Below are 57671 nucleotides of genomic sequence, written 5' to 3' on the forward strand. Positions count from 1 at the left end.
GCGGTACTGGTGGGGACACCGGTGGTGACGGCGGTACTGGTGGGGACACCGGTGGTGACGGCGGTACTGGTGGGGACACCGGTGGTGACGGTGGCACTGGTGGGGACACCGGCGGTACCGGCGGCGACGGCGGTGATGGCGGCACGGGTGGAGACACTGGTGACGGCGGCACTGGCGGTACCGGCGGAGACACTGGTGACGGTGGTTCCGGCGGCGACGGTGGAACCACCGGAGGTGGTTCCGGTAGCGGCACGGGCGGTGGTTCCGGCGACGGCGGCACCGGCGACAGTACCGGTGACGGTGGCGACGGCGGCACCGGCGACAGTACCGGTGACGGTGGCGACGGCGGCACCGGTGGCAGCACCGGTGACGGCGGCGACGACCGTCGGCCCCAGAACGGCGCCCCTGCCGACAGCGGTGGTGACGACGGTTCGGCGGACGACGACGGCGACCGGGACGACGACTCCCTCGCGGTGACCGGCGTCGACATGCAGGGCTTCGTGCTCGGCGGCCTCGTGGTGACCGGCATCGGCGCGTTCGCCCTGTGGGCCGGGGCGCGCCGTCCGGCCTCGATCGCCTGATCCACACGCCCGCGAACGGTCCCCGCGGACCGTGGACGTGTACCGCGGCCCCCGGCCGCGCCCCAGGGCGCGGCCGGGGGCCGCTCTCAGTCTCGGGGGCGGAGCGCGGAGGCGAGGAGGAACACCGCCAGGCCGCCGGCGGAGACCACCCACAGCGCGGCGCCCAGGCCGAAGGCGTCGCCCAGGAGACCCACCAGGGGCGGGAACGCGAAGAACCCCGCTCGTCCCAGCCACCCCACGATCGTCACACCGTCACCGCTGCGCACCCCGGGTACCTCGCCCGCCGCCGCCAGCGTCAGAGGGAACAGCGCGGACACCCCCAGCCCCATGACGCCGAACCCGACGACGGCCGCCGTGGGATGCGGCAGGAGCAGGGCGAGCGCCATACCGCCGCCCGCCAGCAGGCCGCAGACCCGGCCCACCGCGACCGCGCCGAACCGGTCGGTGGCGCGGTCGCCCGCGAGGCGGCCCAGGGCCATCATCGCCTGGCAGGCCACGAACGGCATCGCCGCGAGGAACAGCGGTGCGGACAGCTCCCCGGTCATGTACACCGCCCCCCAGGAGGCAGCCGAGTCCTCGATCCCGCCGGCGAGCATCAGCAGCACGCCGAGAGCCACGAGCACCGCCACCGCAGGGACGGGCAGACGCGTGCGGCCGCCGCCGTGCTCGGCGCCGTCCCCGCGCTCGCTGTGCTCCGGGCCTGGGAGCAGCATGCGGCCCACGGCCAGGTTCACGCACACCAGGAGTACGGAGACCGTTCCCAGGTGCCACAGGACGGGTACCCCGAGCCCCGCCATCGCGGCCCCGACGAGTCCGCCGGAGACCGCGGCCATGCTCCACACCGCGTGGAAGGTGTTGATGATGCTGCGGCCGTACCGGCGCTGGACCCGCAGCCCGTGCGCGTTCTGTGCGGAGTCGGTCCAGGCGTCGGCGCTGCCCAGGACGAGGAACGCGGCGGCGAGTATCCACCAGTCCTGTGCCAAGGCGATGAATGGGAGCGCTCCCAGAGTGATGAGACTCGTTCCGACGGCCGTGCGGCCGCTGCCGAAACGGTGGATCATCGGCCCCGCGAGCATGCCGGTCAGGATCGCCCCGGTCGGCGCCGCGGCGATGGCCAGCCCCAGTTCCGCGTTGTCGAGCGCCAACCGGTCCTTGATCACGGGCAGCCACGGCACCGCGTTGGTGTAGGTGAAACCGTTGACGAAGAAGAGGGTGGAGACCGCTGTCCGCGCCCTGCGGGCCTCGGCCGGGGGCGTGGCCCCGGTGGCGGTGCGGATATCGGGCATACTCACAGGGGGCTCCTACGCGTTCGGGCGGCGCGAGTCATCCTATCTTCCCGCCGATCCGGCGGTACGCCCTTTCCCCGCCCTTGCCTGAAAGCCCATAGGCGCCTACAAAGAGGTTCTCTGCCGTCACGTTCCCCCACCGGAGCCCTCTCGACCCCGCCCCGACAGGCCCTGCCCCGGCCACTGCTCACGACCGCCGACCCCACGCTGGAGACCGCGACCGCGGCCCGGACGGAACCGGAAGTGTTCATGATCAATGCGAGCGCGCTGCGAGATGCGCCCACCCTCGTCGGGGAGCGGATCCGCCTCGTACCCCTGGGCCCCGAGCACACGGACGCCTATTTCTCCGCCAGCCTCGACGAGGAGATCCGCAGACTCACCGGAAGCCACCGCCACCTCACCTACGAGGACGCGCGTGAGCGGTGCGAGCGGCGCCCCGCCGACGGTGACCGGCTCGACCTGGCCATCGTCTCCCGAGAGGACGGAAGCTACCTGGGCGACCTGTTCCTCTACGCGGTATCGCCCGAGAACGAGAGCGCGGGCTACCACATCACCCTGTCGGCTCTCCGGTTCGCGGGGCAGGGGCTGGGGCGGGAGGCCACCCGGCTCATGCTGGAGTACGCCTTCGACCACGTGGGCCTGCACCGGGTCTGGCTGTACGTGTACACGTTCAACATGAGGGCCATCGCGGTGTACCGCTCCTGCGGTTTCACCGTGGAGGGCCGCCTGCGGGACTCCCTGTTCTGGGAGGGGCGCCGCCACGACGCGCTCCTCATGGGGGTATTGCGTAGCGATATACCCGCCAAAGAGGACTGAAATCTGGTTTTGCCTGATGGCGGGATTGTGGCCGCTGTGGTCCGGGGTATCCCGGTAGCACTTTCCCACGGCTCACTCCACAGAGAGGAGCGGTGCGGGGCCACGGCCCCGGCACCGGCGAGCACATGAACCCGGTACCCGTTTCGCTGCCCTTCACCGACCGCACCGAGGCGGGCCGCCGCCTCGCCGAGCGGGTGCGCCCGTTCGCGGCCGCGGACCCGCTGGTACTGGCCCTGCCCAGGGGCGGGGTCCCGGTCGGCGCCGAACTCGCCCGCCTGCTCGACACCGACTTCGACGTGCTCATCGTCCGCAAGATCGGTCTGCCCGGCCGACCGGAACTGGGCGTCGGCGCGGTCGCCGAGGACGGGCACGTGATCTTCGACGACACGGCCCTGGCCCGGATGCGCCTGCCGCGCCATGCCCTGACCGCCACGGTCGAGGCCGAGCGCAGGGAACTGGAGCGCCGGAGCCGGGTGTACCGGGGCGGCCGCGCCATGCCGCGGATCGCCGGACGCGACGTCATCGTCGTGGACGACGGCGTGGCCACCGGCGGCACCGCGCGTGCGGCGCTGCGCATGCTCCGCCAGGAGAAGCCGGCCCAGCTCGTGCTGGCCGTCCCGATCGCCTCCCCGGAGGCGGTGGAGGCGCTCCGTCCGGAGGCCGACAAGCTCATCGTGCTCGGCGTCCCCGACAACTTCCGCGCAGTGGGGGAGTGGTACCGGGACTTCAGCCAGCTCTCAGACGGGCACGTGACCGCCATCCTCTCCGAACTGGGGAGCCACCGCCAGCGGCCCGAGACCGTGCGCGGCGTCCGGATCCGGGCCGGCGGCCAGGCCTACCTCGAAGGCGAGCTCACCGTGCCCGCGGCCGTGCAGGGCACGGTCGTGCTGGTGACGGGGACGGGCCGGGACGATCCTCGCTGGCAGGCGATCGCGGCGGTGCTGCGGCGGTCCGGGTACGCGACCCTGGTCCTGGACCTGGTGACGGCGGCCGAGCGCGCCCACCGGGTCGACGGTGTGGACGTCTCGGTGCTGGGCGACCGGCTGGACGCGGCGGTCGCCTGGCTCAGGCGGTCGACGGACGTGGCCGAGCGGGCCCCGGGGATCCTCGGGTACGGCTCCGCCGCTCCGGCGGCCCTGGTCACGGCGGCGCGGCACCCGCGGGACGTGGGCGCCGTGGTGGCCTACGGCGGCCGGATCGACCTGGCCGAACCAAGCCTTCCCCAGGTGGGCGCCCCGGTGCTGGTGCTGTTGGAGGGCCGGGACTCCTTCATCCGCGAACTCGGGGAGTGGGCGCGCCGGAGGATGGGCGCGGAGACCGACCTGAAGGTGGTGTCGGGGGCCGAGCAGTTGCTCCAGGAGACCCAGGAGTGGCGGCAGGCGGCGGTGGAGGCGGTGGACTGGTTCGACCGCCACCTGGAGAAGGGATGAGAAAAACCCGCGGCGCCCTCGACCTTGGTCGTCGGGCGCCGCGGGTTCGTTCTGGGGCCGGGGCCACCGGGGAGTTGCGATCGGCCGCTGCCGCGTCAGGGTCCGCTGTCAGGCGGCGTTGGCGCGGCGCATGCGGCGGCGGCGCTCGGAAGCGCGCTCGTCCTCATTGAGGCCGCCCCACGTGCCGTACTTCTCCGGACGCGAGATCGCGTAGTCCAGGCATTCCGTGCGTACCGGACAGGCCGTGCAGATCTCCTTGGCCTTGCGCTCGCGGATCTCCCGTTCCGGCTGGCGTTCGCCGTCGGGGCCGAAGAAGAGCACAAGGTCCTCGCCCCGGCACGCGGCGGCGTCCTGCCACCCCCAGCTCGGGCGGGGGCGCAGCGCGGCCTGCCGACGTACCTGAGACATGCTTGAACCACCTCTACTGAATCACTAGTAAGCTGTCAGAAAAAGCTTCAGTCACCACAAAGTCGGTCATGCGGCGTGAGAGCCCCCGCAGGACGCGAACGCCCGCGGCGATGGCGGTGTTCCCCGGTGTGGCTGAGACCACGAAGAAGCGCACGGACGAGGCGGCGACGGCCGCCGTCGACGGAGTGCTCTCACACGAACGGCTGCGGAGGCGGTGACAGCCTCCGTCCGAGCCGGTACGTAATCATGCCATCCCCGGTCCCGATCATGCACGGGGGGTGGGGAAATTACTCACAGAACCGTTACCGAATCCACGTAGCCACGGGGTGGCATGTGGTTGATTGTCCATTTTTGTCGTAAACAGCGAGCGGGTCACGGGTTCGCCGACGACGTCACACATCGTATGGCGCGATGTCCTGCCTGCCTAGGGGCCTTCTGTGATGTACTGGTCACATTGTGGACAGGCTCCGCGCCCGGGATCCGGCCGACCGCAGGGCATCACTGTGGGCGACGGTCTCCCAGGGGCGTCCGGGGCCGCCCGGCCCGAAAGGGAAACCGCCGGGAACGGATCACGGTCTTTCCGCATCCGATGCGGTAGGACAGGGGCGGCCTTTCCACGACACCGTCCGCCCGTAAAACGGACCACAGGGAGAACCACGTCACGATGGCCTTCGTGAGACTCGTCCTCAACGTCGTCTGGCTTTTCGTCGCGGGCTTCTGGCTGGCGGTCGGATACGTCATCGCCGGCGTCGTCTGCTGCGTCCTCATCGTGACGATCCCGTTCGGTGTGGCCTCCTTCCGCACGGCCAACTACGCGCTCTGGCCCTTCGGCCGCGAACTGGTCCGCAGACCCGGTTCGGGCGGAGGCAGTACCGTCCTCAACGTCATCTGGCTGATCGTCGCCGGATGGTGGCTGGCCCTCGGCCACATCGCCACCGCGATCGGTCTGGCCGTCACCATCATCGGACTGCCCATGGCGTGGGCCTCGCTCAAGATGATCCCCGTCGCCCTGGCACCCTTCGGCAACGAGATCGTCCACAGCGGTCAACCCCGGGAACCCTGGCAGTTCTGACACGTTGGATCCCCTGTGAGGGGCCGGACTCCCGGGCGGCGGCGACGGCGCCCCGCGGGCCGACCGCTTCCCCACCGCGTTCCACCGACCCCCAGAGAATGGAGTCCATGTGCAAGCCCAGCGGCCAGGAGTGTGGGCGCTCCTGAACAGGTGGACCACCGCCCGCCGGGCCCGGGCCGAGCAGCGCGCCCGTGCCGAGGAGCCGTCCTCGCCGCCCGAGCCCGAGATCCCCGAAGCGGAACTGGCGGCCCAGGACGACGTCGGCGCCGGTGACATCCTCCGCGTGGTCAGCGACGTGGCCCTGCGGCTGCTCATCATCGGCGTCGTGGCGGGATTGCTGCTCTACGCGGTGATCTACCTGCGCGTGGTCACGCTGCCCGTGGTCATCGCGGTCTTCCTCACCGCCCTGCTCATGCCCCTCGCCACCTGGCTGCGCAACCCCAACCCCCTCAAGCGCACCGGCTTCGGCCGGGGGCTGTCCACCGCCATCAGTCTGCTCTTCGGGCTCATCGTCTTCAGCGGTGTGATCTCCATGATCGTCACCCCGGCGGTCAGCGGCTTCGACGAGATCGTGGCCAGCGTCAACGACGCGGTGGACCGGTTGCAGACGATCGAGATCCCCTTCGGCCTGGACCCCGCGGTGTTCACCGAACTGATCGACAGCGCCTGGGCCCAGATCCAGACCGCCCTCACCGAGAACCAGGACCAGATCCTCACCGGTGCCTGGACCGCCACGACCGCGGTGTTCCAGGTCCTGCTCGGGATCGTCCTGATCATCGTGCTCACCGTGTACTTCGTCCACTCCGGCGACCAGCTCGTGGAGTGGCTCATCACCCTGCTGCCGCCCAAGTCCCGTCCGGGCCTGCGCCACGCGGGCAGCGTCGCCTACGGCGTGATGGGCCGGTACGTGCGCGGTGTGGCGATGGTCGGCCTCTTCGACGCGGTCGGCATCGGTGTCTTCCTCGTCTTCCTCATCGACACCAACCTGGCCATCCCGCTGATCGTGCTCACCTTCATCGGGGCCTTCATCCCGATCATCGGGGCCTTCCTCAGCGGCCTGCTCGCGGTCCTGGTCGCCCTGGTGACCGAAGGGTGGATCGTGGCCCTGGTCGTGCTGGGCGTAGTCCTGCTGGTCCAGCAGTTGGAGAGCAACGTCTTCGCGCCGCGCATCTACGGGCAGGCGCTCGAACTGCCCTCGGCCATCGTCCTCATCGCCCTGACCATCGGCAGCATCCTCGGCGGCATCACCGGCCTGTTCCTGGCGACCCCGGTCGCGGCAGTGCTCGCCGCCCTGCTGCGCAACCGGCCGCCGGCCCTTCCGCACGCTGAGGCGGCCAAGGCGGGCCCACCGGCCGGGGACGGCGGGACCGGGCCCGAGAGCGGTTCCGGGGAGGAGCGCGAGGCCCCGGCCCCCGGGGACTGACCCGCGGCATGCGGTCCCCGCCCGCACCGCGCGGGCGGGGACCGTACACCGGCGGCCACCGGATCCGGCCCCCGGGTGCGGTTACGCTGGAGCGGTCGCCCGCGCACCGGCCCCTCGCGGTCCGGGTGTGCCGCCGCACGAGTCCCACCGACCTGAGGAAGCCCCTGCCATGTTGATCGCCACCGACCTCGAACTGCGTGTCGGAGCCCGTCTCCTGCTGGAGCCGACCACGTTCCGCGTGGGGGCGGGGGACAGGATCGGCCTGGTCGGTCGCAACGGCGCGGGCAAGACCACCATGACCAAGGTCCTGGCCGGCGAGGGGATCCCCACCGGCGGGGCGGTCACCTCCAGCGGGAGCATCGGCTACCTGCCCCAGGACCCGCGCACCGGCGACCTCGACGTGATCGCCAAGGACAGGATCCTCTCCGCCCGGGGCATCGACGAGGCCCTGCGCGGCATGCGCGAGGCCGAGAAGAAGATGGCCAGCACCGACACCAAGACCCGCAACAAGGGGGTGCGCGCCTACTCCCGCTGGGAGGAGCGGCTGCACGTCCTGGGCGGGTACGCCGCCGAGTCCGAGGCCGCCGCCATCGCCTCCAGCCTGGGCCTGCCCGACAAGGTGCTGTCGCAGCCGCTGCGCACGCTCTCCGGCGGCCAGCGCCGCCGGATCGAGCTGGCGCGCATCCTCTACAGCGACTCCGACACCCTGCTCCTGGACGAGCCCACCAACCACCTGGACGCCGACTCCATCGTCTGGCTGCGGGACTTCCTCAAGTCCCACCAGGGCGGCCTCATCGTCATCAGCCACGACGTCGAACTGGTCGAGGACGTGGTCAACCGGGTGTTCTACCTGGACGCCAACCGCAGCGTCATCGACGTCTACAACATGGGCTGGAGACAGTACCTGTCCCAGCGCGAGGCCGACGAGAGCCGGCGCCGCCGCGAGCTCGCCAACGCCGAGAAGCAGGCGGAGACCCTGCGCAAGCAGGCCGACCGGTTCCGGGCCAAGGCCACCAAGGCGCGCGCCGCGCAGCAGATGCTCAACCGCGCGGACCGGATCCTGGACGGCGTGCAGGGCGTACGGGTCTCGGACAAGGTCGCCAAGCTGCGCTTCCCCGACCCGGCACCCAGCGGGAGGACCCCGCTCATGGCCGAGGGGCTGTCCAAGTCCTACGGCTCCCTGGAGATCTTCGCCGGGGTCGACCTGGCGATCGACCGGGGCAGCCGCGTGGTCATACTGGGCCTCAACGGCGCGGGCAAGACCACGCTGCTGCGGCTGCTGGGCGGTGTCGAGGAGCCCGACGCCGGCCGGGTCGTCCCCGGCCACGGCCTCAAACTCGGCTACTACGCCCAGGAGCACGAGACCCTGGACGTGGACCGGAGCGTGCTGGAGAACATGATGAGCGCCGCCCCGGACCTGCCGGAGGTCGAGGCGCGCAAGACGCTCGGCTCCTTCCTCTTCACCGGTGACGACGTGGACAAGCCCGCCGGGGTGCTCTCCGGCGGGGAGAAGACGCGCCTGGCGCTGGCCACCCTGGTGGTCTCCAGCGCCAACGTGCTGCTGCTGGACGAGCCCACCAACAACCTCGACCCGGCCAGCCGCGAGGAGATCCTGGCGGCACTGCGGAGGTATCGGGGCGCCATCGTGCTGGTGACACACGACGAGGGCGCGGTGGAGGCGCTCCAGCCGGAGCGGGTGATCCTGCTGCCCGACGGCGTCGAGGACGTGTGGAACGCCGAGTTCGAGGACCTCATCGCCCTCGCGTGAGCGGCGGCCGGCCCCGGCGGTGGTCTCCCACCGCTTCCACGACCCTGAGGAGTGCACCGTGAGCGAGGCTTCCAAGAAGCGCATCCGTGTCTCCGGCGAGGACCGCACGGCCCTGGGGGCCGAGCTCCGGCGCCGCTACGAGGCGGGAGAGAGCATCCGCATGCTGTCGGCTGCCACCGGGAGGTCCTACGGGTTCGTCCGCACGGTGCTGGAGGAGGCCGGGGCGGAGCTGCGCGGGCGCGGGGGCGGGGGCGTCTCGCGCCGCAGGGGCACCGTCGTCGAGTAGATCGGCGTGCCCGCCCGCGGCCCCCGGGTTACCTGACAGTAGGGTTCGGGTGTGACACCGAACACGACGGAGGAACCCATGGCACCGGCCCCGAGCGACACGGAAACCGCACCCACCGGGGAGGAGCTCGCCCGGGCCGGCCTGCGGCTGGCGGTGGACGGGCCGGTGGCCCGCGTCACCATCGACCGCCCGGAGCGCCGCAACGCGATGACCGGGCGCATGTGGGCCGCCCTGGCCCGCATCGGCCGGACCCTGCCCGACGGTGTCCGCGTCGTCGTGCTCGCCGGGGAGGGCGACATCTTCTCCGCCGGCATCGACCTGGGCATGTTCAGCCCGGAGGGGATCGGGGGCGAGCGCTCCATCGTCGCCGAGATCGCCGCGGGCACGGTCGACCCGGAGGGGGTGGACGCCTACATCGCGGGGCTCCAGGAGGGCTTCCTGTGGCTGCGCCGCCCCGACCTGGTGACCGTCGCCGCCGTGCGCGGGCACGCGATCGGCGCCGGGTTCCAGTTGGCCCTGTCCTGCGACATCCGAATCCTTGCCGACGACGCCTCCCTGTGCATGAAGGAGCCCGCCCTCGGCCTGGTCCCCGACCTCACCGGGACCAAGCCGCTCGTGGACATCGTGGGCGTGCACCGGGCGACCGAGATCTGCCTCACCGCGCGCAGGGTGGGCGCCCGGGAGGCGCGCGAACTCGGCCTGGCCGAGGCCGTCGTCTCCGCCGGTGAACTCCCCGGCGCCGTCGACGACCTCGTCGCCGCCCTGCTGGCCACCGACCCCGACGCGGCCGCGGCCACCAAGGCGCTGCTCCAGCAGGCCCCGGGCAACACACTCCAGCAACAGGTCGCGGCCGAGCGCCGGGCGCAGGCGGCGCGCCTCACCGCGCTCGCCGGGGCCCGGGCGGCCGACCCCTCCTGAACCGGCCGGAGAGGGCGGGGGAGACCTGGATCACGGGCCGGAAACCCCCGTCCCGTCCCGGCCGTGGAGGATGTCTAGTAGGCTTCTCCAAGCGGTCGTTCAATGCCGCGCGCATCCGAGCGCGCCGGACCGCGCAAGACGCGGAGCGCGTGCCGACCCCGTCGGCGCCACTCTTGAAGTGAAGAGTCCCGAGCCCCGAATCCAGTCCGGGGTCCGCTTCCGCGTGTGATCAGGCGCGTTTGTGTGATTTCTTCGCTGGGTCCCCGGGCCGTGTGGAGCCTTCCTCGAAACGCCGCCAAACGATGAGGAAGGTACACGTCACTTGACGGACACTGCCGTAGAGCCTGCCTTCGACGGTCTCGGGCTGCCCCAGGACATCGTCGGAGAGCTGGCCAAGAACGGTGTGACCACGCCGTTCCCGATCCAGGCGGCCACCATCCCCGACGCCATCGAGGGCCGCGACGTCCTCGGCTGCGGCCGCACGGGATCGGGCAAGACCCTGGCCTTCGGGCTGCCGGTGCTCATGCGCTGCTCCGAGCGCCGCGCCGCCGCCTCCCGCCCCCGGGCCCTGATCCTGGTGCCCACCCGCGAACTCGCCCACCAGGTGCGTGACGCCCTGCGCGGTTACGCCCGTGTCGTCGGCGTGCGTGTCGGGGACGTCGTGGGGGGCAGCTCCTACACCCGACAGATCAACGAACTGCGCCGCGGCGTCGACGTCCTCGTCGCCACCCCGGGCCGCCTCACCGACCTCATCGAGCAGGGCGCCTGCGACCTGGGCGACGTGGAGCTCTCAGTCCTGGACGAGGCCGACCAGATGTGCGACATGGGCTTCATGCCGCAGGTCAGCGAGCTGCTCGACCAGGTCCGCCCCGGCGGGCAGACCCTGCTGTTCTCGGCCACGCTCGACGGTGACGTCGACAAGCTGGTCCGCAAGTACATGAACGACCCGCGCACCCACTCCGTGGACCCGCCGGTCTCGCAGGTCACCACCATGGAGCACCACCTGCTCAAGGTGCTGCCGCGCGACAAGAACAAGATCGTCGCGCAGATCGCCGCCCGCGACGGGCGCACCATCCTGTTCGTGCGCAGCAAGTACCGCGCCGACACCATCAGCGAACAGCTCGTCCAGCTCGGTGTCCCTTGCGCCTCCCTGCACGGCGGCAAGACGCAGAGCGTGCGCACCCGCACCCTGGCCAAGTTCAAGGAGGGCCGCATCCAGGCCCTGATCGCCACCGACGTCGCCGCACGCGGTATCCACGTCGACGGCATCGACCTGGTCGTCAACGTCGACCTGCCCACCGGCCACAAGGACTACCTGCACCGCGGCGGCCGCACCGCCCGGGCCGGCTCCTCGGGCGCGGTGGTCTCCCTCGTGGCCCCCAACCAGCGCCGCACGGCGCGCCGCCTGCTCAGCGACGCGGGCGTGGTGGCCAAGCAACACCTGGTCAACCCCGGTGACGAGCTGCTCACCGAGGTGACCGGGGCACGCGAGCCCAGCGGTGAGCCGTGGGTCGAGCCGCCGGAGCCGGAGCGCCCGCGCCGAGGCCGGGGCGGCCCCCGTCGCGGCGGGTACCGCGGCGGAGGCTACCGGGGCGGCTACCGCGGCGACCGCCCGCGGGGCAACCGCCGGGGCGAGGGCGGCGGATTCCGCGACGGTGAGCGCCGGTCCCACCGGGGCGAGGGCGGCGGATTCCGCGATGGTGAGCGCCGCGGTCACCGCGACGGGGACGGCCCCCGTGGCGAGCGCCGCGGCGGGGACCGGCGCGAGGACCGGGGCGGACACCACCGCGGCGACGACCGCAGGGGCGGTCGCTACAACCCGGCAGGACGCCGCTGACCCCTACGGCTGTACCTCGGGCCCGGCTCCGGCCGGGCCCGAGGCGTGTCCGGGTGCCGCCGCACCTCCGCCGGAGCCCCTCCTTTGCCCCGATTTGACGTGTCCCGCGTGCCCTTCCGCCGCGCTGCCGTGGACAGTGGCGGGACGGCCCCGGATCAGGGTCGGGGAGTCCCGCGCCGTACGGAGGGGAACGCGTGAACGCCATCACCGCCGTCAACGACGTCCTGTGGAGCTGGATCCTCATCCCGCTCCTGATCGTCCTGGCCGTCTACTTCACGGTGCGCTCGGGGTTCGTCCAACTTCGGCTGTTCCCGGAGATGTTCCGGGTCGTGCGCAGCAGCCCCGGCACCGCGCCCGACGGCCGCAAGGAGATCTCGTCCTTCCAGGCGTTCGCGATCTCCGCCGCCTCGCGCGTGGGCACGGGCAACATCGCGGGTGTGGCCACGGCGATCGTCCTGGGCGGCCCGGGAGCGATCTTCTGGATGTGGCTGATGGCCACGGTCCTCGGGTCGGCCGCCTTCGTGGAGTCCACACTGGCCCAGTTGTACAAGGTGCGCACCGAGACCGGTTTCCGGGGCGGCCCGGCCTACTACATGCTCCACGGCCTCGGGCAGCGCTGGATGGGCGTGCTCTTCGCCGTCATCATCACCGTCACCTTCTCCCTGGTGTTCAACTCGGTGCAGTCCAACAGCATCACCGGTGTGGTCGCGATGTCGGCCGACTCGGTGGGCCTGCCCACGGGGTGGCTGCTGAACACGCTCATCGGGCTCCTGGTGACCGCTCTGCTCGGGCTCGTCGTCTTCGGGGGTGTGCGGCGCATCGCCCACGTGGCCGAGACGCTGGTCCCGGCCATGGCCCTGCTGTACCTCCTCATCGGCATGGCCGTGGTGGTGCTCAACCTGGGTGAGCTGCCCAGGGTCCTCGGCGACATCCTCGCGGGGGCGTTCGGGCTGCGCGAGTTCGTCGCGGGCGGAGCGGGGGCCGCGATCGTCCAGGGCATGCGGCGCGGCATGTTCTCCAACGAGGCGGGCCTGGGGTCGGCGCCCAACGCCGGTGCCACGGCCTCGGTGTCGCACCCGGTCAAACAGGGCCTGGTGCAGTGCCTGGGGGTGTACTTCGACACCCTCCTGGTGTGCTCGGTCACCGCGTTCATCATCCTGGTGCCCGAACCCGACTACGGCGGCGACGCGGGTGCCCAGGTCACCCAGGTCGCTCTGGAGGCCAGCCTGGGCGGCTGGTCGGTCCACGCCCTCACCCTCATCCTGTGCCTGCTCGCCTTCACCTCGCTGCTGGGCAACTACTACTACGGCGAGACCAACCTGAGGTTCCTCGACGCCGATCCGCGCCACATGACCTACTTCCGCGCGGTGGTGCTGGCCGCGGTGTTCCTCGGCAGCGTGGCGCCGCTGACCCTGGTGTGGGTCCTGGCCGACGTAACGATGGGTGTCATGGCACTGGTCAACCTGGCCGCCCTCATCCCGCTGTCGGGGACCGCGTTCCGGCTCCTGGCCGACTACACCCGCCAACACCGCAACGGACTCGACCCGCAGTGGAGCCTGGCCAAGATGCCGGACCTGAGGAACGTGCAGTGCTGGGGCGAGGCGGAGGGGGCCCTGCCCGAGGAGGTGGAGCTGGGCCACGGCTCCCCACTGGGCGACCCCGTGCTGCGGGACGAGGACGGGCGGCCGCCGGAGGAGGGCGGCGACGAGCGGGACTGAGGCGGGCCTGTCCACAGGCCGCGAAGGCGGTCCCGAAGGAAAGCGGTTCTCGGCTACCCTTGGGGCAGATCCCACCCGACCACGCGGAGCAGCGCTGTGCCCGACCGGACCACGCCTTCGGACGACGACACCACACACTCCTCACTCGGCGACACGCTCGCCGGGGGATGGGACCCCCGCGCGGAGGGGGAGGAACTGCCCCCCTCGGACTGGGGGCGCCGCAAGCGCAGGCCCGGGACCGGGACGGTCTGGCTGTTCGCGCTGTTCATCACCGCGATGGCGCTGGGCCACGCCTGGGTGTCCGACCAGCTCACCCACCAGGCCTTCCTCGCATGGTCCACGATCTTCACCGCGATCAGCTTCCAGGCGCTGCCCTTCCTCGTCTTCGGGGTCGCCCTGTCCGCGGCGCTCACCGCCTTCGTGCCGGCCTCGGCCTACCAGCGCTTCTTCCCCTCGCGTCCGGGGGCGGCGGTGCCGGTCGCCGGACTGTCCGGGGCGCTGCTGCCCGGATGCGAGTGCGCTTCGGTTCCCATCGCCGGAAGCCTGGTCAAGCGCGGGGTCGCCCCGGCGGCCGCGCTCACGTTCCTGCTGGCCGCGCCCGCCATCAACCCGGTCGTCATGATCGCCACCGCGGTGGCCTTCGCCGGGCAGCCCGAGGTGGTGCTGGCCCGGTTCGCGGCCTCCCTGGCCGCGTCGGTGGTGATCGGCTGGATCTGGGTGCGCTTCGGCCGCGCCGACTGGATCAGGCTGCCCGCGCCCACCCACGCGGTGGGAACGGCGCGGTGGCTCGTCTTCCGCGATTCGATGCTCCACGACATGATGCACGCGGGCGGCTACCTCGTGGTCGGGGCCGCGGCCGCCGCGAGCCTCAACATCATGATCCCCCGCGAGTGGCTGCTGGCGGTGGCCGACACCCCCGTGGTGTCGGTGCTGGTCATGGCGGCGCTGGCGATCCTGCTGTCCGTCTGCTCCGAGGCCGACGCCTTCGTCGCGCTCAGCTTCGGCGACTTCTCGCCCACGGCCAAGCTCGCCTTCATGGTGATCGGCCCGATGGTCGACCTCAAGCTCATCGCCATGCAGGCCGCCGTGTTCGGCTGGCGCTTCGCCGTCCGCTTCGCACCGCTGTGCCTGGTGGTCGGTCTGGCCAGTACGTTCGTGATCGGAGGACTTCTGCTGTGAACCGGATCGCCCAGGGGCTCACGCTCGTCCTGCTCGGGGCCGCGGCGCTGAGCAGCACGCTCTTCAGCGACCTGTACCTGAACTGGGTCAAACCCGCCTTCGGGCCCTTCCTGATCGCCGCCGGGGCCGTCATGGCGATCCTGGGGGTGCTCGTCATCGCCGCGGAACTGCGCGGCGGGGGCAGCGCCGAGCCCGACTGCGCCCCGGACCACGGCCACGACCACGAGCGGGCCCCGCGCGTGGCCTGGCTCCTGCTCGCGCCGGTCGTGGCCGTCTTCGTGGTGGCCCCGCCGGCGCTGGGCTCCTACACGGTGGAGCGCGACGACGCCCCCGCCGCGCCGCCCGAGGCACCCCTTCGCGGAAGCTCGTTCGACGACGGCCTGGACGAGGCGGCCCCCGGCGAGGCCGTCGACATGGACATCCGCCAGTTCGTGATGCGGGCCTGGGTCGACGAGGAGCGCGCCATGGCGGGCCGGGAGATCGAGCTGACCGGGTTCGCGGTCCCCGCCGAGGACGGGCAGGGCTGGTACCTGGCCCGCCTCCAGATGGCCTGCTGCGCCGCCGACGCCATCGTCAACAAGGTGCTCATCACCAACACCACCGCGCCCGACAAGGACTCCTGGTGGACGGTGCGCGGCACCTGGGTGGAGCCCGAGGGCGACCTCGCCGACGTGGCCCAGCACGAGTTCCACGCCCTGGATCAGGAGGCCGTCCAGAACCCGCCCGACCCCTACGAGGGGTAGGGGCCGCCCGGAAGGTGCGACGGCCCGCTCGGACCAGGGCCTGGCGGGCCGAATCGAATCGCCGCAGCAGTAACCCTCCGGGTTTTTGTTGGTGCAACGGGTGATAATGGGCCCGTGTCGGAATGGATGGACCACGCTAGACGACTGTGGAACAGCAAGCGCCCGCGGTCGATCCGAGCCCGGGTGACACTGTGGTCGGTCGCTGTGCTCTTCGCCCTCCTCACGGTGCTGTTCGTCGTCGTCATCATCGTCCTCCACGCGCTCCTCACATCCCAGCAGGCAGTCCAGGCCGATGCCGCCGCCCGCGCGGTGGTGGAGGACATCGGTGCGGAGCGCTACGCCGGGGACATCCCCTCGTATCCCCCGATCGGGCGCCTCCAGATCGTCGACGCCCGCACCTACGAGGTCCTGGCCGCCAGCGCCGCGATGCGGGGCGCGCCCGCGGTCGTCCGGCCGCCGACCCCGATCGGCGGGATCCGGATGGAGACGACCGTGTGCACCATCCGGGTGGACGACGAACGCGAGGTCTGCTTCATCGTGGTGGTCTACGAGGCCCTCGACACGGCCTACGGGGACGACGTGCTCGTCATCGCCAGCACCCCCGAGCCCGCCATCGTCAGCACCAACGCGCCGGAGGCGCTGATCCTCGGCACCGGCGTCCTCCTCCTCGCCATCAGCGGGTCCCTCACCTGGTACGGCGTGGGCCGGGCGCTGCGGCCCGTGGAGGAGATCCGCCTGGAACTCGAACGCCTGTCGGCGAGTGACCTCGACCGCAGGGTGCCCGTCCCCCACACCCGGGACGAGATCGCCCACCTGGCGCGCACGGCCAACGACAGCATCGAGCGGGTGTCCGACTCCGTCACCAAGCAGCGGCGGTTCGTCTCCGACGCCTCCCACGAACTGCGCAACCCCATCGCCGGGATGCGCACCCGGCTGGAGGTGGAGCTGTCCGATCCCGAGCCCGACCCGCGCGAGCGCGAGCGGCTGCTCCGGGTCCTGCTCGACGACACCGAGCGGTTGGAGGGCATCGTCGACGACCTGCTGGAGATGGCGCGCCTGGACGCCGGACTCGCGATGAGCAAGGAGAGCCTCGACCTGTCGGAGCTGGTCCGACAGGAGACAGGCCATATCCGGGGCGGCACCTCGGTCGAGGTGCACGCCGGGAACCCGGTGCTGGTGTCGGCCAACCGGCTCCGCCTGGTCCGGGTCCTCACCAACCTGGTCGCCAACGCCGAGCGGCACGCCCGCTCCCGGATCGTGGTCGCGGTCGGCTGCGAGGGGGGCAGGGCCGTGGTGCGCGTCCACGACGACGGCCGGGGCGTGCCGGAGGAGGACCGCGAGCGCGTGTTCGAGCGCTTCGCCCGGCTCAGGGAGTCCCGGGAGCGCGACCCCGGCGGCAGCGGCCTGGGCCTGACCATCTCGCGTGAGATCGCCAGGGACCACGGCGGCACGCTCACCGTCGGGGACAGTCCCCTCCTGGGCGGGGCCGTCTTCACGCTCATGCTCCCGGTCGAGCCTGACCGGCCCGCCTGACCGGCCCGAGCCGGGCCTACCCGGGGTTCTCGTCCCCGCCGAAGAGCCGGACCTCGTCGGGGCCGGGGCGGTCGAGTTCGACGTCGAGGATCTCACCTCCGTCGCGGTCGGTGCGCTGGGGCCCCCTGGAGGATCTCCGGCTCCTCGCCGGACCGGATCCGGGCGACCATGACACCGGTGTACCCGGCGTGGTCCTCCTCGGTGGCAGCGAACGGCACCAGGCCCGGCCCGGCCAGGTCGTGGGAGTGCAGGGTCTCCAGCAGGCCCGCGCGGTCCAGGTCGGGGCCGGTCTCCACCAGCAGCCGGGCGAAGAGCGTCGCCTGCACCATGCCGTAGACGGTGGTGTCGACGAAGGGCGTCCCCTCGGGGGCGTACTCGTCGAGGACCTCCCGGTAGAACCCGATCCAGGGGTCGTCGGTCTGGGACGCCATCGGCAGGAAGGAGGTCAGGATGAGGCCGTCGACCAGGCTCGCGGGCGGAACGTCCTCCAGGGGCGTGCCGGCCGAGTACTCCTCGATGACACCGGCGACCACGGCCGCGTCGCCGCCGAAGCTGGGGGCCACCCACTGGGGCCCGTAGCCGGCCTGGGCCGCCTCCATGAGCGCCAGGGCGAGGAAGGAGGGGATGCAGGAGCAGACGACGACGTCGGCCCCCTCCTCCTTGAGGTCGGCGATCTGTCCGCCCAGCTCGGGGACGCTGGGGTCGTAGGCCTCCCACGCCACGACCTCGTCGGTGAGGTACTGCTCGATCCCGGCCTGCGCTGCCGGGCCCACGTCGTCGTTCTGGTAGAGCAGGCCGACCTTCTCCCCCGGGAGATTCTCCGCGATGTAGCGGGCCTGGACCTTGGCCTCACGGGTGTAGTCCGGCTGGAAGCCGTAGCTGTACGGGTACTCCTCCGGCCGGTCCCAGGACAGCGCGCCGGAGGAGACGAACAGGTCGGGGACCCCGCGGTCGTTGAGTTCGTCGATGACGGCCTCGTGGGTCCGGGTGCCCAGCCCGCCGACCATCGCGAAGATCTCCTCCTCGTCCAGGAGTTCACCGGTGGCGGTCTGGGTCCGCACCGGGTCGAAGGCGTCGTCCTTCACCACGTACTCGATTCGGCGCCCGTGGACACCGCCGTTGTCGTTGACGTAGTCGAAGACCGCCTGGGCGCCCGTGGACACGTGGACGAAGCCGGGGGAGGCCGCGCCGGACAGGGGCTGGTGCGTGCCGACGACGACCGCGTCGTCGCTCACGCCCTGGGCGGGGTCCCCGGCGGGCGCGGCGGCGCTGTCGGCCTTCTCCCCGCCGGAGCAGGAGGCCGCGAGGAGCGCGACGGCCAGCGCCGAGGCGGAGATGGTCAGTGATCGCATGGAGGTGTCCCGGGAATGGAAGGTGCTGTTCGTCGGGCACGGGGGGATACTGCGGCCCGGTGAAGGCCGATGATGGGATGTCTGCCCACGCATATGTTACTGGCGGGTTCGCCCCGTGCGTCCGCGACTCCCGGGGAGCGCCCCGGCTTCGCCGCGGCCGTGCGGCCTCCCCGCTGATAGGATGATCCGGCGCTGGCGGCACCGACCATCGGGAGCCGTCCGGCCGTATCCGGCGCGACCGGGTCGCCCCATGTGCCGCGAGCTATCAGCCGCGCCGGCGCGACCACGGTGAGGGCAGTTCCTATCCGGACCACTTCTGAGCCCAGCGACCGTCCCATCGCATCGCAGTACAGCCTCCGTCTCCGGTAGGGGCTGCGATGCGTGATCCCACGTGCCGAGGAGTGTTCTCTTGTCTCTGCCATCGGTGTCCACAGCGCACCAGCCGCCCCCTCCCGCGGCGGCCCCCCGCCCCGTGGCCGCCTCCCCTCCCCAGGAGTCCGCGCCCGCGTCGACCGGCGCCGAGGCGGTCGTGCGCTCACTCGAACTGCTCGGGGTGACCGACGTCTTCGGTATGCCGGGCGGAGCCATCCTCCCGACCTACGACGCGCTCATGGACGCGCCGAGCCTGCGCCACGTCCTCGTCCGCCACGAACAGGGCGCGGGGCACGCCGCCTCGGGCTACGCCGCCGCCACCGGTCGCCCCGGTGTGGTGATGGCCACGAGCGGACCGGGCGCCACCAACCTGGTCACGGCCGTCATGGACGCACACTTCGACTCGGTGCCCCTGCTGGTGATCACCGGCCAGGTCCCCTCCGACAGGCTGGGGACGGACGCCTTCCAGGAGGCCGACATCGTCGGCATCACGAGGCCCGTCACCAAGCACTCCTACCTCGTCACGGAAGCGTCGAAGATCCCCGGCGTCCTCGCCGAGGCCCACCGGCTGGCGTCGAGCGGCAGGCCCGGTCCGGTGCTCGTGGACATCACCAAGGACGCACAGCAGGGCAGTGCCCCCTTCTCATGGCCGCCCGAGGGCCACGACGCCTTCGGCAGGCCGGCCGCCAAGGTGAGCCGCGCACAGGTCCACCGGGCCGCCCGCGAGATCGCACGCGCCTCCCGGCCGGTGCTGTACGCGGGCGGCGGCGTGGTGCGTGCCCGGGCCGCCGCCGAACTGTGCGAACTCGCCGAACTGGCCGGAGCCCCCGTGGTCACCACGCTCATGGCCCGCGGGGTCTTCCCGGACTCGCATCCGCTCAACCTCGGGATGCCGGGCATGCACGGAACGGTTCCGGCGGTGCTCGCCATGCAGCGCGCCGACCTGCTCGTGGCCGTCGGCGCGCGCTTCGACGAGCGCGTCACCGGCGACCGGGCCCTGTTCGCCCCGGACGCGCGCGTGGTCCACATCGACATCGACGCCGCGGAGATCTCCAAGCTCCGGCACGCGCACGTGCCCATCGTGGCCGACGCGCGCGCCGCCCTCCCCGAGTTGAGTGCGGCGCTCCGCTCCGTCGCCGGGGAGCGCGCGGACCTGTCCGAGTGGTGGTCGTTCCTGAACGGGCTCCGGCGGGAGTACCCGCTGGGCTTCTCGCCGACGAGCGACGGGCTCGCCGCCCCGCAGCACGTGATCCGGCGGATCGGGGAGCTCACCGGCCCGGAGGCGGTCTACACGGCCGGTGTCGGTCAGCACCAGATGTGGGCGGCCCAGTTCATCGGCTTCGAGCGCCCGCACTCCTGGCTCAACTCCGGCGGTGCCGGGACGATGGGGTACGCGGTCCCCGCGGCGATGGGCGCGAAGGTCGCCGAACCCGACCGTGTCGTGTGGGCGATCGACGGGGACGGCTCGTTCCAGATGACGGGCCGGGAGCTGGCGACGTGCGCGGTCAACGGCATCCCGATCAAGGTCGCGATCATCGACAACTCCTCGCTGGGGATGATCCGGCAGTGGCAGACCCTGTTCTACGACCAGCGCTATTCCAACAGCGACCTGGGCGCCGGACAGCGCGCCGTGCGCGTCCCCGACTTCGTCCGGCTCGCCGAGGCGTACGGGTGCGCCGCGCTGCGGGTCGAGGACGAGGCCGGGATCGACGGGGCGATCGAGGCCGCCCTGGCGATCGACGACAGGCCGGTCGTGATCGACTTCGTCGTCAGCAGGGACGCGATGGTCTGGCCGATGGTGCCGCAGGGCGTGGGCAACGACCGGATCCGGTACGCCCGCGACCACGAGGCGGCGTTCGGCGACGGCGCATAGGGGGCGGGGGCGCTCTGCCGTCGTCCGCCGCGGGTGGGCCTTCGCAGCACGGTGAAGGCCCACCCGGACCGCAGCCGTGGAACGGTCTCCGGCCGTCGCCGGAAGCCGGGAGCGCCGGGGCGGCGCACTGGCAGAGTGGCGCCCGTCACCATATAGTTGGACGACCTACTATATTCGTCACGGGGCGGCGCAACCGCGGGAGGGCACATGGCGGTCGAACGCACACTGCACACACCCGAGGCGGAACAGCTTCTGGAGCTCACCCGCGAGATCGTGGACAAGGAGCTCGTCCCGCGCGCCGACCGGGACGAGGAGGACGCCGCCTTCCCCCGCGAGGCCTTCCGCACACTCGGCTCCGCAGGGCTGCTCGGCCTGCCCTACGCCGAGGCCCACGGTGGCGGGGGCCAGCCCCACGAGGTCTACCTCCAGGTCGTCGAGGAACTGGCGCGCGGCTGGCTCACCGTCGGGCTCGGGGTGAGCGTCCACACCCTGTCGTGCTTCCCGCTGGCCGCCTTCGGCACCCGCGCCCAGAAGTCCGCCCTTCTGCCCGCCATGCTCGGCGGCGGCCTCCTGGGCGCCTACTGCCTCTCCGAGAGCGGCTCCGGCTCCGACGCCTCCGCCCTCACCACCCGCGCCGAGCGCACCGCCGCCGGGTACCGCGTCGACGGCGCCAAGGCGTGGATCACGCACGGCGGCCGAGCCGACTACTACACGCTCTTCGCCCGCACCGGGGCCCCCGGGTCCGGCGCCCGCGGCATCAGTTGCCTCCACGTCCCCGGCCGCGTCCCGGGGCTGAGCGCCGCGCCCCCCGAACGCAAGATGGGGATGTCGGCCTCCACCACCGCCGGCGTCCTCTTCGACGGCGTCGAACTCGACGGCGACGCCCTCATCGGCGAGGAGGGCCAGGGGTTCGCCATCGCCCTGGCCGCGCTGGACTCCGGACGCCTGGGGATCGCGGCCTGCGCGGTCGGGCTCGCGCAGGCGGCGCTGGAGGCCGCCCTCGCCTACTCGCGCGAGCGGCACCAGTTCGGCACGCCCATCGGCGACTTCCAGGGCGTGGGCTTCCTGCTCGCCGACATGGCCACACAGATCGCGGCCTCCCGCGAGCTGTACCTGTCGGCCGCCAGGCTCCGCGACGCCGGCCGGCCCTTCGGAGCGCGGGCGGCGATGGCCAAGCTCATGGCCACCGACACCGCCATGCGCGTCACCACCGACGCCGTCCAGGTCCTCGGCGGCTACGGCTACACCCGGGACTTCCCCGTCGAGCGCTACATGCGCGAGGCCAAGGTCCTCCAGATCGTCGAGGGCACCAACCAGATCCAGCGCCTGGTGATCGGCCGCCACCTGGCACGCGGGGCGTGAGGCGGCCCGGTGCACAGGGGCGCCCGACCGCGGCAGCAGCCGTGCGGAGCGCCCCCTCAGCCGCGCAGCAGTGCCGCGGTGTCCCCGGGGGAGCGGACCGACACCTCCACCTCTCCGCCGGTGAGCACGGCCAGCGCGGAACGGTAGTCCTCCTCCCGGTCCAGGTCGGTCAGCCAGACCGCGCCGGGGCCGCCCCCGCCCGTCCACTCCACCAGCCGGGCCGCCTCGTGCGGCGGGCTGACGCTCACCCTGCGCAGTCCGCCGGACAGGCCCAGGCCCGTGGCCTTGAGCAGGGCCTCCTTGCGGGCCCAGTAGCCGAAGAAGGCGCCGGTGCGCTCGGCGGGCGGCAGCGCCCTCCAGACCGCCCGCTCGGACTCGGCCAGGGTGTAGTCGGCGAGCCCGTCCAGATCGCGGGCGTCGGAGACCCGCTCCACGTCCACCCCCACCGGTACCCCCTCGGTGAGGGCCAGCACCACCCACTCGCCCGAGTGGCTGACGGAGATCTCCCAGCCCAGCGCCGGGCCGGAGGGGACGGGCTTGCCGTGGGGCTCCCGACCGCCCGGCTCGGCCCCCGTCCGCGCCTTGTCCTCACAGGAGCGGCAGACCAGGTCGAAGGAGACTTTCTCCGGCGGGCAGTCCGCCGCCCGCGCCAGGGCCAGCCGGGCCATCGCCCTGCCGAGCAGGTGGCGGTCGCGGTCGGCCTGGTGGCGCAGCCGGGCGTTGCGGGACCTCTCCCGCTCGTCCAGCAGGCGCAGGAGCCGGTCGTCGGCGGAGGAGGTGCGGGCCCACCACACGGTGGCGGTCGAGGGGGCGGAGCGAAGCGTCATGCACCCATTGTCCTCCCAAGTTCCGGGTCCCGGGCGGTGTGAGCCCAACCGAAACAGGGAATCCGGCAAACAGCAGGTCAAGCCGCCCTTGGGAGGCCCGGATGTCGGTCGTCGTGCTGTTCGGAGCGGGAACGGTCATCGGACTGGTGGCCCTGTCGGCGGTCCTGGTCGTGACCCTGGTCACGGCCGGGACGGAGGAGGGGGAGGCCTCCCGGGAGGAGGACGAACGGCAAGGGCCCGTACCCTGGAGGCCCAGGGGCGGGAAGAGGATTCCGCCGCAGCGGACGAAAGGGGCCCGCGTTCCATGACCGAGGAGGGCCGACCGGCGTTCGCCGCCGAGCGCCGGGAGCGCATCCTCGACCTCGTGCGCGCCCGCGTCACCGTCTCTCTGCGGGACCTCGCCAAGGAACTCGGCGCCTCCGAGGTCACCATCCGCCGCGACGTGCGCGCCCTGGAAGCCGACGGACTCGTCGACCGTAGGCGGGGCGGCGTCGCCCTGCCCGGGCGCATCGGCCACGAACAGAGCTACTCCGGCCGCGGTGACCAGTGTGCCGCGGAGAAGGCGGCCATCGCCTCCCGCGCGGCTCGCCTGGTACGCCCCGGGGAGGCCATCGCCATCGGACCGGGCACCACCACCGAGGCCTTCGCCCGAGCGCTGCGCTCGTGCGGTGAGCTGACCGTGGTCACCAACTCCCTCGGCGTGGCTGACGCCCTCACCGGCGCGCCCGGGGTGGAGGTCCTGGTGACCGGCGGTACCCTGCACGGCACCATCCGGGCGCTGGTCGGCCCCGCCGCTGAGTCCGGCGTGGCCGGACTGCGCGTCACCCGCGCCTTCCTGTCCGGCAACGGTGTCAGCGCCGACCGGGGACTGAGCACCCCCAACCCCGCCGTGGCCGGGGTGGACCGGGCCCTGTCCGCCTGCGCGGAGGAGACCGTGGTCCTGGCCGACCACACCAAGATCGGCACCGACACCATGGTGCCCACCGTCGCCCCCGAGGAGATCGCCCACCTGGTCACCGACAGCGGAGCCGACCCGGAGCAGGTCGTCACGCTGGAGGAGAGCGGCGCCCTCGTCCACGTCGTCGTCGCAGACAGGGAACGGAGGGAGTGACCGCATCAGGCCGACCGTGCCTGACCGGTTCCGGGCGTGTCCTACGGTCGGTACCTGTCGACGCGGTCGGCGCCGGATGCGCGGACCCGGGTTCGGCCGCCTCCGGAACCCGCACCGTAGACACGCAGGAGCCGAGGAGCCGCCGCGTATGCACGAACAGTCCTCCCGTCCCGACCGTGCCCCCGGAGCCCCGGTACGGATCTCACCCCCGCCCGTCGCACTGCCCCCCTCATGGGCCGCCGCACGGGTGAGCGTGGTCGTCCCCACCTACAACGAGGCGGAGAACCTGCCGGTCCTGGTCGGGCAGCTCATGGCACTGGACCTTCCCGGGCTGAGAGCCGTCGTCGTGGACGACGGCTCCCCCGACGGCACCGGAGAGGTCGCCGACAAGCTCGCCGCCGAACACGGCGAACGGCTCAGCGTGGTGCACCGTGAGAACAAGGACGGCCTCGGCCGTGCCTACGTCGCGGGCATGTCCCGCGCCCTCGACGATGGCGCCGACCACGTCGTGCAGATGGACGCCGACCTCAGCCACCCCGCGGGCTACGTGCCCCAACTGCTGGGCACCCAGTTGTCCACGAACGCCGGGGTGGTGATCGGCAGCCGCTACGTGCCGGGCGGCAGCCTGTCCGAGGCCTGGGGCGCGCACCGGCGGCTCCTCAGCGGGTGGGCCAACACCTATGCCAAGGCCGTGCTGTCCCTGCCCATCCGCGACGTCACCGCGGGCTTCAAGATCTGGAGCGCCGCCGCACTGCGCGCCATCGACCTGCCCAGCATCCAGAGCACCGGGTACGCCTTCCAGATCGAGATGCACCACCGGGCCTTCCGCCGCGGCCAGAAGCTCGTGGAGATCCCCATCCACTTCGAGGACCGCACCGCAGGGGAGAGCAAACTGGACGGGGCCGTCGCCTTGGAGGCCGCGTTGCGGCCGCTGCGCCTGCGCTGGTCCGAACGCGCCCGCCGCTGACCCCGGGACCCGGTTCCTTCCCTTAGCCGCCCCGACCTGGGATCATCGGAGCAACGGGGGAAGGAGGGGCCACCGTGAGTGAACAGCCCTACGATGTCGACACCGATCTGGGAGACGATCCCCAGGAGAGCGCGATCGCCGAGACCGAGAGCGGGATCGACCCCGAGTACAACATCGTCGAGTACAGCTTCGTCGACGACGACAGCCGTGGCGAACTGGGGATCAGCGACGAGGTGCGCGCCGAGCGGCAGGGGGTCGTCCCACGCCAGGACTGGGGTGGCGGCCGCAGCGCCGAACAGGAGGCCCTGAGCGTGGTGCCCGAATCCGAGATCGCCGGGGAACCGGACACCGCGTCCGGCAACGAGGTGTCCTGAACCATCCGGAGGCGTCACCGGCAGTCGGAATGCCCCGCACACGAACCCGGGCACTCCCGCAGCGGCGGCCCCGACACTCCGCAGAACCGGCCGGGCCGTTCCGCGGCCGGTGCGGTGACGCGCCCGCGCGGCAGCGCCAGGGCCAGCAGCGCCGCGGCCGCGCACAGGCCGGCCAGGATCGCCATCGCCGAGCCGAAGCCGTCCGCCAGAGCCCCCGACCCCCCTCCCGGGTCCCCGGCCCCGCCGATCCCCGCGAGCACCGGGACCGCGGCCACCCCGATGAGCTGCGCTCCCCGCGCGAACGTGTTGTTGATCCCCGACGCCAGCCCCGCGTGCCGCTCCGGAGCCGCGGCCAGGACCGTCGAGGTGAGCGGTGCCACCGCTGTCGACAGCCCCAGGCCGACCAGGAGCACTCCGGGCAGGACACCGGTCACGTAGGGGTCGGCGGTTCCCAGCCGCGACAGCAGGAGGAACCCGCCCGCCAGCAGCACGGGACCCGCGACGAGTTGTGGACGCGGGCCGATACGGGCGGCCAGCCTGCCCGCGCGCGCCGACAGCGCCAGCATCAGCAGGGTGACGGGCAGGGAGGCGGCGCCCGCGGCGACCGGCGTGTACCCGCCAGCCTCCTGGAGGTAGACCACCAGGAGGAAGAGCAGCGGCCCCAGGGACCCGTAGACCAGGACGGTGACCAGGTTGGCCACCGTGAAGGCGGGGGAGGCGAAGAGGCCCGGCGGCAGCATCGGATCACCGCTGCGCCGTTCCACCGCGACGAACAGCGCCAGCGCCGCGGCCCCGACCCCGGCCCCGGTCCACACCGCGGGTGTTCCACCCACGGCTCCCCACTGGATCAGCGCGTAGGTGATCCCGCCGAGCGCCACGACCCCCAGCAGAGCGCCGGGCAGATCCAGCCGGTGCCCCGCCGCCGTGTCCAGCGACTCGGGCACTTTGAACCACGCGATCAGCAGCACGGCCGCGGCCAGGGGCACGTTGATGAGGAAGATCAGCCGCCAGTCGCCGATCTGCACCAGCCAGCCGCCCGCGAACGGCCCCGCGGCCGAGGCCACCCCCGTCAGCCCCGACCACGCCCCGATCGCCCGAGCCCGGTCCTCCTCGCGAAAGCCCGCCTGGAGGATCGCCAGGCTCCCGGGGGTGAGGAGCGCGCCTCCGACCCCCTGCACGACCCGTCCCGCCACCAGCCAGCCCAGGGTCGGCGCGAACACGCACAGCACCGAGGCCAGCGCGAACACGCAGACCCCCGTCGTGAACAGCCGCACCCGCCCGAACCGGTCGGACAGCGAACCGCTGAGCAGGATGAGTGCCGACAGCGTCACCATGTAGCCGTTGACCACCCATTGCAGACCCGAGAGCCCCGTGTCCCACTCCTGCCGGATGGCGGGCAGGGCCACGGTGACCGCCGTGGAGTCCAGGAACGCCATGCCCGAACCGAGGACCGTGGCCGCCAAGCTCCACCGGGCGGTGGGCGTCCCCCACGCCACCGCACCCGCCGGAGCCGTGCCCCGAGTGTTCATCGCGTACCTCCCCGGGCAACGGTACGGTGCGGCCCCCTCCGCACGGCAGGGGCCGCACCGGGTGCTCCGGGCCTCACTCGCTCGCCAGCGCCCCGGTGATCGAGGTGCCCGCGGCGCGCCGCCCCGGCACGACCGAGGCCAGCAGCCCCGCCAGGACCGCGATCGCGACGAACACCGCGATCTGGCCCAGGGGGACCGAGATCCGTGGGTCGGGCAGGACCGAGACGATCGCCGCCCAGCCGAACAGCACTCCGAACACGATGCCGATCCCCGCGCCGATCAGGCACAGCAGTACCGCCTCCACGCTTAGCATCCGCCGCAACTGGGAGCGGGCCAGCCCCAGCGCCCGCAGCAGCGCCGACTCGCGGGTGCGCTCCAGTACCGACAGCGCCATCGTGTTGGAGATGCCGAACACCGCGATGACGATCGCCAGTCCCAGCATCGCCGCGATGGTGTAGAACGCGATGTCCATGATCGAGGAGAGCTGCTCCTTGATCTCGGCGGCCGAGCCGACCTGGACCGTGGGGTGGTCGTCGACCGCCGAGAAGACGGCCTCGCGCAGATCGGCGGGGTCCGCGCCGTCGGCGCCGTCGACGAACAGGACCTCGTCGCCGTCGACCTCAGGGAAGGCAGCGGTGAAGTCGGACTCGTCGAGGGTGGCGCCCCAGAACCGGCCGGTGCCGTCGGTGAGCGCCGCGACCTCCAGTTCGAGATCGGTACCGCCCTCCACCGGGACGGTGTAGGTGTCGCCGACGCCCGCCCCGGCCGCCTCGGCGTAGCGCTCGACCAGCAGCACCTTCCCGGGGCCCATGCCGGACACGTCGCCCTCGACGGCGTCGGCGGTCAGGTCGGTGCCGATCACGGCCCCCGTGTACGTCATCACCGAAAGTGGCGTCCCGTCGCCGAGCGTCACCTGGGTCGTGCGCTGCCCGTAGACCGCCTCGACGGTCGGCTCGTCCGCCAAGGCCTCGCGGACCTCGGCGGGCACGGTGGGCACGGCGGGCTCCCCGTCCGCGTCCTCCTCGATCGGCTCCAGAGAGAACTGCGGGTTGAGCTGGTACTCGATGGGGAACTGCTCCTCCAGTTGCGCGGTCATGGTCGTCTCCAGGGACGCGCTGACCACGGAGTACCCGGTCATGAGCGTGGCGCCCACCGTCAGGGCGATCATGGCGGTGGCCGCACGCCGGGGGCTGCGGGCGGAGTTGTCCACGGCCAGTGTGCTCGCCACCCCGGCCCTGCGCAGCGGCAGGCCCAGAACGCGGACCGCGCCGCGCACCAGCAGCGGTCCGAGGACCACCACCCCCACGAACGCCACCAGCATGGCGGCCGTCACCAGGACCGGCCCCGCCTGGGTGGGGCCGGTGTAGCGGGTGAGGGCCACCAGCGCCGCCGCACCGGTGAAGAGCACGGTCCCCGCCGCGACGCGGACCCGGCCGGTGCCCTTCTCCAGCCCGGCCGCCGAGGCGCTCGTGCGCAGCGCCACCAGAGGGGCCACGCGCGTGGCGCGCACCGCTGGGATGAGCGCCGAGCACACCGTCACGGCCGTGCCGACGGTCAGACCGGTGAGCACCGCGACCGGTGTGACGACCGCGTCCGCACCCGTCTCGGTGCCGGTGACCAGCGGGCCGACCAAGGCGGAGCCCGCCACCCCGGCCCCGGTACCCGCTAGGACGCCCAGAGCCGAGGCGCCCAGGCCCACCACCGCCGACTCGGCGAGCACGGACCGGAACACCTGAGAGCGCTGGGCGCCCACGCACCGCAGCAGGGCCAGTTCGCGCTGGCGCTGGGCGATGAGGATGGCGAAGGTGTTGTAGATGACGATCCCGGCGACGAACATCGAGATGAACGCGAACAGCATCAGGGCGATCCGCAGCATCTCCGTCGGGGCGCCGAAGCTCTCCGCCAGGGCCAGACCGAACTCCTCACCGGTGGCCACCTCAGCGGCGGACCCCAGCGCCGCGGCCATGGCGTCGGCCGCTTCCCGGTCGGAGTACCCCTCGGCGGCGACGGCGTCGATCTCCGTGTAACCGGTCGCCCCCGTGACCTCCTCCAGGGTGCCCGGATCGAGGACCACGGCCCCGTTGCCGCTGTAGGAGGGGTCCACCCCGAAGTTGACCAGGCCGGTGACGGTGAACTCCCGCTCCCGCTCCCGCCTGTCGAGCACGGTCACCGTGTCGCCGACCCCGAACCCGGTCTGCCCGGCGGTGGAAGTGGCCAGGGCGATCTCGCCGTCGCCCGAGGGCAGCGCGCCCTCTGCGGCGGAGAACCGGACGGGGCCGTCGAAGGCGACGGCGGCCGGGGGCATGAAGCCGAACGCGCGGCCCTCGGCGTCCAGCAGGACGGCCTGGCTCCGGACCAGGCCGCCGGCTGAGGCCGTCTCCGGCAGGGCGCGGACCTCCTCCAGATGGTCGCCGGTCAGCGGCTCGGGCCCCTCCTCGGCCGGGGGGCCGGGGGCGGTCGGCTCGGCGATCGCGTCGACGCCGGTGGCCGAGCCCATGACGGACTCCTCGTACCCGGCGTTGAGGGTGTCGGCGAAGACCATCGTCCCGGAGACGAACATGACGCCGAGCAGGATCGCCAGGACGGTCGTCACGTACCGGGACCTGTGCAGCCGCAGCCCGGCGAGCGTGGTGCGCAGCATCGTCAGGCCTCCAGCTTCAACAGTCGCGAGGACACCGTCTCAGCGGTCGGGTCGGCGACCTCGTCCACCAGGCGGCCGTCGCGCAGGAACACGACGCGGTCGGCGTAGGAGGCGGCCACCGGGTCGTGGGTGACCATGACGATGGTCTGGTCCAGGTCCCGCGCCGAGTCGCGCAGGAACTCCAGGATCTCCGCGCCCGAGCGCGAGTCCAGGTTGCCGGTGGGCTCGTCGGCGTAGACCACCTCGGGGGCGTTGAGCAGGGCACGGGCCACGGCCACGCGCTGCTGCTGTCCGCCGGAGAGCTTGGCGGGCAGGTGGCCGAGGCGGTCGCGCAGCCCCACCACCTCGACGATGTGTGCGAAGCGCTCGCGGTCCACGGGGCGCCGGGCGATCTGGGAGGGAAGCAGGATGTTCTGCTCGGCGGTGAGCATCGGGAGCAGGTTGAACGCCTGGAAGACGAACCCGATCCGGTCGCGGCGCAGCAGGGTCAGCTCCTTGTCGCGCAGGCCGGTGATCGGGGTTCCGCCCAGGTGCACCGTGCCCGAGGTGGGCGCGTCCAGGCCCGCCAGGCAATGCATGAGCGTGGACTTGCCCGAACCGGAAGGGCCCATGATCGCGGTGAAGGCACCGCGGTGGAACTCCACGTCCACCCCGGCGAGCGCGTGGACCCGGCTGTCACCGGTGTCGTAGGTCTTGGTCAGCCCCCGGGCGACCACCACCGGCGGTGCGGTGGTCGCAGGGGCGGGCTGGGTTGCGGGCTCGGTCACGGTGAACGGCTCCAGGATCGCGGCGTATACGGGCACCGGGGGGGGAGGACCACCGACCGGCGCGGTCCCCACGCTAGGCGCGGACCCCGTCCGCTCTCATCGGCCTACGGGATGATTCCGTGCCCCGGCCGAACGGGTGGGTGCATGGCCCTCGCCGATGCAGACGTCGGGCCCCGTCACCGACTTTCGTCGGGGCCCGGCCGGTCGCTTCGGGAGAACCGCACCGGCGCGGGAACCCCGTGGCCTGGAGCGATACCGGCCGCATCGACGATCGTCGGCCCATTTTCCTGCTGATCGAAACGGTCTGTCCGGGTCGGTGCGCGGCCGTAGAATCCGGCGCATGGACAAGCGGAGCGGCGGGGTGCCGGGCGGTGCCGCCCACACGTGGCGGCGCGGCCGGGAGCGGTGGTGGACCCACCGCGTGCGCCTCGCCGACTGGATCTACGCCCTCGGCCTGTTCCCGTTCGTCGCCTTCTGCCAGGTCTTCGTCCAGTTCTCGTGGGCGTGGCCTTTGGCTGATGCGGTGATCGCGGTCTCTCCCTGGCCCGTCCTCACGGTCCTGGCCCTCGTCTGGTTCTCCGGCGCCGCAGCTCTGTACTCCCTCGCCGTCCTGTACCGCCGGAAGCACCCGCAACGGCTCCTGTTCCTGGGGTTCGCCTACCTGGCGGTGGGCGGAAACATCGCCGCGGCCGCCTTCGCCCTCTACTCCTATGCGGCCCGCGGAGCCGAGCGCAGGCTCCTATCCGGCTGGTTCGCGCTGATGGCGCTGGTAATGTACACCGGCACCAACCTGTACCCCCTCGTCTACCTCGCCTGCCTCGTGACGTTCCTGGTCGTGCCCACGGTCGTGGGCCTGTGGGTGGGCACCCGGCGCCAGCTCGTCGAGCGCCTCCAGGAGCGCGCCGAGCGCCTGGAGCGCGAGCAGCACCTGAGGGCCGAGCACGCCATCACCGCCGAACGCACCCGTATCGCCCGGGAGATGCACGACGTCGTCGCCCACCGCGTGAGCCTCATGGTCCTGCACGCGGGCGGGCTGGAGGTCTCGGCCGACGACCCGCGCACCATCGAGGCGGCCGGACTGATCCGCACCACCGGCCGCGAGGCCCTCACCGAACTGCGCGGCATCCTCGGGGTGCTGCGCGACGAACCCGGAGCGGAGGCGCCCACCGCGCCCCAGCCCGCCCTGGCCGACCTGGACCGGCTCGTGGAGCAGTGGCGCGGAGCGGGAACGGAGGTGGAGCGCACCGGCTCCCACACCGTGGGAGACCTGCCCCCCTCCGTCCAGCGCACCGTCTACCGCCTCGTCCAGGAGGGGCTGACCAACGCCGCCAAGCACGCCCCCGGGGCGCCGGTCACCGTGGCGGTGGACCGCGACGGCGACTCCCTGCGCGTGGAGGTCGCCAACGGCCCCGCCGCCGCGCCGGTCCCGCCGCCGCCCCACAGCGGGTACGGTCTGGCGGGTCTGCGCGAACGCGTGGCACTGGTCGGCGGCACACTCACCGCGGGCCCCCGGTTCGACGGGGGATGGCGGTTGCGGGCCCTCCTGCCCGCCGCGCGAGGGCACGAGACAGCGGTGGAGGGGAGCGTCCGATGATCCGCGTGGCCGTGGTCGACGACGAGGCACTGGTCCGGTCCGGGCTTCGGATGATCCTGGAGTCGGCGCCCGACGTCGAGGTGGTCGGGGAGGGCGGCGACGGTGGGGACGCCCTCCGCCTCGCCGAGGAGTCGGTACCCGACGTGCTCCTGCTCGACATCCGCATGCCCGGTACCGACGGGCTCACCGCTGCCACCAGGATCGCGGAGCTTCCCGCGCCGCCGAGGGTGGTCCTTCTCACCACCTTCGACCTCGACGAGTACGTGCACCGGGGGCTGCGCGCCGGAGCCGTCGGGTTCCTGCTCAAGGACACCCCGCCCCGCGACCTGCTCGCGGCGGTGCGCACGGTGCACGAGGGCCACGCCATGCTCGCGCCGAGCGTCACCAGGCGCATGCTGGAGCGCTTCGCCGCCCCCGGCCCAGCGCCCTCGCAGGGGCGGCCGGAGGCCGAACGCAGGCTGTCGGTCCTCACCGAACGCGAGCGCGCGGTGCTCGTGGCCGTCGCCGAGGGCAGGTCCAACGCCCAGGCGGGGCGTGCTCTGGGCATGCGGGAGGCCACCGTCAAGGCGCACGTCAGCCGGATCCTGGCCAAGCTGGGGCTGGCCAACCGGGTGCAGGCCGCCATCCTCGCCCACGACGCGGGCTGGGTCTGAAGGGCGCCTCCCGGGTGCCTCGGTTGCCGTTACCGGCGGGTACCTCGGTACTCTGCAAGGCGATCCCATCCCTGGAACATCACGTCGTGGCTGCTCACCCCGGCCACAGGAGAAGAGGTGCCCTCAATGTCGAGATCGGTTCTGGTCACCGGCGGCAACCGCGGAATCGGCCTGACCATCGCGCGGGAGCTGGCGGCGGGCGGCGACAGCGTCGCGGTGACCCACCGCTCGGGCGAGCCACCGGAGGGGCTCTTCGGGGTGCGCTGCGACATCACCGACTCCGCGCAGGTCGACGCCGCCTTCAAGGAGGTGGAGGCCGAGCAAGGGCCGGTCGAGGTCCTGGTCGCCAACGCCGGGATCACCAAGGACCAGCTCCTGGCCCTGATGAGCGAGGACGACTTCTCCTCCGTCCTGGACACCAACCTCACCGGGTCCTTCCGCGTCGCCAAGCGCGCCGTGCGCGGCATGATGCGCAAGCGCAGCGGCCGCATCATCCTCATCTCCTCCGTCGTGGGCCTGACAGGCTCCGGCGGCCAGGTCAACTACGCGGCCTCCAAAGCCGGGCTGGTCGGTTTTGGCCGATCCCTCGCTCGCGAACTCGGGTCCCGCAACATTACGGTCAACGTGGTGGCCCCCGGGTTCATCGAGACCGACATGACCGCCGAGCTGCCCGAGGAGCGCCAGAAGGAGATCAAGAAGAACATCCCGCTGGGGCGCTACGGCAGCACCGAGGACATCGCCCGCACCGTGGGCTTCCTCGCCGGGCCCGGCGGCGCCTACATCACCGGCGCCGTCATCCCCGTGGACGGCGGCATGGGCATGGGCCACTGAGACGGCCCCTCCACCACACCGCCAGCCGACCGCCCCCACCGGACCGACCAGGAACAGGACGGACACACCCGACCATGGGACTTCTCGAAGGTAAGCGCATCCTCGTCACCGGGGTGCTCACCGACTCCTCCATCGCCTTCCACGTGGCACGCCTGGCCCAGGAGCAGGGCGCCACACTCGTGCTCACCGGCTACGGCCGGATGAGCCTCGTGGAGCGCATCGCCAAACGGCTGCCCGAGACGCCCCCGGTCCTGGAACTCGACGTCACCGACGACGAGCAGCTCGCCAGCCTCGCCACCCGCGTCGGCGAGCACGTCGACGGCATCGACGGCATCGTGCACTCCATCGGCTTCACGCCGCAGGAGGCCCTGGGCGGCAACTTCCTCAACACCGAGTGGCAGGACGTGGCCACGGCCATGCACACCTCCACCTTCTCGCTGAAGTCGCTCACCACCTCCCTCATGCCGCTCATGAAGGACGGCGGCTCGGTCGTGGCCCTGGACTTCGACAACAGCGTGTCCTACCCCATCTACGACTGGATGGGCGTGGCCAAGTCAGCGCTCACCTCCACCGCCCGCTACCTGGCCCGCTACGTCGGCGGCGAGGGGATCCGCGTCAACCTGGTCTCCGCGGGTCCGCTGAGCACCATGGCCGCGCGCAGCATCCCCGGGTTCTCCGAGCTGGCCGAGCACTGGCCCCAGCGCGCCCCGCTGGGCTGGGACGTGAGCAACCCCGAACCCGCCGCGAAGGCCGTCGTGGCACTGCTCTCCGACTGGTTCCCGGCCACCACCGGCGAGGTGGTGCACGTCGACGGCGGCTTCCACTCCACCGGAGCCTGAGCCGCGCCCCCGCACCACGGCCCCCGCCGCGGCGGGGGCCTCTCCGTGCCCCCGTCGGTCGGACGCCCGCCGAGCGGCGCGGGGAACACGACCGGGACCGGCCCGGGTCCGCCCCGGCGGCCCCGGCCCGGTGTAGCCTGCCCCACGGCACCGGCCGCGAGGAGGGGACAGAGCATGGACCTTGGATTGTCGGGATCGCGCGTCATCGTGACCGGGGCGAGCCGGGGCATCGGCCTGGCCACCGCCCGCGTGTTCGCCAAGGAAGGCGCAGACCTGGCGATCTGTGCCCGTTCCCCCGAACCCCTGGAGGAGGCCGCCGCCGGGCTCCGCGAGGCGGGGGGCGTGGTCCACACCCGGGCCCTGGACGTCGCCGACACCGCCGCGCTGGACGCCTTCGTCGACTCCGCCGCCCAGTACCTGGGCGGGATCGACATCGTGGTCTCCAATGTCTCCGCCGGCAGCAGCCGCGTCCCCGACCAGTGGGAGCGCAACTTCGCCACCGACCTGCTGCCCTTCGTGCGCCTGGCCGAGCGCGCCCACCCGCACCTGGTCGCCTCCGAGCGCAGCGGCGCGATCATCCTGGTCTCCACCACCTCGGCCCTGCACACCACCCGCCCCGCAGGGGCCGCGGCCTACGGCGCGGTCAAGGCCGCCCTCAACCACCACGCCGCCTCCCTCGCCCGCGCGTGGGCCGGGGAGGGCATCCGGGTCAACACCGTCTCGCCCGGCCCCGTCGACTTCCCCGGCAGCGGCTGGGACCGCCGCCGCGAGACCGACTTCGAGTACTACGAGACCATCCGCAAGCGCATCCCCTGCGGCCGCCTGGGCCGTCCCGAGGAGATCGCCCGCGCCATCGCCTTCCTGGCCAGCCCCGCCTCCGCGTTCACCACCGGGCAGAACCTCGTGGTCGACGGCGGTTTCCTCGACCGCGTGTGAGCCGGATCGGCGTGCCGGGACCGGGCAGGGGCACAATGAATACTGGAAAGTTCGGTGGAGGCGCCGGAGGGCGAGGACTTCGCCTCGCCGGACCTGCTCATCGTTCCCGTCGAGGTCGAGGAGGAGGACGGGTGGCTGGTCGACCCCGACAACGTTGACTGCGTGGTCGAGGTGGTCTCCCCGAGCAACCACAGCAACGACACCAAGGTGAAGCCGTCGCTGTACACGCGGTGGCGCGTCCCCCTCTGCCTGCTGATCGACCCGAGGGAGGGCACCGTGCGGGTGTACTGGGACCCGCGCGGCGGCGAGTACCGGGCCCACCACGACACCGTGTTCGGTGAGGAGGTCGTCCTGCCCAAGCCGCTCAAGGACGTCCGCATCGACACCGGCGTCTTCCCCCGCTACACCGGCTGACCGCCCGCGCGGGGCGCTCAGGCCTCGCGCAGCACCCCCACCAGGCGGGTCGTGCGCTCGGCGCCCGGGTTGTCGCGCACCCCCGCCTCCAGGCCGCCGCCGCTGGCGTCCACCACCGACACGTGGCGCACCGCCCGGGTCAGCGCCGTGTACACCAGCGGACGCGAGAGCGGCGCGTCCGGCGTCAGCGCCAGCACCACCGCGGGCCACCGGCTGCCGTGCGCCGCGGCCACCGTCACCGCCCACCCCGGGCGCAGTGTCCCCGGATCGGTGTCCACCCGCGAGCCGTCGGCCAGCTCCACCGCCGCGACGCCCTCGTCCACCGCGCGCAGGTAGCCCACGTCGCCGCGCGTGTACCCCGGGCCGCCGGCGGCCAGCAGCACCCGGTCGCCCACGTCCAGGCCGCCGTGCTCACCCGGCCCCGGGTTGAGCCGCTCCTTGCACGCGGCGTTGACCGCCGCCGTCCCCGCCGGGCCGTCCTCGCGCACCGCCACCACCTGCACGTGCTCGGAGCCGATCTCCAGGGCGCGGGGGATCGAGTCGGTGAGCAGTTGCAGCACCCGGTGGACGGTCTCCTCCGGCGAGGCCGCGGGCACCCGCACCACCTCGCGCTCCGGCGACTCCACATCGGCCCAGGCGCCGCCCGCCACCTCCCAGGCCAGTTCGGTGAGCGGTCCCGTGACGGGCCCGTTGACCTCCAGCACGGCGGTGTGCGCGGTCCGCGAGGCCACCAGGTCGGCCACCACCCGGCCCGGTCCGGCCGAGGGTGCCTGGCGCGGGTCGGCGGCCAGCACCAACTGGGTGCCGTCCGGGCAGGCCGAGACGAGTTCGGCCATGCGGACGGTGTCCAGCGCCATCGCCTCGCACACCACCACCAGGCCCGCCGCCACGGGTGCGGCGAGCAGTCGGGCCAGCGGCACCACCGGCGGCGCGGACTCCGTGAGGCGGCCCAGCTCGGCCGCCACGGCCGCCGCGCTCTGGGCGGTCGGCGCCGCCACGGCGCACCCCACCTCGCTGCGCTCCCCGATCCCGTGCAGGCACAGCAGCGCCTTGGCCGCCTCGGCGGCGTCGCCGGGGCCGTGCAGCAGCACCGTGACCGGGCGCAGCGCGGCCGTCACCACCGCCGCGCCCAGCTCCCCGCCCAGCGCGAACCCGTGCCGCTCCGCCTCGGCCTGGGCGGTCTCCGCCGCCGTCAGCGCGTCCATGACCGGCTCGCCGGTGTCGACCAGGCGGGCCACCTGAGCGCCCAAGCGCTGTTCGGCGTGGCCGAGGTCGGGCAGAGCGTGGAAGCGCTCGGCCTCCGGGACCTCAGGGACGCCGTCCTCGAAGTCGAAGTCCTCGTCGCCCTCGTCGGTGGACTCGAACACCACCGTGCTCCCCGACGCCTCGGCGGCCTCCAGCGCCGCGGCCGGGTCGGGCGCCCCGGCCTTGCCGACGACGGTCGCCAGCCGCCGCTCCTCCAGCGCGGTGTGCCCGCGCGCGGCGGCCTGGCGCAGTACGTGCGCGGTCAGGGCGCCCAGCCGGCGCGGGTCGTCGGGTCGGGCGCCCCGGCCCAGATGCCTGCGCGCGCAGAAGTCCGCCTGTTCGACGCTCACCCGGGGCAGCCGCAGCAGCAGCCACGGATCGGCGTCCAGTTCCGCGGCGGCGCCCGGCCCCAGGGCGGCGACCAGCCGCGGGGCCAGGGAGGGCGGGGCGCCCATCCGGTCGAGGACGGCACTGACCTGTTCGACGGCCTCGGACACCTCGGCTGGTCCCCTTCGTCACGCGGTTCGCTAGGACGCAGGAAACCCTATCCACTCCGGGTGACCTTCCGCTCCCGGCCGACCGGCGTCAGGGGCCGTCGTCGGTGGCGTCGTCCAGGGCGGACCGGATCTCCGGGGGCAGTTCGACCCGCTCCACGCGCAGGATCTGCTCCAACTGCTCGGGGGTGCGCGGACCCACCACGGCCGCGGCGACCCCCCGCTGCTCGCGGGCCCAGCTCAGCGCCACCGCCAGCGGCGGCACCCCCAGCCCCTCGGCGGCCGTGCACACCGACTCGACCACGCGGCGGCTGCGCCCGTCCAGGTAGGGCTCGACGTAGGGCGCCATGTGCGCCAGGGCCGCCCGCGACCGCGGCGGCACCCCGTCGCGGTACTGGCCGCTGAGCACCCCGCGGCCCAGCGGCGACCACGCGATCAGGTGCGCCCCGGCGGCCGCGGCGGCGGGCCGCAGCGCGTGGTCGGCACCGCGGTTGAGCAGTGAGTACTCTGTCCCGGCGCTCACCAGGGGCACGCGTCCGGGCAGGGCGCGCTGCCACGTGGCCAGGGTGGCGAACTGCCAGGCCTTCAGGTCGCCGGTGCCCACGTACCGGGCCTTGCCCGCCGCGACCGCCTCCTCCATCGCGGCCAGGGACTCCTCGGGAGGGGTGGCCGCGTCGAACACGTGGAGCTGCCACAGGTCCACGTAGTCGGTCTGCAACCGCCGCAGGGAGGCGTCCAGGGAGGCGAGCAGGTGCCGCCGGGAGGCGTCCACGGCGCGGTAGCCCTCCGGGGTGTGCCCCGTCTTGGTCGCCACCACCACGTCCTCGCGGCGCACCGCTGCGCCCAGCAGGCGGCCCAGGATGCGTTCGCTCTGTCCGCCGGTGTAGATGTCGGCGGTGTCCACGAGCGTGCCGCCCGCGTCGACGAACGCGGTGAGCTGGTGCCCGGCGTCCTCCTCACCGGTGTCCTTTCCCCAGGTCATCGTGCCCAGGGCGGTTCGTGACACCCACAGCCCCGATCTGCCCACCTGCCGCTGTTCCATAGCCTGGAGAGTACCGTGTCCACCTCGGGGAAGTCCGAGGTCCGGCGGTCGCGGCTATGCTCTGCTACCGTCCCCCTTGCCCGGTGAGCACCGGGAACGCCCCGGTATCGGCGACGGACCCGCCACGGATGCCGCCGGGCGCCGTCCTCCTCCGCCCCGCCGCGGCGGGGTCCCTTCCTTCCCTGGCCGTGCTCCGGCGCCCCCAGCGCCGGACCCTGACGAAAGTTCGATCCCAGTGTCCATCTTCGAGGCGGTCGTCCTCGGTCTCATCCAAGGACTGACCGAGTTCCTCCCCGTGTCCTCCAGCGCCCACCTCCGGGTCTTCGCGGCCTTCTTCAACTGGCCCGACCCCGGGGCCGCGTTCACCGCGGTCAGCCAGATCGGTACCGAACTGGCGGTCGTGCTCTACTTCCACAAGCGCATCTGGGCGGTCATCTCCACCTGGTGCCGCTCCCTGGTGAACCGGGACCTGCGCGGCGACATCAACGCCCGCATGGGGTGGTACATCATCATCGCCACCATCCCGATCGGCGTCCTCGGCCTGCTGCTGGAGGACCAGATCGACAGCGTCTTCCGCGACCTGCGGCTGATCGCCCTGACACTGATCGTCTTCGGCCTCATCCTCGGGGCGGTCGACCACTTCGCCCGCCGCGAGCGCGAGATCAAGGACCTGAACCTGTCCCGCGGCGTGGCCTTCGGCCTCTTCCAGACCCTCGCCCTCATCCCGGGCGTCTCCCGCTCCGGCGCGACCATCACCGGCGGCCGCCTGATGGGCTTCACCCGCCCCGACGCCGCCGAGTTCGCGTTCCTCATCGCACTGCCGGCCGTGTTCGCGTCGGGCCTGTACAAGATGCTCGACATCGGCGGGGGCGAGTACGCCGGGTGGGGCGCCACCATCGTCGGCACCCTCGTCGCCTTCGTCGTCGGCTACGTCGTCATCGCGTGGCTGATGAAGTTCATCTCCACGCACAGCTTCATGCCGTTCGTCTACTACCGCGTCGCCCTGGGCGTGCTCATCCTCGTCCTGGTCTTCACCGGCACGCTCGACCCCCAGGGCGGCGCCGGCGTCGGATAGCCGCCGCGCCCCGTCTCCCGGTGCCCCGGCCGAGCCCCTTCGGCCGGGGCACCGTCGCCGCTACTGTGGGGCCCATGGCGACATCCGAGACAGCCGACGCCCCGCCGCCCGCCCCGGAGGCGGTCACCCTCCTCCTCGTCCGGCACGGGATGACCGACGCCACCGGCCCCCTGCTGGCCGGCCGGGCCGAGGGCGTCCACCTCAACGACACCGGCCGCGCCCAGGCCGCCGACCTGGCCCACCGGCTCACCGGGCTGCGCCCCGCCGCCCTGGTGTCCAGCCCCCTCGAACGCTGCCGGGAGACCGCCGAGGCGGTCGCCGAGCACCTGGGCGCCGCGGTCGCGGTCGACGACCGCCTCATCGAGTGCGACTACGGAAGCTGGACAGGCCGCACCCTGGGCGAGTTGGGTGCCGAACCGCTCTGGCGGGTGGTCCAGGAACACCCCAGCGCCGCACGGTTCCCCGGCGGCGAGGCGCTCGCCGCCGCCTCGGCGCGCGCCGTCGGGGCGGTCCGCGACTGGAATACCCGCCTCCTCCAGGGCCGGTCCACCGAGTCCGCCGAACCCCCCGCGTACGTCGTGTGCAGCCACGGCGACATCATCAAGGCGATCGTCGCCGACGCCCTGGGCCTGCACCTGGACCTGTTCCAGCGCCTGCGCGTGGACCCCTGTTCGGTCACCTCCATCACCTACACCCGCACCCGCCCCTTCCTGAACAAGCTCAACGACACGGGGGAGGGCCTGGCGGGGAGCCTGCCGACCCGGGGGGAGGCCTCGGGCGACGCGGCGGTCGGCGGGGGCGCGGGCGCCCAGGAGGGCGCGGAGTAGGTGCGAAGCGGGGCGCGTACGGGGCGTAGCCGAGCGCGGTGTCGCCGCCATCCCTTAGGGTGCATGGCATGCCCGTCTTTCAGTTCAATCCGCCGGAGCGGTTCGTCGCCGGGACCGTGGGCCAGCCGGGAGAGCGCACCTTCTTCCTCCAAGCCGTGGGGGAGGGGCGTGTCACCAGTGTCGTCTTGGAGAAGGCGCAGGTGGAAGCGTTGGCGACCCGGGTCGAAGAGCTGTTGGAAGAGGTGCACCGCCGGTTCGGACCCCCGCCCGACGACGCGGTCCCGCCCGAGGACGACGAGCCCTTGCGCATGCCCATCGAGGAGGACTTCCGGGTGGGCACCCTCGCCCTGGCCTGGGACGCCGAGGCGGCCCGCGTCATCATCGAGGCCCAGGAGATCGAGGATGGCTCCGACGAGGAGCTGACCGAGGACGACGAGGAGGAGATCGAGGTCTTCGCCGAGGAAGCGCCGCACCGCGACGTCCTGCGCGTCTACCTCACCCCCGGCGCGGCGCGCGCGTTCGCCGGGCGGGCGCTGAAGGTGGTGGCGGCGGGCCGGCCCGAGTGCCCGCTGTGCGCCCGGCCGCTCGACCCCAAGGGCCACATCTGCGTGCGCCAGAACGGCTACCGGCCGGGCCGCATCGTCTGAGTCGGACCCGATGAGCGAGACGACCGGCGCGTTCGACGGCCTGGGCACGGCGGAGGGCCTGGAGCTGCTCCACGGCGGGGACCTGACCGTCGAGGGCCGCCTGACATCGGCCTCCAACGCCACCCTGTACTGCACCGTCTCCGACGGCGCGCGCTCAGCCGCGTGCGTGTACAAGCCGGTGGCGGGGGAGCGGCCGCTGTGGGACTTCCCCGACGGCACCCTGGCCGGGCGGGAGGTGTCGGCCTACGCCGTCTCCGAGGCGCTGGGGTGGGGCGTGGTCCCGCCCACCGTCCACCGCGACGGGCCGTTCGGCGAGGGCATGGTCCAACTGTGGGTGCACGGCGACACCACCGTCGACCTCGTCGCCCTCTCCCGGGAGGCCGGCCACACCGGCCTGCGCCGCATGGCGGTCTTCGACGCGGTCATCAACAACTCCGACCGCAAGATCGGCCACCTGCTGCCCACCCCGGGCGGCCACCTGTACGGCTGCGACCACGGTGTCTCCTTCGCCGAGGACTACAAGCTGCGGACCGTGCTGTGGCAGTGGCAGGGGCAGGCGCTCACAGCGGAGTCCCTGGAGGCGCTGGAGGCGGTGCGCGCCCTGCTCGCCGACCGTGGGAGCGCGCTCTCGCACACCCTGGACCGCCACCTGACCGGGGCGGAGGGCCGCGCGGTGCGCAGGCGGGTGGAACTGCTCATCGAGCACCGGATCCACCCCTACCCGTCGCCCGACTGGCCGTCGGTGCCCTGGCCGCCCGTGTGAGGCGTTCCCGTGCGCAGCGGACGGTGTGTGAGGCGCGCCCCACCGGCCGGTGCGTGCCCCGGCCCCGGTCGGCGGCACAATGGGCCCTGTGAGCAACGAACACGCGTGGAACTACCTCTTCGACATGGACGGTGTGCTCGTGCGCGAGCACCACATCGTCCCCGGCGCCGACGACCTCGTCTCCGAGCTGCGTGAGAACGGCGTCCCGTTCATGGTGCTGACCAACAACTCCATCTACACCCCGCGCGACCTGCGCGCCCGGTTGCTCCACTCGGGGCTGGACATTCCGGAGGAGTCCATCTGGACCTCGGCGCTGGCCACGGCGCAGTTCCTCCAGACCCAGCGGCCGGGCGGGTCGGCCTACGTGGTCGGCGAGTCCGGTCTGACCACCGCGCTGCACAACGCGGGCTACGTGATGACCGAGACCGAGCCCGACTACGTGGTGCTCGGGGAGACCCGCACCTACAGCTTCGAGGCCATCACCCGGGCGATCCGCCTCGTGGAGGCCGGTGCGCGCTTCATCGCCACCAACCCCGACGAGAGCGGCCCCAGCGCCGAGGGGCGGCTGCCGGCCACGGGCGCGGTGGCGGCGCTGATCGAGAAGGCCACGGGTCGGCGCCCCTACTTCGTGGGCAAGCCCAACCCCCTGATGATGCGGTCGGCGCTGCGCCGGATCGGCGCCCACTCCGAGAACACGATCATGGTCGGCGACCGGATGGACACCGACGTCCTGAGCGGCCTGGAGGCGGGACTGCAGACCGTCCTGGTGCTGTCGGGGATCTCCGGCCGCGACACCGCCGAGGAGTTCCCCTACCGCCCCACGAAGGTGATCGGGTCGGTGCAGGAGTTGGTGGGCAGGACAGGTGCCCCCTTCGCCCAGGAGGGCTGAGCCGGACCCGCGGTACGGGACGGGGGCGGTGGACACGGTGTCCGCCGCCCCCGTTCGGTCCCCTACGGGCCCTGCGTGGGTGGGAGCTACTCCTGATTGGCGAGCTCCTCGACCTTGGCCGCCTCCTCGCGGCGGCGCGCTCGCAGCAGGGCGAGGCGCTCGGCGAGGACCTCTTCAAGGTCCTCCATGCTCCGCCGCTCCAGCAGCATGTCCCAGTGGGTGCGTACCGGCTTGGCGTTCTTGGGCTCCTCACCGGTTCCGTCCCGCCTCAGGGAGCGGTCGCCGCAGAAGCGGCACTCCCACTCCGCGGGGATCTCGGCCTCCGTGGCGAAGGTGACCGAGAAGCGGTGGCCCCGGGTGCAGTCGTAGGTGACCTCTTGTCGCGGAGCCAGATCGGTGTTGCGGTCGTTCTCGTAGCTCGTCGCTCCGAGCCGGGTGCCGCGAAGTGCTCGCTCGGCCATCGTGTGGGTGCCTCCAGGCGCTCGTGCGGTTTCGCGGGGTGTAACGCGTCGGTCCACGTCAAGATTCCCCGCGGACCTGGGGTCGAACCACCCGTGGCGGCCCCGGGTCGCCTTTCTCCGGCCCGTCGGCCCGACTGGGCGCCTGGGGGGGACGTTCGGGAGCAGGGCTCCCGACGCCCGGATCGAGTGATTCCACGTAAGGAAAGAATGGCCCGTCTTCTGATGACGTTCCGTGATGGTCAGTGTTGCTCCTTCCCCCCGGGCGGTGTTTCCGCCGTGTTTCGTTGGCTGTTCCGGTGTCCTGTGGTGGTCGCCGATCGCTTGGTTATGTCCTTTTTGTGAGTATTTCTGGGATTGTTCACTGTAAAAGCTCTGGCCGGGACTTGTGAGCCAAACTGCCTTTGGTGTAGGAGTTGTGGCTCTCCACCGGTTCGTGAAGAGCGTTCATGTTCGTACTGATCATCACGCATGGTGACCACGTGGTCATTTCAGATCCATGGTGGTATGTTCTCTCGCTGTGTGTGAATGGCGTCGAATTCGTGATGTTTCAACGTTTTTTGCGGTCTAGCGCCCATGCGTGGATCCCCACACCCCTTCTGCCCGACCGCGACCCATGTACGGATGCTGGAGACGATGACGACCTGGAATCCCCCGCTCGCCCGGGAGCCCCTGCCGCCGTGGCTCGCCGTTCCACGCTGGCTCCTGCTCCCCCTGGCAGTCCTCCCGTTCTGGGCCTGGGCGCTTTGGGCGGCCCGCGACAGCGCACTCGCGTCCGTCCTCCTGGCCGGAGGGCTGGCCCTCGCCCTCCTGAGCTTCCTCGCCGTTCTGGTCAACCAGCGCGAACGCCGTATCGCCGAACTCGAACGGGCCGTGGAAGAGCAGCGTGCGGGCACCGCGGCCCTGGCCGAGCGCCACCTGCCCGCCCTCGTCGGGCGACTGCGCTCGGGGGACTCCGCCGAGACGGCCCTGTCCCGGCACACCCTGCCCGAGGACCCGATCCACCAGGACCTGCTGAGCGCCGTCGCCACCGAGATCGCCACCGCCGAGCGCCGCCGAACCGCCGCGATGCTCGCCTGCGCCACCGCCGCCGGCCGGGTCCAGGCCATGTCCACCGCGATGCTCGCCGACCTGCGCCGCATGCAGGACCGCTACGGCGACGGCACCGACGGCGGTGTCCTCGGCGACCTCATGCAGCTCGACCACAGCATCGCCCAGACCGGCCGGGTCGCCGACAGTATCGCCGTCCTGACCGGAGCCCGCTCCGGCCGCAGGTGGAGCCGGGCCATCAGGGTGGAGAGCCTGCTGCGCGGCGCCATGTCCCGGATCGGCTCCTACCAGCGCGTGCGCACCCACGAGGCCACCGGCCTGGCCGTCGCCGGGTTCGCCGCCGAGGGTGTCATCCACGCCCTGGCCGAACTGCTGGACAACGCCGCCAAGTTCTCCCCGCCCACCACCGAGGTCCACGTCCACGTGGAGGAGGTCCAGGCCGGGATCGCCGTCATGATCGAGGACGCCGGCCTGGTGATGGGCGACGAGGCGCTCAGACGCGCCCGCGCGGCCGTCGACGACAGCCTCGACATCACCTCGATCTCGGGCACCCGCCTCGGCCTGTCCGTGGTGGGCCACATCGCCCGCCGCTACGACCTGTCGGTCTCCTTCCGCCCCTCCTCCCGGGGCGGAACGGCCGTGGTCCTGCTCATCCCCAGGAAGCTGGTCAAGTCCCTCTCCGAGGAGCCGGCCCTTCCCGAACCCCCCGCCACAGCCCCCGCCGGCGACGAGAAACCGTTCGCCGGGCACCGGAGCCGAGCCGCCGCGGAGCCGCCCACCGGCGACTCCGTCAAGGGCCTGCCCGTCCGCCGCAGAGGCCGCACCCTGGCCGAGGCCGGACCCGAACCTGAGCGCTCCGCCCCCACAGCCAAGACACCCACCCAGTCCACCGGGGGCTTTCGCGCCTTCCGCACCGCGGTGCGCGGACAGGACCCGGACGCAACACCGAAGGACGTGTGATGGACCTCGAAAAGTTGACCTGGCTCATCGAAGGCCTCCTCGACCGCACCCCGGGCGCCAGGCACGCACTCGTGCTCTCCCGCGACGGCCTCAAACTCTGCCACAGCGCCGCGCTCGACACCGACAAGGCCGACCACCTCGCCGCGATCGCCGCCGGACTCCAGAGCCTGGTGCACGGCGCCTCCGTCGAGTTCGGCTCCGGCGACGGCGGTGTCCGCCAGGCCATGGCCGAGTTCTACGGCGGCCTGCTCTTCATCGTCGAGGCCGGCCACGGCACCCATCTGGCCGTCATCGCCGCCGAGGACGCCGACCCCGGCCTGCTCGGCCACAACATGCACGAACTCGTCGAGCAGATGGGCGAGCACCTCACCACCCCGCTGCGCGCCGCCAACGGGTCCTCATGAGCCGGTCCCACCACGATGAGAGCCCCGACCGGCTCTACGTCATCACCTCGGGCCGCAGCTCGGCGCCCGACGACGCCCTCGACTCCGTCGCCCTCATCGTCGCCGAGAACGCCCCCACCGCGGGGATGCAGTCCGAGCACGCCCGCATCCTGCGCTTATGCCGCGGACCGACAGCGCTCGTGGAGATCGCCGCGCACCTGGAGCTGCCCCTGGCGATTACGCGCATCCTCGTCACGGACCTCCTCGACGGCGGCCACGCCACCGCCCGCCACCCCCGGAGCGCGCCCTCCAGAGCGCGCCCGACCACCTCACCGGACGTGTTGGAGAAGGTGCTCCTTGCACTCCAGAACCTGTGACGCCGCCGACGCCCCCACCCCGGAGTCCCCCCTTCCGGGCACCGTCGAGCACGCCCTGAAGATCGCCGTGGTGGGCGGCTTCGGCGTCGGCAAGACCACCCTGGTGCGCTCGGTCAGCGAGATCCGTCCCCTCACCACCGAGGAGACGATGACCGAGGCCGCCGCGAACGTCGACGACGTGCGCGGGGTCGAGGGCAAGCGCACCACCACCATCGCCTTCGACTTCGGCCGGATCACGCTGGACGCCACCTCCGTGCTGTACCTGTTCGGCGCCCCCGGCCAGAAGCGCTTCTGGTTCCTGTGGGACCGGGTCCTCACCGGCTCCCTCGGCGCCGTCGTCCTCGTCGACACCCGACGCCTGGAGGACTCCTGGTACGCCATCGACCGCCTCGAAGCGCAGAAGACGCCGTTCATCGTCGCCCACAACGACTTCGGTGACGCCGAACACACCCTCGACGACATCCGTGCCGCGCTCGACCTCGACCCCGCCGTCCCCCTGATCCGGTGCGACGCGCGCGAACGCGACTCCGCGCGCCAGGTGCTCGTCACCCTCGTCCGACACGTCCGATCCCTTGTCTCAGGAGGCCCGCGGTGAGCGTTGACACCGGCAGCCCCGTCCGCCTGTACGGTTCCGGACTCGATGACCCCTCCGCCCTCTACCGGTCCATGCGCGAGGAGCACGGGCCCGTGGTGCCGGTCCTGCTGGAGGGGGACGTCCCCGCCTGGCTGGTCATCGGCTATCGCGAACTCCACCACGTGCTGAGCACCCCCTCGGTGTTCGCGCGCGACCCGCGCCGCTGGAACGCCTGGGACCGGGTTCCCGAGAACTGGCCGCTGCTGCCGGTACTGGTGCCGCTGCCCAACCTGCTCTCGGCCGAGGGCGAGGACCACCGCCGCCGTGCCGAGGCAGTCAACGACGCACTGAACGGCGCCGACCCCCATGAACTGCGGACGGTCACCGCACGCATCGCCGACCGGCTCATCGACGGCTTCTGCGGCTCCGGCGGCGCCGACCTGCGCACCCAGTACGCGGAGCGCCTGCCCTCCCTGCTGCTGTGCTGGATGTACGGCCTCGACGATGATCGCGGTGAGGACATCGCCAGCGCTCTGACCACGGTCTTCAACGCGGGACCCGAATCGGTGGAGGCCCACGGCAGGATCGCCGCGGCGTTCGGCGGGCTGATCGCCGAGCGCCGTGAGCGGCCCGGACCGGACGTGGTGTCCCGGCTGATCGCCCACCCCGCAGGCTACGGTGACGAGGATCTGGTCGCCGAGCTCGTGGCCATCCTGGGCGGAGCCCACCAGACCACCACCGAGTGGATCGGCAACGCACTGCGGCTGATGCTCACCGACGACCGCTTCTCCGCATCGCTGTCCGGGGCGCGCAGCAGCGTGCGCGAGGCCCTGGTGGAGGTGCTGTGGGAGGACTCCCCCTCCCAGATGAACGCGGGCCGCTTCGCCGCCCACGACGTGGAACTGGCGGACCGCATCATCCGGGAGGGGGACCTGCTGCTGCTCGGCTTCGCCGCGGCCAACCAGGACCCGTGGCTGAACCCGCCCGGCCGCTCTGCCGCCGCCGGCACCAACCACGCCCACCTGTCCTTCTCACACGGTGAGCACGGGTGCCCCCACGCCGCGCGCGGCCTGGCCGAGGTCATGGCCGTCACCGCGGTCGAGGTCCTCCTCGACCGCCTGCCCGACCTCGAACTGGCGATCCCCGCCGAGGAGGTCCAGTGGCGTCCCTCGCCCTGGGTCCGCGGAGTGGTCTCCCTGCCCGCGACCTTCACCCCCACCACACCGCACACGGTGCTCTGAAGACCCCCGCTACCCCGCACCAGGACAGTCACCGCGCCCCCACAAGGAGAGAACCATGTCCTGTCCCATGCACGCCGCAGACGGTGTCCCCCTCGTCCACGCCGTACCCGAGGACGTCCAGGCCGACCGCGAGCGCCTCTACCAGGAGGGACCGGTCACCCGGATCGAGCTGCCCGGCGGTGTCCGGGCGTGGGCCACCACCCACCACGAGGTCAGCAAGGCCGCCCTCAACGACCCCCGCTTCGCCAAGAGCGTCGACCACTGGGCCGACTACCAGAACGGCAGGGTGGACGAGGGGTGGCCGCTGCTGGGCACCATCCCCCGGGACAACACCAACATGCTGGCCCTGGACGGACCCGCCCACCGGCGCATGCGCCAGCTCACCTCCAGCCCGTTCTCCGCGCGCCGCGTGGAGCGGCTGCGCCCCGACATCGAACGCGTGACCGCCGCGGCGCTCGACGCCCTGGAGCCGAGGGCGGGCGAGGTCCTGGACCTGCGCAAGGAGTTCACCTTCCGGGTACCGATGTCGGTCATCGGGCTGCTGTACGGCGTGGAGGAATCCGAGTACTCCCAGCTCGGCGAGATGTACGGCAAGCTCTTCTCCGGCACCGGCGAGGAGGGCGAGCACCTCCAGATCTACGCCCAGCTGTTCCAGTTCTTCTCCGAGATGGTGGCCCGCAAGCGCGCCCAGCCCGGGGACGACTTCACCACCGACCTGCTCCAGGCGGGGGAGGAGGGCGACGGCCTCAGCGACGAGGAGGTCGTGATCACGCTGCTGACGGTGGTGGCCGCCGGACACGAGACCACGGTCAACCTCCTCAACAACGCGGTCCGCGCGCTGCTGGCCCACCCCGCGCAGTTCGACCTGCTCAAGAAGGGGGAGATCTCCTGGGACGCGGTGATCGAGGAGGTCCTGCGCTACGACCCGCCCAACAACGTCTTCATGTTCCGCTTCGCCACCGAGGACGTGGAGCTGGGCGGACACACCATCCGCAAGGGCGAGGCGCTGGCCACCCACTACGGTGCGGCCAGCCGCGACCGCACCGAGTTCGGTGAGGAGCCCCACCCCTCGGTGTTCGACCCCAGCCGCACCCGGGGGCGGCACATCACCTTCGGGTACGGGCCGCACATCTGCCCGGGGGCGCCGCTGTCGCGCCTGGAGGCCAGGATCGTGCTGCCCATGCTCTTCGAGCGCTTCCCCGACCTGGAACTGGCGGTCCCGGACGAGGAGCTGCGGGTCGAGTCGGCCCTGTCGGTGACCAGCCTCGCCGAGTTCCCCGTCCGCCTGCGTCCGTAGCGGACCCGGTCCCGGCCGCACACCCCCCGGCGGCCGGGGCCGCTTCATTCCGGACCCACTACCCGGGGTCACGTATCCTCTCCTTTCCGTGCTCGTGGTTGGGTTTCCCGTGGCGCGCGCCGAGGAAGAAAGCCACCGAATGGTTCATAAGGTCACGAACTTCTCATAAGAAGCATGCGTACCTCTGGTGGGGGAGGACCCCGTGCACCCGACACACCTGCTCGCCGCCGCGCTCCTGGCCGCCTCGGCCCCGGCCGCCGCCGAGGAGGAGGCCGCACGCGACTACACCGAGGCGCTCACCGCCACGGGCGACCCCGACCGGATGGCCGAGGGGTGGACGAGTGCCACCGACGGCTCCACCGCCCACACCTACCTCCGCCACCGCACCTACGTCGCCCGCGCCTGGGCCGACGAGGGGCGCCCCCTGGCCGACGAGACCGCCGAACCCGTGGACGGCGGCGTCCGGATCTGCCGGGAAGCGCCGCCCGCCGACGGGACCCGCTGTGCCGACCTCACCGACTTCGCCTACGAGGACGGCCTCGTGTCCGGTTTCCGCGTCGACGGCCTCGACCCCGCTCCCTACCTCGTCGAAGGCGGAACGGACCCGGCCTCCTCCACGGGGATCCAGGCCACGGTCCTCACCGCCTACCGCAGCGTCACCGACCCCGTCATGGTGGTCGTCCTGGGGATCTCCACCAAGGAGAGCGCGGACCTCGACCTCTCCGGAGCCGTCTACCGGGGCCCCGGCGACGACGAGGTGCGGGCGCAGGCCGCCGGGGGCGAGCGCGAACTCGACGCCGGGGACGACACACAGGCCGCCCTGTACTTCCGCGACGTCGACCTCGGCGGGGAGGTCGTGCTCACCGGGTGCCTGGAGGAGTGCTCCGCCTTCGTCGACCTCACCGTTCCGGTCCCCTGACACCGGCCGGGCCGAAAGGAGTGTCCCCTTCCCGGTACGGATCGCCCATACGCGCACGGTGTGTCCGCTAGCGGACACACCGTGCGCGGCTCGCCGCCCCCGCAGGCGCCCGGCACCCCACCCGCACCGCCGGTACCGCTGAGGCTGCTCCCGGCCCACAAGCCCGCCCCCGCAGCGGTTCTGTTGGTATGCGGGGTGGATTCTGGAAGGATGTCCGGTACTTTCCTCCCACCTCCGAAGGAGCGCCATGGGCGACCGGCCCGTGATCGACACCACCGTCCCGCACTCGGCCCGCGTGTGGAACTACTGGCTCGGCGGCAAGGACCACTACCCCGTCGACCGGGAGGCCGGCGAGGCCTTCCTCAAGGTCTTCCCCGGCATGGCGCAGGGCGCTCGCGCCTCCCGGGCCTTCCTCGGCCGCACGGTCCGCTACCTGGCCGGGGAGGCCGGGGTCCGCCAGTTCCTGGACGTGGGCACGGGGCTGCCCACCGCGGACAACACCCACGAGGTCGCCCAGGCGGTCGCCCCCGAGAGCACGATCCTCTACGTCGACAACGACCCCCTGGTGCTCACCCACGCCCGAGCCCTGATGACGAGCTCCCCCGAGGGCGCCACCGACTACGTCCACGCCGACCTGCGTGAGCCCGAGCGCATCCTGGACGAGGCCCGCAAACGCCTGGACTTCGGCCGCCCCATCGCCCTGATGCTCATGGGCATCCTCGGCCACATCCCCGACTACGACGAGGCCCGCCGCCTGGTGCGCGTGCTCGTGGACGCCCTGCCGCCCGGCAGCTACCTGGCGGTCAACGACGGCACGAACGCCCACAGCGAGGCCAACAAGGAGGCGCACGACCAGTACAACGACGAGAGCGGGGGAGAGCCCTACATCCAGCGCTCCCCGGAGCAGATCGGCGGGTTCTTCGAGGGCCTGGAGCTGGTGGAGCCGGGGGTGGTGTCGGTGACACGCTGGCGCTACGAGGAGACCGAGTTCGGCGTCCCGCCGGTGGTGGACGGCTACGGCGCCGTCGGCCGCAAGCCCTGACGGGGGCGGCACCGCGTGCCTCCTCGTGGCCCGCGGCCTCGCGGGCGGCCGTGCGCGTACGCAGGGACCCGGTCTCGTACCTTGGGTCCATGCCGTCCCACACGTGCCCGCCCCGAGGAGCCCCCGCCGGGGAGCCCGCCGTCCGCTTCGAGGGTGCCGTACGCCGCTACGGCCCCCTCCACACCGTCGGCCCGCTCGACCTGGCAGTCCGGCCCGGGACGTGCACCGCGCTCACCGGACCCAACGGGTGCGGCAAGTCCACCGCGCTGCGGATGGCCGCGGGCGATGAACCGTGCGACGAGGGCGCCGTCCGAGTCCTCGGCGCCCCGCCGGACCAGGCCGATCCCGCCTTCCGCCGCCGTGTCGCCGTCCTCGACGCCCCTGCCTTCTTCCCCGACCTCACCGTCCGCGAGCACCTGGAGCTCACCGCCGTCGGCCACGGGCTCGGCGGGCGGGCCCCGGCCCGGGTGGAGGAGGTCCTGGACGAGTGTCGCCTGTCCGCACACGCCGGACTCGCCCCGGACGGGCTCAGCAGCGGACTCAGGCAGATGATGTCGATCGCCGCGCTGCTCCTGCCGCCCGTCCTCGACCTCCTGCTCCTGGACGAGCCCGAACGCCACCTGGACCACGAGGCCAGACGGTGGCTCGCCGACGTCCTGCGTGCCAGGCGGGACGGCGGGGCCTGCCTCCTGTTGGCCACCCACCACCGCCCCCTCGTCGAATCCCTGGCCCACGAGGTCCACGACATGGCACGCCCCGCGTGAGCGCCCCCGCCCAGGACACCGAACGCCACGGCGCCGACCGGGCCACCGCCGACGTGCTGCGGCTGCTGCGCCGGCACCGGAGACCGCCGCGGCCCGGGGACACGGCGTTCGCCGTCTACGCCGTCCTGTTCACCGCCGTCCTCGTCCTCCCGCCGCTGGCCGCCTTCACCGCTGGAACGGTGGGCGCCCCCTCCGCCGCCTGGCCCGAACACCACGCGGCCTCCGCAGGGCTCGCGCTGACCGCCGCCGCACTCGCCGCGCTGTGGGCCTCGGCACGTGAGGCGACCGTCCGCGGACCGCTGCACCTGAGCGCCCCCGTGATCGACTGGGTACTGCGCCTGCCCGTGGACCGGGCGCCCCTGCTGGCCCCGGAGCTCATCCGCTCGGTCCTGTTCCGGGCCTCGGCCGGGGCCCTGGCCGCCCCGCTCGCCGTGGCGGTCGCGGCCCGCACCGTGCTCCTACCGCCGATCGCCCCGGCCGACCTCGCCGCCGCGTCGGCCGCCGGGGCGCTGCTAGGGGTGCTGAGCGTGGCGGTCGGAACGCTGACCGCCACCCGCGCCGCACGAGCCGTGGAACGGCTCCGCCCCTGGCACGCCGCGGCGCAGGCACTGCTGCTCACCGCCGCCGCCCTCACCTGGTACGCGCTCCCGCCCGTCCCGCTGTGGACCCCGGCCGCCTGGAGCGGCCCCTGGGGGTGGGCCGCCCAGGCCCTCGCCGCGCCGCTCGGCGCCCCGGGGACCCACCCGTGGGCGGCCCTCACGCTTCTGGGCTCGGCCACCGCCCTCCTCCTCACGTGTGCTCACCGGTCCCTGCCACTGGTGTCCTCAGCCGAACTCAGAGCGGGCTCGGCGGTCACCGACGGCCTGCGCGCTGGACTGTGGCTACACGACCCGGGCTGGCTCCACGAGGCCCTCCTGCGCCGCCGGAGGGACGGAGGCCGCCTGCCGTTCCGCGTGCGCCCGCCGCGCCGCGCCCGCCTCCTGGTCCCGTGGCGCGACCTGCTGGGCGCCCTGCGTGCCCCCTACACCGTCGCCGGTGCGCTGCTCCTGGCCGCCGCCTCGGCCCTGGCCGTCCTGGCCGAACCCGGGCCGTCGGCCGGTGCGGCCGCCGCACTCGCCCTCGCACCCCTGGCGGGCCTGTACGCGGCCGCTTCCCGGCTCATGGCCGGGGCCCGCATGGACGCCGCCGACCCCCGGCGCGCACGCCACCTGCCGCCCCGCTCCCCGGGGACCCTGGCCTTGGCGCACGGGATCTGGCCGCTGGCCGCTACGTCGGCGGCGGCCGCCCTTCCGCTCCTGTTCCTGGCCGGGCAGGGCGCCGCCGCGCCGTTCGACCTCCTCCTCGCCCTCCCCGCGCTGGTCGCCGGGGCCCTGGCCGGCGCCTACCGGGGACTCATGCCCGGGCACCTCTCCTTCGGCGTGGAGACCCCCTTCGGCAACACCGCCCCGCTGCAGATCGCCTCCTGGCACCTGTCGGGCCCGCTCGGGGCGCTGGCCGCCTCGTGGCCGACGGCGCCCGGCATCGGCCTGGGCGCGGGATGGGCCGACCTCCTGTGGACGGCCGCGGGCACCGCCGCCCTGGTGTGGTGGGTCCGACTCCGCGCCCGGCGCGTCCGGTGACACTACGTCTTGTTGGGGCGTCTCACTTACGTCTACGATCGAACTCCCCGGTAACCCACGCCCACGCCTTTCATGTTCTAGGGAAGAACCGCCCCCGCCATGGCCCATCCCCCCGCACGACACCTGCCACCCGGAGTCACGCCGCTCACTCCGGGTGACCCGCACACCATCGGCTCCTACCAGCTCATCGGCAGGCTCTACGACGCCTCCGCCGCCACCGTCTACGCGGCCCTCTCCGACGACGGCACCCCCACCGCGCTCACCTGCACCGACGTGCGCACCGAGCCGGGGGCCGAGGCCGCGCTCGCCGAACGGATCGCCGCCGCCCGCGCCGCCTCGGGCCTGTGCGCGGTGGTCGCCCGCGACGGAGGCCTCCACCGCGGCGCCCCCTGGACGGCCGTCCCCTTCCTCCCAGGGCACACCGTGCGCCGACAGCTCCAGGAACAGGGGCCCATCACCGGCCGAGCCCTGGTCACCGCCGCCGCCGGGTACGCCGAGGCCGTCTGCGCCGTGCACGCCGCAGGCCTGGTGCACGGCGACGTCGGCCCCGACACCGCGTTCATCACCGCAGACGGACCCCGCCTGGTCGACCACGGGCTCGGCCGCTGGATCCGCCGCTCCGCGTCCGATGCCAGCGGCGACGTGGCCTCCTGGGCGCGGCTCGTGCTCTTCGCCGCCGGGCGCACCCCCGCCCGCCCCGGACACCTCCCCGACGGGCTCGACTCCCTCATCCGCCGGGCCCTGTCACCGGATCCGGCGGCGCGCCCCGAGATGGAGGAGGTCCACCTCGAACTCCTGCTCATCCTGGGCATCGGCGAGGACGTCCCCGCACAGCAGTGGCCGGAGCGCCTGGCAGCCCTGATCGCCGAGCACGGCCCCTACGCCGACACTTCCTGGCACGCCCCGGCCCGCTGGCGCAACGCCGTGGGCCAGGGGGGCGGCGACGCCTCCGCCGCCGACTACGGCGGCGCGCCCGCGGACGGCCCGTCCCTGGCGGCCGGTGGGGGGCCGTCCGCTCCGCAGGCCCCGCAGACACCCTTCCCCGGTTCGGGACCGGCGCCCGCCCCCGACGGGTCCGCGGTGCCCTCCGCGCCCTTTCCCGGCTCCGGGTCGGCGCCCGCGCACCACCCGGCCAAGGGCTGGGACGCGCACTCCCACCCGCCCGCACCGGCCGAACCCCTCGGTGGCGGCGCGGCCCCGGCCGGGATCCCCTCCGACGGCGGCTTCTCCGTGCCGCCCTCCTACGGCCCGCCTCCCCCCTCCGGATCCGCTCCGATCCCGGTGGGCATCCCCTCGGACGGTGGGCGCTCCGCCCGCTCCCTCTCCGAGATGCTGAGCCCCGAACCCGGCCCGGCGCCGGGCGGCTCCGCCCCGGCCGGCGGCGCGGCGGCCTCCGGCGGCCTCAAGGCCGCCGTGTTCATCACCGCCGGGGTCGTCGCGGTCGGCATCGTCACCGGCGGCGGCTACCTGCTGCTCAACCGCTCGGGCGGCGACGAGCCGATGGCGGCGCCCCAGGCCGTGGAGGGGTCCGAGGACCCCGCCTCCGCCGACCCCACCGGGGTCGGCCTGGCCGCCGCGTCCCTGGAGGCCTTCCTGGACGCCGACAGTTTCGAGGTGTCCGTCCACCAGTACGCCGGGGACGGTTCCGGCCCTGAGCAGGACCCGCCCGCCGACCCCTTCGGCACGTCGGGGATGCAGGTCTGGTTCGACAACTACGCCTACGACGGCTCGGCGATGGAACGCCAGGTGGGCACCTACGCCTCCGAGTACGACTGGAGCATGTACGTCGACGGGCGCATGCTCGTCAACGACTTCGGCACCAACGCCTGGTTCGACGACACCGGCGGCACCGCCTACGACCCGTCCGACTACACGCCCGAGGCCGTGGCGGGCCCGCTCACGGCCATCGCCGAGACCGGCGAGGTCACCTCGGAGGAACCCACGGAGTTCGCGCCGGTCCTGGAGCTCTGGCACATCTACGACCCCAGCGTCGAACCCGCCACCGGCGACCTGGTCTCCGGCACCCGCCTGGAGGGCACCTACACCGCCGACGACGGCGCGACCCGGCGGTTCGTGCTCATCGTCGGCGAGGACCGCGCCCCCCTCAACCTCGCGGTGGAGGTCCCCAACACCGGACCGCCGCCCGAGGTGGGCCACTGGGTCCGCGACTACACCTTCCGCAGTGTCGGCGCCCCCGTCGACCTGATGGTCCCCGCCCCCGAGGAGGTCCTCCCCTCGCGCCCCGGCATGGGCTTCTGAGCGACCGTCCGCCGCGCCGCCCCCGGACACCGGGGGCGGCTTCGTCGTTGTGGTGCGTCTGTGGCGGGCGATGCTCGTAGCCGTCACGTGTGGTCCCTCCCGTCGCTGGTGTCCCGTTCTGGTTCCGTGTGCCTGCACGGGGCAGATTCTGGCTGTCTGAAAACCGGAATCAGGTTTGTCGTATACGTGCGGCTTTGGAGCCGCGGCCTTGGGAGGCCCCCTCAGGGGCTGTGGGACATAAGTCCGTTGACAGTTGTCGCGGGCTTTTTCGTCCCTCAGGTGAACGGAAATTCTCTAGCCAGGCGGAGGTGACCAGGAAATCATCGGGAAGCCTTGGCGGGCGGTGGTCTGGAATTGGCTTTCCGTTAACTGTGAACGTTCCTCTCCAGAGGGCGGTCCACGTGTCCGCCGACCTGTTCTCTCGGCTGCGCTGAAGGGGTGGAGTGGCCTGCTGTCACTACATCAGGTTCGTGTGCGACTACTTCTCCAGTGCGGTCTGGCAGTGCTCCCGGGCAGGCTGCGGCTTGTGTGACTTATTTCACCCCTTGGCTCGGTTGACGTCCTGGGCTCCTGGTCGGAGCGGCACTTCACGAGACCTCCCCTGTTCGGATGACTGTGAGAATTCACTCTTCGTGCCTGTTCAAATCCGAAGTGTTCTTTGACTTGGTTCGGGTGTCAGTGTGGGATTTGTTTCGCGCCTGAAAAAGAGCCGAAGCTGTTTTTCGGGGCGAGTTCAGAATGTGGGACCGTGTTTCCAGGGGACAGAGCGGTGACTCTGTGTCATGGCTGTTCCCATACTTAGGGAAAGGTGAAGATGTACGACGTCATCGTCGTCGGCGCACGGTGCGCCGGCTCTCCGACTGCCATGCTCCTCGCACGGAAGGGACACCGTGTCCTGGTGCTGGACCGGGCCTCCTTCCCCAGCGACACCGTCTCTACCCACTACCTGCACCAGACGGCCCTGCTCAAGCTTCAGGAATGGGGTGTACTCGCCCCCATCATCGAGGCGGGCACCCCCGCCATCCGCAAGATGCACTTCTCCTTCCAGGGGATCGAACTGAACGGGTTCGCCGACCCGGTCGACGGCATCGACGCGGTGTACTGCCCGCGCCGGACCCTGCTCGACGACACCCTCGTCACCGCCGCCCGCGAGGCCGGAGCGGAGGTGGTCGAGAACTTCGGCGTCACCGACCTGGTGTTCGAGGAGGGGCGGGTCGTCGGTGTCCGCGGACGTGAGGACAAGGGCCCGGAGAAGGAGCTGCGTGCCAGGGTCGTCGTCGGGGCGGACGGCTTCCACTCGACCGTCGCGCGCCGAGTGGGCGCCCAGAACTACAACGTGCGCCCCTCGGCCAACTTCATCTACTACTCCTACTACCGCGGTCTGGGCTGGGGTCTGAACCACAAGACCGGCCACAATCGCCGGTGGATCGGCACGTGGCCCACCAACGACGACCTGACCATGCTCGCCGTGATCTGCAACCGCTCCCATCTCAAGGAGTTCCGTCAGGAACCCGAGGAGCAGTTCCTGGCCACCTTCGACGACGTGGTTCCGGACATGGCCGAGGAGCTGAGGGCCAAGGGCGAGCGGGTGGAGCCGTTCCGGCCCATGCGCAACCCCGACAACTACTACCGGACCGCCTACGGCCCCGGATGGGCCCTCGTGGGGGATGCCGGGTACCACAAGGACCCCTTCACCGGATGGGGCATGGCCGACGCCTTCCTGCACGCCGAGATGCTCGCCGACCGGCTCGACGAGGGACTGGCCGGAACACGCCCCATGGACGAGGCGCTGGCCGACTACGCCGCCGCCCGCGACGAGGAGAGCGCTCCGGTCTACGACTTCACCTGTACCCTCGCCGAACTGGACCTGCCGCCCTTCTACCGTGCGGTCATGGGTGCGATCGGGCAGGACCAGAAGTGGACCGACACCATGCTCGGCATCATCGGGGGCACCGTTCCCGGCGACGCGATCTTCTCTCCCGAAGGCCTCCAGAAGCTCTACGACGACGTCGGCGTTCCCGAGGAGGAGCGCATCTACGACCCGACCGCCTGACCGGTCTCCCCCCCCCCGCTTCCCCCACCCCGCCTCCCCCGTCGCGAAGCCGTCCGCCCCGGGCCGCGTCGAAGGCCCCCCGCCCCCGTCTCCACCTTCTGGGAGCCGTCATGTCCGAAGCATCCAGCATGTTCGACCTCATCAGCGAGCAGAACGAGGAACGCGAGTACTTCGACACCGGCGGTGTCGGCCAGTCGCACGAGTTCTACACCGGCGAGGAGCAGTTCTCCCGAGAGATGCGCAGCATCTACGG

The 57671-nt window shown here is 72.5% G+C and carries 53 protein-coding genes and 1 pseudogene (1 of these 54 running past the window's edge); 44 read left to right on the plus strand and 10 right to left on the minus strand.

What is annotated here, in order from left to right; genetic code table 11:
- The coding region (locus ACFHWE_RS16210) for a hypothetical protein (protein WP_416602484.1) at positions 1-581 on the plus strand (581 nt) is incomplete at its 5' end.
- 86 nt (positions 582-667) lie between these two features.
- Here ACFHWE_RS16210 and ACFHWE_RS16215 read toward each other — a convergent pair.
- Complete coding sequence (locus tag ACFHWE_RS16215; protein WP_416602531.1) at positions 668-1867, minus strand: MFS transporter; 1200 nt, start codon at positions 1865-1867, stop codon at positions 668-670.
- Positions 1868-2116: 249 nt separating this feature from the next.
- Between ACFHWE_RS16215 and ACFHWE_RS16220 the strand changes: the two genes are divergently transcribed.
- Together ACFHWE_RS16220 and ACFHWE_RS16225 are read left to right on the plus strand one after the other, a co-directional pair.
- A complete protein-coding gene (locus tag ACFHWE_RS16220; RefSeq protein WP_416602485.1) occupies positions 2117-2683 on the plus strand; it encodes a GNAT family N-acetyltransferase in 567 nt (188 codons plus the stop codon).
- 125 nt (positions 2684-2808) lie between these two features.
- Positions 2809-4113, plus strand: coding sequence for a phosphoribosyltransferase family protein (locus tag ACFHWE_RS16225; protein ID WP_416602532.1), 1305 nt, complete (start codon positions 2809-2811; stop codon positions 4111-4113).
- 108 nt (positions 4114-4221) lie between these two features.
- On the opposite strand, the gene ACFHWE_RS16230 is transcribed toward ACFHWE_RS16225, so the two are convergent.
- Positions 4222-4521, minus strand: a complete 300-nt coding sequence (locus ACFHWE_RS16230; protein ID WP_255342358.1) for a WhiB family transcriptional regulator — start codon at positions 4519-4521, stop codon at positions 4222-4224.
- 68 nt (positions 4522-4589) lie between these two features.
- Between ACFHWE_RS16230 and ACFHWE_RS16235 the strand changes: the two genes are divergently transcribed.
- The 11 genes from ACFHWE_RS16235 to ACFHWE_RS16285 all read left to right on the plus strand — a co-directional run bounded on the left by ACFHWE_RS16235 (position 4590) and on the right by ACFHWE_RS16285 (position 16998).
- A complete protein-coding gene (locus tag ACFHWE_RS16235) occupies positions 4590-4739 on the plus strand; it encodes a hypothetical protein (RefSeq protein WP_416602486.1) in 150 nt (49 codons plus the stop codon).
- A gap of 446 nt (positions 4740-5185) precedes the next feature.
- Positions 5186-5593: a YccF domain-containing protein gene (locus ACFHWE_RS16240; protein ID WP_416602487.1), complete on the plus strand. Its 408-nt coding sequence runs from the start codon at positions 5186-5188 to the stop codon at positions 5591-5593.
- A gap of 109 nt (positions 5594-5702) precedes the next feature.
- Positions 5703-7016 (plus strand): AI-2E family transporter, encoded by a 1314-nt coding sequence (locus tag ACFHWE_RS16245; protein WP_416602488.1) that lies wholly within the window; start codon positions 5703-5705, stop codon positions 7014-7016.
- A gap of 169 nt (positions 7017-7185) precedes the next feature.
- The gene (locus ACFHWE_RS16250; protein WP_416602489.1) at positions 7186-8784 is read left to right on the plus strand and encodes an ABC-F family ATP-binding cassette domain-containing protein; all 1599 of its coding nucleotides are present in this window, start codon (positions 7186-7188) and stop codon (positions 8782-8784) included.
- Positions 8785-8842: 58 nt separating this feature from the next.
- Positions 8843-9070 (plus strand): helix-turn-helix domain-containing protein, encoded by a 228-nt coding sequence (locus tag ACFHWE_RS16255; RefSeq protein ID WP_416602490.1) that lies wholly within the window; start codon positions 8843-8845, stop codon positions 9068-9070.
- Between the two features lie 78 nt (positions 9071-9148).
- The gene (locus ACFHWE_RS16260) at positions 9149-9988 is read left to right on the plus strand and encodes an enoyl-CoA hydratase/isomerase family protein (RefSeq protein WP_416602491.1); all 840 of its coding nucleotides are present in this window, start codon (positions 9149-9151) and stop codon (positions 9986-9988) included.
- A gap of 322 nt (positions 9989-10310) precedes the next feature.
- Positions 10311-11825, plus strand: a complete 1515-nt coding sequence (locus tag ACFHWE_RS16265) for a DEAD/DEAH box helicase (RefSeq protein ID WP_416602492.1) — start codon at positions 10311-10313, stop codon at positions 11823-11825.
- Positions 11826-12019: 194 nt separating this feature from the next.
- A complete protein-coding gene (locus ACFHWE_RS16270; protein WP_416602493.1) occupies positions 12020-13543 on the plus strand; it encodes an alanine/glycine:cation symporter family protein in 1524 nt (507 codons plus the stop codon).
- 96 nt (positions 13544-13639) lie between these two features.
- On the plus strand, positions 13640-14722 hold the full coding sequence (locus tag ACFHWE_RS16275) for a permease (RefSeq protein WP_416602494.1): 1083 nt from the start codon (positions 13640-13642) through the stop codon (positions 14720-14722).
- Positions 14719-15465, plus strand: coding sequence for a TIGR03943 family putative permease subunit (locus ACFHWE_RS16280; protein WP_416602495.1), 747 nt, complete (start codon positions 14719-14721; stop codon positions 15463-15465). Before ACFHWE_RS16275 ends, ACFHWE_RS16280 begins: the two co-directional genes overlap by 4 nt.
- 114 nt (positions 15466-15579) lie before the next feature.
- Positions 15580-16998 carry an ATP-binding protein gene (locus tag ACFHWE_RS16285; protein WP_416602496.1) on the plus strand — a complete coding sequence of 473 codons (1419 nt, stop codon included), beginning with the start codon at positions 15580-15582 and terminating at the stop codon, positions 16996-16998.
- A gap of 16 nt (positions 16999-17014) precedes the next feature.
- On the opposite strand, the pseudogene ACFHWE_RS16290 reads toward ACFHWE_RS16285, so the two are convergent.
- A pseudogene (locus tag ACFHWE_RS16290) lies at positions 17015-18350 on the minus strand (ABC transporter substrate-binding protein).
- Between the two features lie 409 nt (positions 18351-18759).
- Here ACFHWE_RS16290 and ACFHWE_RS16295 point away from each other — a divergent pair.
- Positions 18760-20595, plus strand: coding sequence for an acetolactate synthase large subunit (locus ACFHWE_RS16295; protein ID WP_416602497.1), 1836 nt, complete (start codon positions 18760-18762; stop codon positions 20593-20595).
- A gap of 207 nt (positions 20596-20802) precedes the next feature.
- Complete coding sequence (locus tag ACFHWE_RS16300) at positions 20803-21957, plus strand: acyl-CoA dehydrogenase family protein (protein WP_416602498.1); 1155 nt, start codon at positions 20803-20805, stop codon at positions 21955-21957.
- 56 nt (positions 21958-22013) lie between these two features.
- Here the strand turns inward: ACFHWE_RS16300 and ACFHWE_RS16305 are convergent, their stop codons facing one another.
- Complete coding sequence (locus ACFHWE_RS16305; protein ID WP_416602499.1) at positions 22014-22784, minus strand: 4'-phosphopantetheinyl transferase family protein; 771 nt, start codon at positions 22782-22784, stop codon at positions 22014-22016.
- A gap of 101 nt (positions 22785-22885) precedes the next feature.
- Here ACFHWE_RS16305 and ACFHWE_RS16310 point away from each other — a divergent pair, with 101 nt between their 5' ends.
- The 4 genes from ACFHWE_RS16310 (at position 22886) to ACFHWE_RS16325 (ending at position 25236) form a co-directional block, all read left to right on the plus strand.
- A complete protein-coding gene (locus tag ACFHWE_RS16310; RefSeq protein ID WP_416602500.1) occupies positions 22886-23092 on the plus strand; it encodes a hypothetical protein in 207 nt (68 codons plus the stop codon).
- A complete protein-coding gene (locus ACFHWE_RS16315; RefSeq protein ID WP_416602501.1) occupies positions 23089-23895 on the plus strand; it encodes a DeoR/GlpR family DNA-binding transcription regulator in 807 nt (268 codons plus the stop codon). Before ACFHWE_RS16310 ends, ACFHWE_RS16315 begins: the two co-directional genes overlap by 4 nt.
- A 148-nt stretch (positions 23896-24043) precedes the next feature.
- A complete protein-coding gene (locus tag ACFHWE_RS16320) occupies positions 24044-24862 on the plus strand; it encodes a polyprenol monophosphomannose synthase (RefSeq protein WP_416602502.1) in 819 nt (272 codons plus the stop codon).
- A gap of 74 nt (positions 24863-24936) precedes the next feature.
- Positions 24937-25236, plus strand: coding sequence for a hypothetical protein (locus tag ACFHWE_RS16325; protein WP_416602503.1), 300 nt, complete (start codon positions 24937-24939; stop codon positions 25234-25236).
- A gap of 14 nt (positions 25237-25250) precedes the next feature.
- Here ACFHWE_RS16325 and ACFHWE_RS16330 read toward each other — a convergent pair whose 3' ends face one another.
- The 3 genes from ACFHWE_RS16330 to ACFHWE_RS16340 form a co-directional block, all read right to left on the minus strand.
- On the minus strand, positions 25251-26765 hold the full coding sequence (locus ACFHWE_RS16330; protein WP_416602504.1) for an MFS transporter: 1515 nt from the start codon (positions 26763-26765) through the stop codon (positions 25251-25253).
- 73 nt (positions 26766-26838) lie between these two features.
- Positions 26839-29406, minus strand: a complete 2568-nt coding sequence (locus ACFHWE_RS16335; protein WP_416602505.1) for an ABC transporter permease — start codon at positions 29404-29406, stop codon at positions 26839-26841.
- Between the two features lie 2 nt (positions 29407-29408).
- Positions 29409-30173, minus strand: a complete 765-nt coding sequence (locus ACFHWE_RS16340) for an ABC transporter ATP-binding protein (RefSeq protein WP_416602533.1) — start codon at positions 30171-30173, stop codon at positions 29409-29411.
- A 340-nt stretch (positions 30174-30513) separates the two neighbouring features.
- Here ACFHWE_RS16340 and ACFHWE_RS16345 point away from each other — a divergent pair, with 340 nt between their 5' ends.
- From ACFHWE_RS16345 to ACFHWE_RS16370, 6 genes are all read left to right on the plus strand, one after another.
- Positions 30514-31767 (plus strand): sensor histidine kinase, encoded by a 1254-nt coding sequence (locus tag ACFHWE_RS16345; protein WP_416602506.1) that lies wholly within the window; start codon positions 30514-30516, stop codon positions 31765-31767.
- Positions 31764-32420 (plus strand): response regulator, encoded by a 657-nt coding sequence (locus tag ACFHWE_RS16350; protein WP_416602507.1) that lies wholly within the window; start codon positions 31764-31766, stop codon positions 32418-32420. The genes ACFHWE_RS16345 and ACFHWE_RS16350 overlap by 4 nt, the downstream gene beginning before the upstream one ends.
- A 126-nt stretch (positions 32421-32546) precedes the next feature.
- The gene (locus tag ACFHWE_RS16355; RefSeq protein WP_028649392.1) at positions 32547-33251 is read left to right on the plus strand and encodes a beta-ketoacyl-ACP reductase; all 705 of its coding nucleotides are present in this window, start codon (positions 32547-32549) and stop codon (positions 33249-33251) included.
- Between the two features lie 74 nt (positions 33252-33325).
- Entirely contained in the window at positions 33326-34090 is a 765-nt protein-coding gene (gene fabI, locus ACFHWE_RS16360) for an enoyl-ACP reductase FabI (protein ID WP_416602508.1), read from the plus strand.
- Positions 34091-34264: 174 nt separating this feature from the next.
- On the plus strand, positions 34265-35026 hold the full coding sequence (locus ACFHWE_RS16365) for an SDR family NAD(P)-dependent oxidoreductase (RefSeq protein ID WP_416602509.1): 762 nt from the start codon (positions 34265-34267) through the stop codon (positions 35024-35026).
- A 54-nt stretch (positions 35027-35080) separates the two neighbouring features.
- Entirely contained in the window at positions 35081-35440 is a 360-nt protein-coding gene (locus ACFHWE_RS16370; protein ID WP_416602510.1) for a Uma2 family endonuclease, read from the plus strand.
- 17 nt (positions 35441-35457) lie between these two features.
- Here the strand turns inward: ACFHWE_RS16370 and ACFHWE_RS16375 are convergent, their stop codons facing one another.
- Together ACFHWE_RS16375 and ACFHWE_RS16380 are read right to left on the minus strand one after the other, a co-directional pair.
- On the minus strand, positions 35458-37182 hold the full coding sequence (locus tag ACFHWE_RS16375; protein ID WP_416602511.1) for a helix-hairpin-helix domain-containing protein: 1725 nt from the start codon (positions 37180-37182) through the stop codon (positions 35458-35460).
- 88 nt (positions 37183-37270) lie between these two features.
- Entirely contained in the window at positions 37271-38221 is a 951-nt protein-coding gene (locus ACFHWE_RS16380; RefSeq protein ID WP_416602512.1) for an aldo/keto reductase, read from the minus strand.
- A 235-nt stretch (positions 38222-38456) separates the two neighbouring features.
- Between ACFHWE_RS16380 and ACFHWE_RS16385 the strand changes: the two genes are divergently transcribed.
- The 5 genes from ACFHWE_RS16385 to ACFHWE_RS16405 all read left to right on the plus strand — a co-directional run bounded on the left by ACFHWE_RS16385 (position 38457) and on the right by ACFHWE_RS16405 (position 42422).
- Entirely contained in the window at positions 38457-39296 is an 840-nt protein-coding gene (locus tag ACFHWE_RS16385) for an undecaprenyl-diphosphate phosphatase (protein ID WP_028649400.1), read from the plus strand.
- A 74-nt stretch (positions 39297-39370) separates the two neighbouring features.
- Positions 39371-40123, plus strand: a complete 753-nt coding sequence (locus ACFHWE_RS16390; RefSeq protein WP_416602513.1) for an MSMEG_4193 family putative phosphomutase — start codon at positions 39371-39373, stop codon at positions 40121-40123.
- 68 nt (positions 40124-40191) lie between these two features.
- Positions 40192-40770, plus strand: a complete 579-nt coding sequence (locus tag ACFHWE_RS16395) for a DUF3090 domain-containing protein (protein ID WP_416602514.1) — start codon at positions 40192-40194, stop codon at positions 40768-40770.
- 10 nt (positions 40771-40780) lie between these two features.
- A complete protein-coding gene (locus tag ACFHWE_RS16400) occupies positions 40781-41533 on the plus strand; it encodes an SCO1664 family protein (protein ID WP_416602515.1) in 753 nt (250 codons plus the stop codon).
- 79 nt (positions 41534-41612) lie between these two features.
- Positions 41613-42422, plus strand: a complete 810-nt coding sequence (locus ACFHWE_RS16405) for an HAD-IIA family hydrolase (RefSeq protein ID WP_416602516.1) — start codon at positions 41613-41615, stop codon at positions 42420-42422.
- A gap of 86 nt (positions 42423-42508) precedes the next feature.
- Here the strand turns inward: ACFHWE_RS16405 and ACFHWE_RS16410 are convergent, their stop codons facing one another.
- Positions 42509-42883, minus strand: coding sequence for an RNA polymerase-binding protein RbpA (locus ACFHWE_RS16410; protein ID WP_028649405.1), 375 nt, complete (start codon positions 42881-42883; stop codon positions 42509-42511).
- 633 nt (positions 42884-43516) lie between these two features.
- Between ACFHWE_RS16410 and ACFHWE_RS16415 the strand changes: the two genes are divergently transcribed.
- From ACFHWE_RS16415 to ACFHWE_RS16475, 13 genes are all read left to right on the plus strand, one after another.
- The gene (locus ACFHWE_RS16415) at positions 43517-44890 is read left to right on the plus strand and encodes a sensor histidine kinase (RefSeq protein ID WP_416602517.1); all 1374 of its coding nucleotides are present in this window, start codon (positions 43517-43519) and stop codon (positions 44888-44890) included.
- The gene (locus ACFHWE_RS16420; protein ID WP_416602518.1) at positions 44890-45294 is read left to right on the plus strand and encodes a roadblock/LC7 domain-containing protein; all 405 of its coding nucleotides are present in this window, start codon (positions 44890-44892) and stop codon (positions 45292-45294) included. The genes ACFHWE_RS16415 and ACFHWE_RS16420 overlap by 1 nt, the downstream gene beginning before the upstream one ends.
- A complete protein-coding gene (locus tag ACFHWE_RS16425; protein ID WP_416602519.1) occupies positions 45291-45650 on the plus strand; it encodes a DUF742 domain-containing protein in 360 nt (119 codons plus the stop codon). Before ACFHWE_RS16420 ends, ACFHWE_RS16425 begins: the two co-directional genes overlap by 4 nt.
- Positions 45631-46245, plus strand: a complete 615-nt coding sequence (locus ACFHWE_RS16430; protein WP_416602520.1) for a GTP-binding protein — start codon at positions 45631-45633, stop codon at positions 46243-46245. Before ACFHWE_RS16425 ends, ACFHWE_RS16430 begins: the two co-directional genes overlap by 20 nt.
- On the plus strand, positions 46242-47465 hold the full coding sequence (locus tag ACFHWE_RS16435) for a cytochrome P450 (RefSeq protein WP_416602521.1): 1224 nt from the start codon (positions 46242-46244) through the stop codon (positions 47463-47465). Before ACFHWE_RS16430 ends, ACFHWE_RS16435 begins: the two co-directional genes overlap by 4 nt.
- Before the next feature lie 55 nt (positions 47466-47520).
- Entirely contained in the window at positions 47521-48762 is a 1242-nt protein-coding gene (locus ACFHWE_RS16440; protein WP_416602522.1) for a cytochrome P450 family protein, read from the plus strand.
- A 202-nt stretch (positions 48763-48964) separates the two neighbouring features.
- Complete coding sequence (locus ACFHWE_RS16445) at positions 48965-49681, plus strand: hypothetical protein (protein WP_416602523.1); 717 nt, start codon at positions 48965-48967, stop codon at positions 49679-49681.
- Between the two features lie 247 nt (positions 49682-49928).
- Positions 49929-50723 carry an SAM-dependent methyltransferase gene (locus tag ACFHWE_RS16450; protein WP_416602524.1) on the plus strand — a complete coding sequence of 265 codons (795 nt, stop codon included), beginning with the start codon at positions 49929-49931 and terminating at the stop codon, positions 50721-50723.
- Between the two features lie 89 nt (positions 50724-50812).
- Positions 50813-51487 (plus strand): ATP-binding cassette domain-containing protein, encoded by a 675-nt coding sequence (locus ACFHWE_RS16455; protein WP_416602525.1) that lies wholly within the window; start codon positions 50813-50815, stop codon positions 51485-51487.
- Complete coding sequence (locus ACFHWE_RS16460; RefSeq protein WP_416602526.1) at positions 51484-53106, plus strand: DUF6297 family protein; 1623 nt, start codon at positions 51484-51486, stop codon at positions 53104-53106. The genes ACFHWE_RS16455 and ACFHWE_RS16460 overlap by 4 nt, the downstream gene beginning before the upstream one ends.
- Positions 53107-53205: 99 nt before the next feature.
- A complete protein-coding gene (locus tag ACFHWE_RS16465) occupies positions 53206-55365 on the plus strand; it encodes a hypothetical protein (protein WP_416602527.1) in 2160 nt (719 codons plus the stop codon).
- A gap of 814 nt (positions 55366-56179) precedes the next feature.
- Positions 56180-57418, plus strand: coding sequence for an NAD(P)/FAD-dependent oxidoreductase (locus ACFHWE_RS16470; protein WP_416602528.1), 1239 nt, complete (start codon positions 56180-56182; stop codon positions 57416-57418).
- A 110-nt stretch (positions 57419-57528) separates the two neighbouring features.
- Positions 57529-57671: the 5' end (the start) of an aromatic ring-hydroxylating oxygenase subunit alpha gene (locus ACFHWE_RS16475; RefSeq protein WP_416602529.1), read on the plus strand. The gene runs 1018 nt beyond the window's last position; the window shows 143 of its 1161 coding nt (coding positions 1-143); its start codon is at positions 57529-57531; the stop codon falls past the right edge of the window.

The sequence above is a fragment of the Nocardiopsis sp. LOL_012 genome (assembly GCF_048060475.1).
In the GTDB taxonomy this organism is placed as follows: domain Bacteria; phylum Actinomycetota; class Actinomycetes; order Streptosporangiales; family Streptosporangiaceae; genus Nocardiopsis.

Bases quoted from the DNA above. Each gene is read 5' to 3' on its own strand.
- ACFHWE_RS16215 (WP_416602531.1), bottom strand. From the start codon at position 1,867: ATGCCCGATATCCGCACCGCCACCGGGGCCACGCCCCCGGCCGAGGCC.
- ACFHWE_RS16220 (WP_416602485.1), top strand. From the start codon at position 2,117: ATGATCAATGCGAGCGCGCTGCGAGATGCGCCCACCCTCGTCGGGGAG.
- ACFHWE_RS16225 (WP_416602532.1), top strand. From the start codon at position 2,809: ATGAACCCGGTACCCGTTTCGCTGCCCTTCACCGACCGCACCGAGGCG.
- ACFHWE_RS16230 (WP_255342358.1), bottom strand. From the start codon at position 4,521: ATGTCTCAGGTACGTCGGCAGGCCGCGCTGCGCCCCCGCCCGAGCTGG.
- ACFHWE_RS16235 (WP_416602486.1), top strand. From the start codon at position 4,590: ATGCGGCGTGAGAGCCCCCGCAGGACGCGAACGCCCGCGGCGATGGCG.
- ACFHWE_RS16240 (WP_416602487.1), top strand. From the start codon at position 5,186: ATGGCCTTCGTGAGACTCGTCCTCAACGTCGTCTGGCTTTTCGTCGCG.
- ACFHWE_RS16250 (WP_416602489.1), top strand. From the start codon at position 7,186: ATGTTGATCGCCACCGACCTCGAACTGCGTGTCGGAGCCCGTCTCCTG.
- ACFHWE_RS16260 (WP_416602491.1), top strand. From the start codon at position 9,149: ATGGCACCGGCCCCGAGCGACACGGAAACCGCACCCACCGGGGAGGAG.
- ACFHWE_RS16300 (WP_416602498.1), top strand. From the start codon at position 20,803: ATGGCGGTCGAACGCACACTGCACACACCCGAGGCGGAACAGCTTCTG.
- ACFHWE_RS16305 (WP_416602499.1), bottom strand. From the start codon at position 22,784: ATGACGCTTCGCTCCGCCCCCTCGACCGCCACCGTGTGGTGGGCCCGC.
- ACFHWE_RS16310 (WP_416602500.1), top strand. From the start codon at position 22,886: ATGTCGGTCGTCGTGCTGTTCGGAGCGGGAACGGTCATCGGACTGGTG.
- ACFHWE_RS16315 (WP_416602501.1), top strand. From the start codon at position 23,089: ATGACCGAGGAGGGCCGACCGGCGTTCGCCGCCGAGCGCCGGGAGCGC.
- ACFHWE_RS16320 (WP_416602502.1), top strand. From the start codon at position 24,044: ATGCACGAACAGTCCTCCCGTCCCGACCGTGCCCCCGGAGCCCCGGTA.
- ACFHWE_RS16330 (WP_416602504.1), bottom strand. From the start codon at position 26,765: ATGAACACTCGGGGCACGGCTCCGGCGGGTGCGGTGGCGTGGGGGACG.
- ACFHWE_RS16335 (WP_416602505.1), bottom strand. From the start codon at position 29,406: ATGCTGCGCACCACGCTCGCCGGGCTGCGGCTGCACAGGTCCCGGTAC.
- ACFHWE_RS16345 (WP_416602506.1), top strand. From the start codon at position 30,514: ATGGACAAGCGGAGCGGCGGGGTGCCGGGCGGTGCCGCCCACACGTGG.
- ACFHWE_RS16350 (WP_416602507.1), top strand. From the start codon at position 31,764: ATGATCCGCGTGGCCGTGGTCGACGACGAGGCACTGGTCCGGTCCGGG.
- ACFHWE_RS16355 (WP_028649392.1), top strand. From the start codon at position 32,547: ATGTCGAGATCGGTTCTGGTCACCGGCGGCAACCGCGGAATCGGCCTG.
- fabI (WP_416602508.1), top strand. From the start codon at position 33,326: ATGGGACTTCTCGAAGGTAAGCGCATCCTCGTCACCGGGGTGCTCACC.
- ACFHWE_RS16365 (WP_416602509.1), top strand. From the start codon at position 34,265: ATGGACCTTGGATTGTCGGGATCGCGCGTCATCGTGACCGGGGCGAGC.
- ACFHWE_RS16380 (WP_416602512.1), bottom strand. From the start codon at position 38,221: ATGGAACAGCGGCAGGTGGGCAGATCGGGGCTGTGGGTGTCACGAACC.
- ACFHWE_RS16390 (WP_416602513.1), top strand. From the start codon at position 39,371: ATGGCGACATCCGAGACAGCCGACGCCCCGCCGCCCGCCCCGGAGGCG.
- ACFHWE_RS16395 (WP_416602514.1), top strand. From the start codon at position 40,192: ATGCCCGTCTTTCAGTTCAATCCGCCGGAGCGGTTCGTCGCCGGGACC.
- ACFHWE_RS16400 (WP_416602515.1), top strand. From the start codon at position 40,781: ATGAGCGAGACGACCGGCGCGTTCGACGGCCTGGGCACGGCGGAGGGC.
- ACFHWE_RS16405 (WP_416602516.1), top strand. From the start codon at position 41,613: ATGGGCCCTGTGAGCAACGAACACGCGTGGAACTACCTCTTCGACATG.
- ACFHWE_RS16410 (WP_028649405.1), bottom strand. From the start codon at position 42,883: ATGGCCGAGCGAGCACTTCGCGGCACCCGGCTCGGAGCGACGAGCTAC.
- ACFHWE_RS16415 (WP_416602517.1), top strand. From the start codon at position 43,517: ATGACGACCTGGAATCCCCCGCTCGCCCGGGAGCCCCTGCCGCCGTGG.
- ACFHWE_RS16420 (WP_416602518.1), top strand. From the start codon at position 44,890: ATGGACCTCGAAAAGTTGACCTGGCTCATCGAAGGCCTCCTCGACCGC.
- ACFHWE_RS16425 (WP_416602519.1), top strand. From the start codon at position 45,291: ATGAGCCGGTCCCACCACGATGAGAGCCCCGACCGGCTCTACGTCATC.
- ACFHWE_RS16440 (WP_416602522.1), top strand. From the start codon at position 47,521: ATGTCCTGTCCCATGCACGCCGCAGACGGTGTCCCCCTCGTCCACGCC.
- ACFHWE_RS16450 (WP_416602524.1), top strand. From the start codon at position 49,929: ATGGGCGACCGGCCCGTGATCGACACCACCGTCCCGCACTCGGCCCGC.
- ACFHWE_RS16455 (WP_416602525.1), top strand. From the start codon at position 50,813: ATGCCGTCCCACACGTGCCCGCCCCGAGGAGCCCCCGCCGGGGAGCCC.
- ACFHWE_RS16465 (WP_416602527.1), top strand. From the start codon at position 53,206: ATGGCCCATCCCCCCGCACGACACCTGCCACCCGGAGTCACGCCGCTC.
- ACFHWE_RS16470 (WP_416602528.1), top strand. From the start codon at position 56,180: ATGTACGACGTCATCGTCGTCGGCGCACGGTGCGCCGGCTCTCCGACT.